This window comes from Streptomyces sp. NPDC026394 (assembly GCF_055567735.1).
Genome location: NZ_JBVHPX010000002.1, coordinates 680219 through 734697 on the forward strand (window position 1 = coordinate 680219; position 54479 = coordinate 734697).

58 protein-coding genes and 2 pseudogenes (1 of these 60 cut by a window edge) are annotated in these 54479 nt (G+C 72.3%); 47 read left to right on the forward strand and 13 right to left on the reverse strand.

Going from position 1 to position 54479, the window contains the following annotated elements; translation table 11 throughout:
• Positions 1 to 270: 270 nt before the first annotated feature.
• The 4 genes from ACZ4QV_RS07090 to ACZ4QV_RS07105 form a co-directional block, all read right to left on the reverse strand.
• On the reverse strand, positions 271 to 1065 hold the full coding sequence (locus tag ACZ4QV_RS07090) for a GAF and ANTAR domain-containing protein (RefSeq protein ID WP_361591952.1): 795 nt from the start codon (positions 1063 to 1065) through the stop codon (positions 271 to 273).
• A gap of 526 nt (positions 1066 to 1591) precedes the next feature.
• Positions 1592 to 2035 carry an FxLYD domain-containing protein gene (locus ACZ4QV_RS07095; protein WP_361591950.1) on the reverse strand — a complete coding sequence of 148 codons (444 nt, stop codon included), beginning with the start codon at positions 2033 to 2035 and terminating at the stop codon, positions 1592 to 1594.
• 81 nt (positions 2036 to 2116) lie between these two features.
• On the reverse strand, positions 2117 to 2332 hold the full coding sequence (locus ACZ4QV_RS07100; RefSeq protein WP_361591948.1) for a hypothetical protein: 216 nt from the start codon (positions 2330 to 2332) through the stop codon (positions 2117 to 2119).
• Positions 2333 to 2387: 55 nt separating this feature from the next.
• On the reverse strand, positions 2388 to 2687 hold the full coding sequence (locus tag ACZ4QV_RS07105; protein ID WP_361591946.1) for a hypothetical protein: 300 nt from the start codon (positions 2685 to 2687) through the stop codon (positions 2388 to 2390).
• A gap of 183 nt (positions 2688 to 2870) precedes the next feature.
• Between ACZ4QV_RS07105 and ACZ4QV_RS07110 the strand changes: the two genes are divergently transcribed.
• The 32 genes from ACZ4QV_RS07110 to ACZ4QV_RS07265 all read left to right on the forward strand — a co-directional run bounded on the left by ACZ4QV_RS07110 (position 2871) and on the right by ACZ4QV_RS07265 (position 26393).
• Positions 2871 to 3044 (forward strand): hypothetical protein, encoded by a 174-nt coding sequence (locus ACZ4QV_RS07110; RefSeq protein ID WP_361591945.1) that lies wholly within the window; start codon positions 2871 to 2873, stop codon positions 3042 to 3044.
• Positions 3041 to 3892, forward strand: a complete 852-nt coding sequence (locus tag ACZ4QV_RS07115; protein ID WP_361591943.1) for a hypothetical protein — start codon at positions 3041 to 3043, stop codon at positions 3890 to 3892. Before ACZ4QV_RS07110 ends, ACZ4QV_RS07115 begins: the two co-directional genes overlap by 4 nt.
• A gap of 12 nt (positions 3893 to 3904) precedes the next feature.
• Positions 3905 to 4057, forward strand: a complete 153-nt coding sequence (locus ACZ4QV_RS07120) for a hypothetical protein (protein WP_185842229.1) — start codon at positions 3905 to 3907, stop codon at positions 4055 to 4057.
• 8 nt (positions 4058 to 4065) lie between these two features.
• Positions 4066 to 4689, forward strand: coding sequence for a hypothetical protein (locus ACZ4QV_RS07125; protein ID WP_361591941.1), 624 nt, complete (start codon positions 4066 to 4068; stop codon positions 4687 to 4689).
• Positions 4686 to 5192: a hypothetical protein gene (locus ACZ4QV_RS07130; protein WP_361591939.1), complete on the forward strand. Its 507-nt coding sequence runs from the start codon at positions 4686 to 4688 to the stop codon at positions 5190 to 5192. Before ACZ4QV_RS07125 ends, ACZ4QV_RS07130 begins: the two co-directional genes overlap by 4 nt.
• A complete protein-coding gene (locus tag ACZ4QV_RS07135; RefSeq protein ID WP_361591937.1) occupies positions 5189 to 6082 on the forward strand; it encodes a hypothetical protein in 894 nt (297 codons plus the stop codon). The genes ACZ4QV_RS07130 and ACZ4QV_RS07135 overlap by 4 nt, the downstream gene beginning before the upstream one ends.
• An 85-nt stretch (positions 6083 to 6167) precedes the next feature.
• On the forward strand, positions 6168 to 6305 hold the full coding sequence (locus tag ACZ4QV_RS07140; protein ID WP_361591935.1) for a hypothetical protein: 138 nt from the start codon (positions 6168 to 6170) through the stop codon (positions 6303 to 6305).
• A 73-nt stretch (positions 6306 to 6378) separates the two neighbouring features.
• Positions 6379 to 6567 (forward strand): hypothetical protein, encoded by a 189-nt coding sequence (locus ACZ4QV_RS07145; protein ID WP_361591933.1) that lies wholly within the window; start codon positions 6379 to 6381, stop codon positions 6565 to 6567.
• A 67-nt stretch (positions 6568 to 6634) separates the two neighbouring features.
• Positions 6635 to 6922: a hypothetical protein gene (locus tag ACZ4QV_RS07150; RefSeq protein ID WP_361591931.1), complete on the forward strand. Its 288-nt coding sequence runs from the start codon at positions 6635 to 6637 to the stop codon at positions 6920 to 6922.
• A gap of 120 nt (positions 6923 to 7042) precedes the next feature.
• Positions 7043 to 7456, forward strand: a complete 414-nt coding sequence (locus ACZ4QV_RS07155; protein WP_361591929.1) for a hypothetical protein — start codon at positions 7043 to 7045, stop codon at positions 7454 to 7456.
• Positions 7453 to 8805 (forward strand): phage terminase large subunit family protein, encoded by a 1353-nt coding sequence (locus tag ACZ4QV_RS07160; protein ID WP_361591927.1) that lies wholly within the window; start codon positions 7453 to 7455, stop codon positions 8803 to 8805. The genes ACZ4QV_RS07155 and ACZ4QV_RS07160 overlap by 4 nt, the downstream gene beginning before the upstream one ends.
• Positions 8806 to 8817: 12 nt before the next feature.
• A complete protein-coding gene (locus tag ACZ4QV_RS07165; RefSeq protein WP_467762654.1) occupies positions 8818 to 11124 on the forward strand; it encodes a phage portal protein in 2307 nt (768 codons plus the stop codon).
• A gap of 3 nt (positions 11125 to 11127) precedes the next feature.
• The gene (locus ACZ4QV_RS07170) at positions 11128 to 11421 is read left to right on the forward strand and encodes a hypothetical protein (protein ID WP_361591923.1); all 294 of its coding nucleotides are present in this window, start codon (positions 11128 to 11130) and stop codon (positions 11419 to 11421) included.
• 1 nt (position 11422) lies between these two features.
• Positions 11423 to 11761: a hypothetical protein gene (locus tag ACZ4QV_RS07175; RefSeq protein ID WP_361591921.1), complete on the forward strand. Its 339-nt coding sequence runs from the start codon at positions 11423 to 11425 to the stop codon at positions 11759 to 11761.
• On the forward strand, positions 11758 to 12399 hold the full coding sequence (locus ACZ4QV_RS07180) for an HK97 family phage prohead protease (protein ID WP_361591919.1): 642 nt from the start codon (positions 11758 to 11760) through the stop codon (positions 12397 to 12399). Before ACZ4QV_RS07175 ends, ACZ4QV_RS07180 begins: the two co-directional genes overlap by 4 nt.
• A gap of 351 nt (positions 12400 to 12750) precedes the next feature.
• The gene (locus ACZ4QV_RS07185; RefSeq protein WP_361591917.1) at positions 12751 to 14052 is read left to right on the forward strand and encodes a phage major capsid protein; all 1302 of its coding nucleotides are present in this window, start codon (positions 12751 to 12753) and stop codon (positions 14050 to 14052) included.
• A 39-nt stretch (positions 14053 to 14091) separates the two neighbouring features.
• A complete protein-coding gene (locus ACZ4QV_RS07190) occupies positions 14092 to 14355 on the forward strand; it encodes a hypothetical protein (RefSeq protein ID WP_361591915.1) in 264 nt (87 codons plus the stop codon).
• Between the two features lie 82 nt (positions 14356 to 14437).
• Positions 14438 to 15037 (forward strand): hypothetical protein, encoded by a 600-nt coding sequence (locus tag ACZ4QV_RS07195; RefSeq protein ID WP_467762655.1) that lies wholly within the window; start codon positions 14438 to 14440, stop codon positions 15035 to 15037.
• Positions 15037 to 15489, forward strand: coding sequence for an HK97-gp10 family putative phage morphogenesis protein (locus tag ACZ4QV_RS07200; RefSeq protein WP_361591911.1), 453 nt, complete (start codon positions 15037 to 15039; stop codon positions 15487 to 15489). Before ACZ4QV_RS07195 ends, ACZ4QV_RS07200 begins: the two co-directional genes overlap by 1 nt.
• Positions 15489 to 15941: a hypothetical protein gene (locus ACZ4QV_RS07205; protein ID WP_361591909.1), complete on the forward strand. Its 453-nt coding sequence runs from the start codon at positions 15489 to 15491 to the stop codon at positions 15939 to 15941. Before ACZ4QV_RS07200 ends, ACZ4QV_RS07205 begins: the two co-directional genes overlap by 1 nt.
• Positions 15938 to 16300, forward strand: coding sequence for a hypothetical protein (locus ACZ4QV_RS07210; protein WP_361591907.1), 363 nt, complete (start codon positions 15938 to 15940; stop codon positions 16298 to 16300). The genes ACZ4QV_RS07205 and ACZ4QV_RS07210 overlap by 4 nt, the downstream gene beginning before the upstream one ends.
• A 34-nt stretch (positions 16301 to 16334) precedes the next feature.
• Positions 16335 to 16907, forward strand: a complete 573-nt coding sequence (locus ACZ4QV_RS07215) for a major tail protein (RefSeq protein WP_361591905.1) — start codon at positions 16335 to 16337, stop codon at positions 16905 to 16907.
• An 85-nt stretch (positions 16908 to 16992) separates the two neighbouring features.
• Entirely contained in the window at positions 16993 to 17508 is a 516-nt protein-coding gene (locus ACZ4QV_RS07220; RefSeq protein WP_361591903.1) for a hypothetical protein, read from the forward strand.
• Positions 17481 to 17630, forward strand: a complete 150-nt coding sequence (locus tag ACZ4QV_RS07225; protein ID WP_361591994.1) for a hypothetical protein — start codon at positions 17481 to 17483, stop codon at positions 17628 to 17630. The genes ACZ4QV_RS07220 and ACZ4QV_RS07225 overlap by 28 nt, the downstream gene beginning before the upstream one ends.
• 14 nt (positions 17631 to 17644) lie before the next feature.
• Positions 17645 to 21232, forward strand: a complete 3588-nt coding sequence (locus ACZ4QV_RS07230) for a hypothetical protein (protein ID WP_467762656.1) — start codon at positions 17645 to 17647, stop codon at positions 21230 to 21232.
• Positions 21233 to 21234: 2 nt separating this feature from the next.
• Complete coding sequence (locus tag ACZ4QV_RS07235) at positions 21235 to 22092, forward strand: phage distal tail protein (RefSeq protein WP_361591899.1); 858 nt, start codon at positions 21235 to 21237, stop codon at positions 22090 to 22092.
• A 19-nt stretch (positions 22093 to 22111) separates the two neighbouring features.
• A complete protein-coding gene (locus ACZ4QV_RS07240; protein WP_467762657.1) occupies positions 22112 to 23266 on the forward strand; it encodes a hypothetical protein in 1155 nt (384 codons plus the stop codon).
• Positions 23266 to 24468 (forward strand): hypothetical protein, encoded by a 1203-nt coding sequence (locus ACZ4QV_RS07245; RefSeq protein WP_361591895.1) that lies wholly within the window; start codon positions 23266 to 23268, stop codon positions 24466 to 24468. The genes ACZ4QV_RS07240 and ACZ4QV_RS07245 overlap by 1 nt, the downstream gene beginning before the upstream one ends.
• A gap of 1 nt (position 24469) precedes the next feature.
• Positions 24470 to 24955 carry a hypothetical protein gene (locus tag ACZ4QV_RS07250; RefSeq protein ID WP_361591893.1) on the forward strand — a complete coding sequence of 162 codons (486 nt, stop codon included), beginning with the start codon at positions 24470 to 24472 and terminating at the stop codon, positions 24953 to 24955.
• Between the two features lie 11 nt (positions 24956 to 24966).
• On the forward strand, positions 24967 to 25800 hold the full coding sequence (locus ACZ4QV_RS07255) for a hypothetical protein (protein ID WP_467762658.1): 834 nt from the start codon (positions 24967 to 24969) through the stop codon (positions 25798 to 25800).
• Positions 25801 to 25810: 10 nt separating this feature from the next.
• Positions 25811 to 26059, forward strand: coding sequence for a holin (locus ACZ4QV_RS07260; protein WP_361585366.1), 249 nt, complete (start codon positions 25811 to 25813; stop codon positions 26057 to 26059).
• Positions 26060 to 26066: 7 nt separating this feature from the next.
• On the forward strand, positions 26067 to 26393 hold the full coding sequence (locus ACZ4QV_RS07265) for a hypothetical protein (protein ID WP_361585369.1): 327 nt from the start codon (positions 26067 to 26069) through the stop codon (positions 26391 to 26393).
• A 56-nt stretch (positions 26394 to 26449) separates the two neighbouring features.
• Here ACZ4QV_RS07265 and ACZ4QV_RS07270 read toward each other — a convergent pair whose 3' ends face one another.
• Positions 26450 to 27121, reverse strand: a complete 672-nt coding sequence (locus tag ACZ4QV_RS07270) for an HAD family hydrolase (protein WP_361585371.1) — start codon at positions 27119 to 27121, stop codon at positions 26450 to 26452.
• Between the two features lie 111 nt (positions 27122 to 27232).
• On the opposite strand from ACZ4QV_RS07270, the gene ACZ4QV_RS07275 reads away from it, so the two are divergent.
• The 3 genes from ACZ4QV_RS07275 (at position 27233) to ACZ4QV_RS07285 (ending at position 29334) form a co-directional block, all read left to right on the forward strand.
• Positions 27233 to 28432 (forward strand): helix-turn-helix transcriptional regulator, encoded by a 1200-nt coding sequence (locus ACZ4QV_RS07275; RefSeq protein ID WP_361585374.1) that lies wholly within the window; start codon positions 27233 to 27235, stop codon positions 28430 to 28432.
• Positions 28433 to 28609: 177 nt separating this feature from the next.
• The gene (locus tag ACZ4QV_RS07280) at positions 28610 to 28954 is read left to right on the forward strand and encodes a hypothetical protein (protein WP_361585377.1); all 345 of its coding nucleotides are present in this window, start codon (positions 28610 to 28612) and stop codon (positions 28952 to 28954) included.
• The gene (locus ACZ4QV_RS07285) at positions 28951 to 29334 is read left to right on the forward strand and encodes a recombinase family protein (RefSeq protein WP_467762659.1); all 384 of its coding nucleotides are present in this window, start codon (positions 28951 to 28953) and stop codon (positions 29332 to 29334) included. The genes ACZ4QV_RS07280 and ACZ4QV_RS07285 overlap by 4 nt, the downstream gene beginning before the upstream one ends.
• Before the next feature lie 975 nt (positions 29335 to 30309).
• Here the strand turns inward: ACZ4QV_RS07285 and ACZ4QV_RS07290 are convergent.
• Positions 30310 to 30960 carry an NAD(P)-dependent oxidoreductase gene (locus ACZ4QV_RS07290; protein WP_361585383.1) on the reverse strand — a complete coding sequence of 217 codons (651 nt, stop codon included), beginning with the start codon at positions 30958 to 30960 and terminating at the stop codon, positions 30310 to 30312.
• Between the two features lie 135 nt (positions 30961 to 31095).
• Here ACZ4QV_RS07290 and ACZ4QV_RS07295 point away from each other — a divergent pair, with 135 nt between their 5' ends.
• The 3 genes and pseudogenes from ACZ4QV_RS07295 to ACZ4QV_RS07305 all read left to right on the forward strand — a co-directional run bounded on the left by ACZ4QV_RS07295 (position 31096) and on the right by ACZ4QV_RS07305 (position 35209).
• Complete coding sequence (locus ACZ4QV_RS07295) at positions 31096 to 32127, forward strand: AraC family transcriptional regulator (RefSeq protein ID WP_361585386.1); 1032 nt, start codon at positions 31096 to 31098, stop codon at positions 32125 to 32127.
• A gap of 275 nt (positions 32128 to 32402) precedes the next feature.
• Positions 32403 to 33713, forward strand: a complete 1311-nt coding sequence (locus tag ACZ4QV_RS07300; RefSeq protein ID WP_361585389.1) for a glycoside hydrolase family 5 protein — start codon at positions 32403 to 32405, stop codon at positions 33711 to 33713.
• 53 nt (positions 33714 to 33766) lie between these two features.
• A pseudogene (locus ACZ4QV_RS07305) lies at positions 33767 to 35209 on the forward strand (glycoside hydrolase family 6 protein).
• Positions 35210 to 35818: 609 nt separating this feature from the next.
• Here ACZ4QV_RS07305 and ACZ4QV_RS07310 read toward each other — a convergent pair.
• Positions 35819 to 36940: a LacI family DNA-binding transcriptional regulator gene (locus tag ACZ4QV_RS07310; RefSeq protein ID WP_361144597.1), complete on the reverse strand. Its 1122-nt coding sequence runs from the start codon at positions 36938 to 36940 to the stop codon at positions 35819 to 35821.
• 190 nt (positions 36941 to 37130) lie between these two features.
• On the opposite strand from ACZ4QV_RS07310, the gene ACZ4QV_RS07315 reads away from it, so the two are divergent.
• From ACZ4QV_RS07315 to ACZ4QV_RS07330, 4 genes are all read left to right on the forward strand, one after another.
• Positions 37131 to 38462 carry an ABC transporter substrate-binding protein gene (locus ACZ4QV_RS07315; protein ID WP_361635301.1) on the forward strand — a complete coding sequence of 444 codons (1332 nt, stop codon included), beginning with the start codon at positions 37131 to 37133 and terminating at the stop codon, positions 38460 to 38462.
• A 3-nt stretch (positions 38463 to 38465) separates the two neighbouring features.
• Positions 38466 to 39443: a carbohydrate ABC transporter permease gene (locus ACZ4QV_RS07320; protein ID WP_467762660.1), complete on the forward strand. Its 978-nt coding sequence runs from the start codon at positions 38466 to 38468 to the stop codon at positions 39441 to 39443.
• Positions 39444 to 39452: 9 nt separating this feature from the next.
• Positions 39453 to 40295 carry a carbohydrate ABC transporter permease gene (locus ACZ4QV_RS07325; protein ID WP_361144604.1) on the forward strand — a complete coding sequence of 281 codons (843 nt, stop codon included), beginning with the start codon at positions 39453 to 39455 and terminating at the stop codon, positions 40293 to 40295.
• 190 nt (positions 40296 to 40485) lie between these two features.
• Positions 40486 to 41940, forward strand: a complete 1455-nt coding sequence (locus ACZ4QV_RS07330) for a GH1 family beta-glucosidase (RefSeq protein ID WP_361144607.1) — start codon at positions 40486 to 40488, stop codon at positions 41938 to 41940.
• A gap of 144 nt (positions 41941 to 42084) precedes the next feature.
• Here ACZ4QV_RS07330 and ACZ4QV_RS07335 read toward each other — a convergent pair.
• The 3 genes and pseudogenes from ACZ4QV_RS07335 to ACZ4QV_RS07345 all read right to left on the reverse strand — a co-directional run.
• Positions 42085 to 43011 (reverse strand): annotated as a pseudogene (locus ACZ4QV_RS07335) (chitinase); the annotation flags it as partial.
• A gap of 385 nt (positions 43012 to 43396) precedes the next feature.
• Positions 43397 to 44842, reverse strand: coding sequence for a sensor histidine kinase (locus ACZ4QV_RS07340; protein ID WP_361585398.1), 1446 nt, complete (start codon positions 44840 to 44842; stop codon positions 43397 to 43399).
• Between the two features lie 94 nt (positions 44843 to 44936).
• Positions 44937 to 45629, reverse strand: coding sequence for a response regulator transcription factor (locus ACZ4QV_RS07345; protein ID WP_361144613.1), 693 nt, complete (start codon positions 45627 to 45629; stop codon positions 44937 to 44939).
• 199 nt (positions 45630 to 45828) lie between these two features.
• Here ACZ4QV_RS07345 and ACZ4QV_RS07350 point away from each other — a divergent pair, with 199 nt between their 5' ends.
• Positions 45829 to 46419, forward strand: coding sequence for a hypothetical protein (locus ACZ4QV_RS07350; RefSeq protein WP_361585401.1), 591 nt, complete (start codon positions 45829 to 45831; stop codon positions 46417 to 46419).
• A 63-nt stretch (positions 46420 to 46482) separates the two neighbouring features.
• Here ACZ4QV_RS07350 and ACZ4QV_RS07355 read toward each other — a convergent pair whose 3' ends face one another.
• Both ACZ4QV_RS07355 and ACZ4QV_RS07360 read right to left on the reverse strand, forming a co-directional pair.
• A complete protein-coding gene (locus tag ACZ4QV_RS07355; RefSeq protein WP_361585404.1) occupies positions 46483 to 47349 on the reverse strand; it encodes a spermidine synthase in 867 nt (288 codons plus the stop codon).
• 106 nt (positions 47350 to 47455) lie between these two features.
• On the reverse strand, positions 47456 to 48016 hold the full coding sequence (locus ACZ4QV_RS07360) for a hypothetical protein (RefSeq protein ID WP_361144622.1): 561 nt from the start codon (positions 48014 to 48016) through the stop codon (positions 47456 to 47458).
• 231 nt (positions 48017 to 48247) lie between these two features.
• On the opposite strand from ACZ4QV_RS07360, the gene ACZ4QV_RS07365 reads away from it, so the two are divergent.
• On the forward strand, positions 48248 to 49855 hold the full coding sequence (locus ACZ4QV_RS07365) for a tetratricopeptide repeat protein (RefSeq protein WP_361585407.1): 1608 nt from the start codon (positions 48248 to 48250) through the stop codon (positions 49853 to 49855).
• A gap of 166 nt (positions 49856 to 50021) precedes the next feature.
• On the opposite strand, the gene ACZ4QV_RS07370 is transcribed toward ACZ4QV_RS07365, so the two are convergent.
• Positions 50022 to 50615, reverse strand: a complete 594-nt coding sequence (locus ACZ4QV_RS07370) for a histidine phosphatase family protein (RefSeq protein WP_361144628.1) — start codon at positions 50613 to 50615, stop codon at positions 50022 to 50024.
• Between the two features lie 317 nt (positions 50616 to 50932).
• Between ACZ4QV_RS07370 and ACZ4QV_RS07375 the strand changes: the two genes are divergently transcribed.
• The 3 genes in view from ACZ4QV_RS07375 to ACZ4QV_RS07385 are tightly spaced (each overlapping or abutting the next) and all read left to right on the forward strand, a layout consistent with a single transcriptional unit that may run on beyond the window.
• A complete protein-coding gene (locus tag ACZ4QV_RS07375; protein ID WP_361585411.1) occupies positions 50933 to 52021 on the forward strand; it encodes a phosphatase PAP2 family protein in 1089 nt (362 codons plus the stop codon).
• A complete protein-coding gene (locus ACZ4QV_RS07380; protein WP_467762661.1) occupies positions 51927 to 53285 on the forward strand; it encodes a hypothetical protein in 1359 nt (452 codons plus the stop codon). Before ACZ4QV_RS07375 ends, ACZ4QV_RS07380 begins: the two co-directional genes overlap by 95 nt.
• Positions 53276 to 54479 carry the 5' portion of a hypothetical protein gene (locus tag ACZ4QV_RS07385; RefSeq protein WP_361585414.1) on the forward strand. It continues 350 nt past the right edge of the window, so 1204 of the gene's 1554 nt are visible here — the first part of the coding sequence; the start codon lies at positions 53276 to 53278; the stop codon falls past the right edge of the window. The genes ACZ4QV_RS07380 and ACZ4QV_RS07385 overlap by 10 nt, the downstream gene beginning before the upstream one ends.

Here is a 54479-nt window from a genome sequence, read left to right on the forward strand (position 1 = left end):
AAGTCACGGCGCCCGCTGGCGGGCGCATGGGCGGTGCCGTTCGAGCACGCCTTGCGCTCAGCCCACTGGCCACAGCCGAAGCCGGGACGCCAGGCAGCGGCAAAGGACAAGCGGCATCCGCTCAGAACCGCCACCCGGCAGAAGGCCCGTCGTCCACGGGGCATCAGGGCGCACAACAACGGCGCAGGTATCCACCCGTGCACCCTCTTGCCGTATGCCCGAGGGCTGCGCGGTTCACATGCCCCGGGCCCAAGAGCTGGCGCCTAGGTGTCAGGGGGTGGGGGTCTTGTCGGTGTCCGGGGGCGGCAGGGTGACGGTGCCGTCGACGATGTCACCGGCGAGGTCGACCAGGCGCAGGTGGTGGTGGCGGGCGTGGGCGCGCATGTGGTGGAAGGCGGTGTCGGGGTCGCTTTCGTGGCGGGCGGTCAGAAAGCCTTTGGCCTGTTCGATGACGGTGCGGGTGTCCAGGGCTTTTTCGAGCTGGGCGCGGACGGTGCGATGTTCGTCGAGGGTGGTCTGCTGGAGCAGGGAGATGGCGGTGGCGTCCGCCAGGGCCCGGGCCAGGTGCCGGTCGGCTTCCAGGAGCGGGCCGGGGGTGCGGCGGAAGAGGTTCAGCACGCCGATGGTGTCGCGGCGCAGCCGGATGGGGGTGGCGTGCACGGAGGTGTAGCCGGCGCCGTGGGCGCGGGCGCTGAAGCGTGGCCAGCGCGGTGAAGGTGCCGCGTTGAGGGTGTGGTCGACGGGGACGGCCTTGCCGAAAGCGGTGCAGCAGGGGCCTTCGCTGGCGTCGAGTTCGAAGAGCTCGACCAGGCGCACGCGTTCGGAGGAGGCGGCGACCAGGCGCAGCGGACCGCCGGGCACGGCGAGCATGACACCGGCGTCGCCGATGTCGAGCAGGTCCATGCAGTGTTCGGCGACGCGGTAGAAAAACTCGGCCGGATCGAAGTCGTCGACCAGGGTGTCGGCCAGGTCGATCAGCGCGGCGGTGATCCGCGCCTCACGCGGCAGCCGGGGCGGCCCGTTCGATGAGGGCGGATCCGGCGGGGAGAAGGACGAATCAGGCATGGCGGCCTCCGGTCGGGACGGTGCCAGCAACCGGGGCCGGAAGCACGCTACGGGGGCTGGGTGGAATACCATCCGCCGAGGCGCTGACCTACCGGCAAACTACTCCCTTCCAGGAGCCCAAACCAGCCACCCGCCGCCTTTCACGCCATGCCTCGGGCAGGCAACACCCCATCAGACACGGCCACCCGGTCCGGCCACACCAGTCACACCTCTGGCGACACCACTCCGCCTCCTTTCACGCTCAGCTCCACGCGCGTCATTCGCCGCTCGGCCACGACCCAGAGGAACGCATAAACCCCCTGCACACTGCCGGGACGCGTGCGCAAGGATCAGCCGGACGAACCGCTGCCCGTCGAATCCGCACGGTAGGTCTTCACAACCTCGGCGCGCGCTGTGAGGACATACCGTTCGTCCCGCTGGTCGCCCGCGCCCGGCACCGCAACCTCCTACTGCACAGGACAGCGTGAACGCAGCTTTAAGCCCCGTCAGCCACCCGGCCGGCGGGGCACAGTCACGTCCACACGTGTCACAGCGAGTACCGCTGCACGTCCGACACACGACACTTGATCGCGCCGGACGCCTTCACGAACCCCTGCGCCGTCGTCCGCGCCTTCTGCCCCGAGGCGAGGTTGTTCTCCGCCGCCGCACCCGTACCGATCCGCGTACCGGACGCGTCCACGAACTCAACCTGCACCATGTAGTTGAAGGTCCGCTCCGTGTGGTTCGTGATCAGCAGCTTCGCCGACGGCCACCCCGTCGCCCCGTCCACCGAGCAGCCGGTGACCTTCACGTCATCCTCGGCCTCACTGCCCGCCTTGGCGGCCGGGCTCGGCGACTCGGCCACCTCCGGTGCGGCCTTCTCCGGCGTCTGCGAGTGCGGCGCCGGCGTCGCCTCGTGCTGCGGCAGCATGCAGCCGGTGAGAGCGACCGCCCCCACGATCAGACCGACTGCGACGATACGTATGCGCATGATCCCCCCACGGGACGCTACTTGAGGACGCAACCGTACGAGCCGGGCGCTGCGCATGGGAGGGATGTGGCGATCCTGTGACTATTCCGCAGTCGACCACACGTCCGGCCCGCCACCGCGCCACTCGATCAGCCCGGGGTCATCCGCCGGGACCGCGCCCTCGTCGAGGCCCGCACGCCGCAGAAACTCGACCACGTCCCGCCAGCCGTACGCGAGCCCCAGAATCGTCCCGTCGACCGACACCCGCCGGCCGCCGGTCGGGGACGGTGGATGCACGATCACGGGGCGCCGCTCCATGTGACCACGGTGCGCCCCGGGCAGCGACGACGCACGTCAACGGCCGTCGGACGGGCTACCCGCCCGCCTGCTCGCCACCCGCCGCCTGCTTCGGGGCCCGCCACTTCCCCGCCGCGATCTGCCCGACCGCTTCGCCGGTAATCTCCATGCGCTTCCCCAGCTCCCGGTAGGTCACGCCACTCGCCTTGGCCGTGATGACCGCCTGCTGCCGCATGTCCGCCACCATCCGGTGCAGCTCCGGCCATTCACGCAGCAACTCGGCGCACGCCGCCGCCCGGTCCGTCGCATCCGGGATCGCCTCCAGTGCCCGCAGTGCCCGCCGTACCCGCTCGACCTCACCCGCCACGCTGATCACCTCCGGCCGGAGCGTAAGGCGCCCACGAGCCCGGCCAAGGGGTACCCATTGGCAAGAACCAAGGGGTACCCTTTTGCTCGTCGCGACGGGCCGACGACGCCCGTCAGCGCCCCTAAAACAAGATCGGCCCCCGGCGGTGTGGCTGCACTACCGGGGGCCTGACCACAGGAGAGGTGAGTCTCCATGGCTGAGCAGCAGCCTACCCGCGACGACGACGCCGAGGCCCGCGTCCGCGACCTCCAGGCGCAGGCCGCCGCCGACTACGCCCGCCACCACGACCCGGCCACGGCCGCCGCTGCCCGCGACCAGTCCGCCACCGGCCGCGCCCACGGCAACGAGAGCGGCGGCACCCGGTGAAGCTCCTGCCCCGTAACCTCTGGCGTCGCCTGACACACAGCCTCCGCACCCGCCGCACCACGCCGCTCCCCCCATCGAGCGCCCGCATCCCCTGGTGGGCGTCGCTGTTCACCGACGCCGGGCGCCCCATCGTCGCCGTCCTCGTCATGGTCATGTGCGCCCCCGGCGAGCACCACCTCGGCGTACTCGCCGGATGGGACAGCCGCCTCGCGTGGGGCATGGCCTCGGTCCTCGCCGCGTACGCCGGTATCGCCGCGGTGGTCGCTTCGCGCCGGCCGAAGGGCGCACCGGGCAAGACCTCGGCCGTGGTCGGGGCGTGGTTGGCGCTCGGCGCCGCCATGGCCGCACAGCCGATCAGCCACCTGTTCGTGACCGGGCATTGGTCCGCCAAGCCGTACGCCCCCGCATGGCTGGTGGTCGTGGTGTCGTGCGTGCCGCCGCTTGTCCTCGGTCACCTGCTGCATCTCGCCGCGACGCCCGTCCTGGCCCCGTCGACCAGCGTCGACGCCGAGCAGGACGCCCCCGTCGTCGAGCGCGCCGACGAGGAGACCGATGCCTCGGCCCCGGCCGCACCTCCGGCCGAAGAGGCGCCCGCGCCACAGCTCCCGCCCGCCGAGCCGGTCCGGCCGCCGGTCGTCTACCGCGACCCCAGGTGCGCCGCCATCCGGCCCCTGTACGACGGAGGCACCCGCCCCGGCACCGCCGCCATGCGCGATGCACTGGAGAACGCCGGGCACGGACGCGTCGGCGACTCCACGATCCGCGGCGTGCTCCGCGCCGAGGTCGAGGAGCACGAGCCGGACCTCGCCACCTACCCGCCGGCGCTCCCCGCGTCGCACACCGCATAGGAGGCCGAGCCCATGCTCGCGTTCGCGTTCATCCTCGTCGCGATGCTCGCCGTCCTCGGCATCGTCGCCAGCGCCGGCCGCGCCCCAGCTGGCCTGCTGCCCGCCTACCGCGCGGCTGCCCTGATCATCACCGCCGCGGCGTACGCCGTCGCCCTCCTCCGGTGAGGACCGCCATGCCCGACCCCATCCATCCGGCACGGATCATCCCGGCCGGCCAGCCCTGGCCCCCGCTCCAGCGGCCGTCCGTCGCTCCGGGGCCGCCGTCCGTACCACCTGCTCCCCCGGCCTCGCCCCCCGTACCGCCCGGTGGTGGCGGGGTACCGCCCTGGCTGCCGCCGCAGGCACCGGCCCCCTGGAACCAGCCACCGCAGCGGATTGACCTGCACCTCACCGTTCACCCCCCGGTGCCGGTGGAGCCGGACCTGACCTGGTGGCAGCGCCTCGCGCGGGCCGTCCCCTACCGCGTGTCACCGCTCGTCGCGGTGACCGCCATCGCAGCCGCGAGCATCCCGCTGCCCGGCGTCGGGTACGGCGTCGGCCGGATCTGGGGATCGCTGCTGGACCACCTCGGCACGGGAGTCCACCCTGCGGCGTCCCACGCCGCGGCGGCCGTCGCGCTCGCGGTGGTGGCCGCGCGCATCCACCGGCCCTGTCACCTCCGCACCAACCTCGTCGGCGGCCTCGTCCGGCGCCTCACCTGGCTCGACGCTTTCGGCGTGGCCGTCACCGTCATCGGTGGTACCTGGGGCGTGCTCTGGCCCGACCTCGTCGCCGCCACGACGGGGGTCCGCGCATGAACGCCGCGATGACCGTCGCCGGAGCCGTCGTCTCCGTCGCGATCCTGATCGTCAACGTCCGCTCCTGGTGGAAGGGCAACCGCGAGCTGAAGGCCGCGGTCCCGTTCGGCGGCGGGCTGATTACCGGCGCAGCCTGGACCATGTGCGTCGGCGGCTTGCTCGGGTGGTTCGCCACGCAGGCCGTCGAGGCGAGCAACAAGGTCGGCGACAAGGCGGTGTCCGCCGTGACCGGGGCGAAGGGCGGCGGCGGCCTGGCCCAAGGGTCCGTCGGAGCGCTCACCTATCCAGGCGCGTGCGCAGTCCTCGTCGCTGCGGTGATCGGCTTCATCGTTTGGAAGGCCGCGGGCAAGACCGACAAGAAGCGCATGATCGGCGGCGTGTTCGCCGGGGCGACGCTCTGCGCCACGGCTGGGTTTGCCCAGGCCATGCAGTGGGTGCCGGACCTGTACAACGCGCTGGGCGATGCTGGCGTGGCTGTCCTCAATGGGACGGTGTCCCTGTGAGCGCCGACGCCACGCAGGAGGCCGGCGCTCCAGCGGACCGCGCCGACGAGCTGAAGACTAAGGCCGCGCAGGCGGAGGAAAAAGCCAAGGCCGCCAGCGCCTGGGCCGTCCGCCTGACGAACACGCTGGGGGAGGGGACCGGCCTCCTCGGAAAGCACCTCGCCGCCCGGCTCAAGGGCTGGTGCCTGGAGGCTCACCGCTCAGACCTCAAGGGCCTGTCGGCCGACCTCGGAATCTACGTGCGCGGCGCGCTGCTCCTCGGCGCCGGAGCCGGTCTGTGCTGGCTGGTCTACCGGCACAACGCCCTGATGTGGCCGCTGGCCGTCGGGTGGTCGCTCGCGGCCCTCCGCGCCAAGGTCAGCGCCGACAAGGTGAAGGCCGCCGCGGGGGCACCGGCCGACGGCGGTTCGGAGGGTGCTGCCTCGCGCCCTCCGGGCCCCTCCCCGGAGGCGTTCGTGCACCTCCTCCACGACCTCGTCCAGGAGCACTCGGAAGGGGCCCGACCGACCCCCGGTCTGCACTGGCCTCAGGTGGTCGCCGGCCTATCCTCCCGCTACCCCGGCGGGGGGTCGTCCGGGGGGTGGTCCGCGGCCGACTGCCGGGCCCTGTGTGAGGCCGCCGCGGTGCCCGTCTCCAAGGGCACCCGCGCCCGCGGACTGGGGGCCCGCCCGGGGGTGTCTACCGGGGTCCGTACTCAGGACCTCCCGGACCGCCCGCCGCACCCCTCCCCTGGCCCCTCTTCGGAAGGGGCCCCGGGCTCCGGTGTTGCTGTTGTTTCCGCAGGTCAGATCGAGCAACAGGGCCAGCAACAACAACAGCAACAGGGCATGAGCAACACGGTCGTGTTCGTCCAGGACGAGACCAACCCTGCGCGCTGGCACGTCGCCTGACGCGCGCCTCAACCCCGGGGCGGCCGACTGCTGCCAGGCGCCCGGCCGCCCCGGTCCCATCCCGATCACGAGACGGAGCGCCATCATGGCACTGCCCTCCATGCCCATACGCGACGAGGACCGCGAGGACGACGAGCACGCCACCACCTACCAGGCGTCGCGCGGCGGCTGGTACCCGGAGCCCGACAAGCCCGTCCCCGGCACTCCGAAACAGACCGGCTGATCACCTGACACACTGGCTCAAGGCCCCGCCGCGCATCCCCCGTCGCGGCGGGGCCGTCCCGAAGGAGGCCACCATGCCCATTCCCGTAATCGTCATCGTGGCCCTCACCATCGTGTGGGCGGCGGCTGCGCTGATCACAGCATTCCGCGTCGGCCGCAACGGGCCGCGCTGGCTCTGCTGGCCCGCGTACGGCTGGGGTGCCTACGCCCTCCTCAACCCGGCGTCGTGGCGGCGCCGGTCGCCGACTCCGAGAAGCCGGTAGCCGTTCGCACCTACGTGGCCCCACCGCGCTCCGGCGTGGTGGGGCCGCCCAACATTCGGGAGGACACATGCCACACTCCATGGACCTGACTGCCACTCTCTGGATCGGCGCCTACACGTCCCACTGCGGCAACTGCCGGAAGGGCACCAGGATGAGCGCTACCCACCACACCGAAGCCCTTCCCGGTGAGGTGGACGTGACCGGGCAGCCCGTCATCATCAGCGACCGCCTCACCTCAACTGGCAAGAACGCCCCTGGCTGCGGCGCCCGCTTCATCGAAACGGCCAGTCACCTCTACACTCCGCAACGCCTCCGGGAACTCCGTCCGGACCTTCCCGCTCGCGAGCGGCCATAGCGGACACGGCCCCGCCGCGCTCTGACGCGGTGGGGCCGCTTCGTGCCCGTGCGAATGACACCACCCAAGATCCCGCCCCGCTGAATCTCCGTACCCTCCCCACCAGGGAGGCGAGCGGACATGGCAACAAAGATCAACACCGACATAGCGACGGCACGCGAACAGCAGGTCATCGACATGCGCGTCCGCCGCCGCATGCAGTTCCGCGAGATCGCCACCGAGCTGGGCATCAACGTGAAGTCCGCACACGAGGCGTGGAAGCGCGGAATGCGCCGCTGGGCCGAAGCCGCCGCCGAACAACGCGACGCCGAGATCGGCCGCCAACTCGCCACCCTCGAAGCCCTGCTCGACGGCCTCATGCCCAAGGCCATCACCGGGGACGCCCGCGCCGCCGAGGTCATCATCAAGGCCCTCGACCGTCACGCCCGGCTCCTCGGCCTCGACGCCCCGGTCAAGGTCGACGCCAAGCTGACCGACGCACTCACAGCGGAAGTCGAGGCGCTGGCCGACGAGATCGCTGAGCGGGCCCGGTGAGCAGCCTCACCGCCGAGCAGCGGGCGCGGCTGGAGCGCATGAGCCCGGCCGCGCTCCGCGCCCTGCGCGACCGCCTCGCCGCCCGGCTCTGGCAGGACCGGTGGGACGCGTGGACGCCGTACAAGTGGCAGGTCCCCCCGGCCGAGATCGAGACGCACGGCATGTGGCTCCAGCTCGGCGGGCGCGGCACCGGCAAGACGGACGGCTGCGCCCGCTACGCCGTCGCGCACGTCAACGGCCCGCCGTGCGACGAGCGCGTCCCCGGCGGCCACCGCCTCAGCATCATCGCCCCGACGCAGGGCGACGCCGTCGAGTCCGCCGTCAACGGCCCCTCCGGCATCCGCGCCCACGACCCGCGCGTCGTCGTCCGTACGACCGTCGGCGGCACCCACGTGAGGTGGCCATCCGGCGCCGAGGCCAAGCTGTTCGGCGCCCACTCGCCCGACGACATTGAGCGCCTGCGCTCCGGCGGTAACAGGTGCTTGGTGTGGCTGGAGGAGGCCGCCGCGATGCGGCGCCTCGGCGACGCCCTCGTCCACTCCGCGATGGGTCTGCGTCTCGGTCCCCAGCCGCACTACATCGCGTCGACCACGCCGAAGCCGCGCCGCGAGATCCGCGACCTGATCGCCCGAGACGACGTGCACGTCACCCGCGGCCGGACACGCGACGCGATTCACCTGCCCGCGCTCATGCGGTCGAAGTTGATCGCGCAGTACGCCGGCACCCGGCTGGAACGCCAGGAGCTGGACGGCGAACTGATCGCCGACGTGGAAGGTGCCCTGTGGTCGTGGGGCCTGATCGACGCGACCCGTGTCGGCGCGGTGCCGGACACCGCCCGCCTCGTCGTCGCCGTCGACCCGGCCGCCACCTCGCACGATGAGTCGGACGAGATGGGCGTCATCGTGGCCGGTCTGTCCCGTCAGTACATTCCGGACCTGAACGGAACGGTGAGGCAGCACGGGTACGTGGTCGATGACCTCTCCCGTCGGATGCCGCCGATCGAGGCCGCGCGGCGGGCCGTCGAGGCGTACCACGCCCATCGCGCCGACGCGGTGATCGCTGAGGTCAACAACGGTGGGGAGTGGATCGGTGAGGTGATCCGGCAGGTCGACCCGACGGTCAACTACCGCACCGTGCACGCCTCGCGCGGGAAGGCGACCCGCGCCGAGCCGGTCGCCGCCCTCTTCGAGCAGCGCGCCGCCCACATCGTCGGCAGCTTCCCTGAGCTGGAGGAACAACTCACCACGTGGGTGCCGGGCGACGACTCCCCGGACCGGCTCGACGCCCTCGTCTGGGCCCTCACCGATCTCATGCTCGCCCCCGCGGGCAACCTCGCCGCGGTCGCATAGGAGGACGACGACGTGGGACGACTCAGAGACGCGCTCGACGTGGCGCGCGGCCGGCGCTCCACAGGCGGCCTCGACCAGCTGCGGGACCGCCGCCCCATCACGGTCGCGAGCATCGGCGGGCAGCAGTCCCTCACGCTGGACCTGGACGCCGAGGCTCGCGGGTACGCGCACAGCGCGGTGGCGTACCGATGCGTGGCGGCCATCGCCGACAACGGCAGCAGCGTGCCGCTGGTGGTGCGGCGGCCGGACGGCGAAGCCATCACCGGGCACCCGGTGGCGCACCTCTTCAACAAGAAGCCGAACCCGCAGATGAGCGCCCGCGTCTTCAAGTCGCTCATCCTCCAACAGGCGGAGTTGGCCGGGCAGAGCTTCGTGTGGCTCGACCGCGGCGAGACCGGGCTCGGCCCGATCACTGAGGCGCACCCGGTGTACGACGACGTGCAGGTCGTGGTGAACAAGCCGATCGCCGCGCGGCCGACGACGGCGGACATCATCGGCTTCGTCATCAACCGGGCCGATGGCGTGCGTGTGCCCGTGCTGCCCGACGAGATGTTGTGGCTGCGGTATCCGCACCCTTTCGACCCGCTCGGCTGCCTCGCGCCGTGGAAGGCCGCACGGCACGCGGTGGACATGGACGCGTACGCCCGCGAGTGGCAGCGCCGGTCCTACGCCAACGGCGCTGCGCCGAGCGGTGTGCTGTACGTCGGCGACCAGACCGAGCAGCAGTTCGCGCAGACCCGCGCATCGTGGCGCGCATCGATGCAGGGGCCTGAGAATGCAGGCAAGACGCTGCTGGTGGCGAGCCCGCCCGGCTCGCAGGGCAAGGGCATCGAGTACGTCCGCGTGGGCCTGACCACGGAGGAGATGGACTACCTCGAATCCCGCATGGCCAACTCTGCCGAGGTCATGCTCGCTTTCGGGGTGCCTCACGACTACCTCGCCAGCGGCACGACGTACGAGAACCGCGCCGCCGCCCGGGGCACGCTGTGGTCCGACACGATCAAAACGAAGCTGGAGATCATCGGCTCCGAGATCGACCGCATCTTGCTGCCCTCGGACAGTGAAGAGGCGGAGTTCGACCTCGCGGGAGTCGAGGCTCTGCAAGAGGCGCAGGACTCCAAGGCGAACCGGGCCCGCGCGAGCATGTACGCGGACATCACGACCGTGGACGAGGCGCGGGCCGTCCTGGGCTACGACCCGCTGCCCGGCGGGATCGGCGGCCACACCCTGACGCCGTACCGGGCCCAGTTCGCGCCCGTGCAGGGGCAGGCCGGCACCGACGATGCCCGGTCGTGGGATGCCGACTTCTCCCGCCTGCCGGGCCCGGACGTGGACACCATCGTCGCGCGGGCCGTCGAGACGACGCTCTCCCGTTTGCTGGGATCGACGCAGGTCGACGGCCCGTCGGCGCCCGCCCGGCGTGAGCTGACGCGTGCGGACGACGGCCCGTCGTCTCCGTCGCTGGCGGAGATCGCCGAGGCGTACGAGGCGCTGGAGGCGGCCGGCCGGGCAGCGGTGCGGGCGCTCGCCAAGGAGCAAGGTGCCCGCGTGCTCCGGGACTTCGACCGGCTGATGAAGAAGCCGCAGCGCTCCACCGACTGGCTCGCCGAGGTGCGCGCGGAGGCGTGCGCGCTGGCCCGCGAGGACACCATCCGTCTCGCGCCGCCGGACCCGGAGACGACGACCGCGGACCGGATGACGGACCTCGATGTCGCGTCGGGCCCGGAGGGCTGGGAGCAGCGCATACGGGTGCGGGAGTTGTTCGACGGCGGGTACTGGCGGCGCCGGACGCGGGAGATCATGAGGCCGTTCGTCGAGCGGGCGTGGCGTCGCGGCGGCGCGTCGATCTCCGCGAACTTCGATCTCGACGAACCGGCGGTCGCCGCGGCGCTGGACGATCGGGTCGACGAGTTGGCGGGGCGAGTGACGGCGACGACGGAACAGGTGCTCCGGTCGCAGTTGCTCGCGCACGGCGTTGCCGAGGGTGAGTCGATACCGGAACTGCGGGCGCGGTTGCAGAAGGTGTTCGCCGACCTATCCGACTACCGGGCGACGATGATTGCCCGCACCGAGTCGGTCGGCGGGTACAACGCGGCCAGCCACCTGGCCGCTCTCGACGCGGGCACCGTGCGCAAGACATGGCTGGCCACCAACGACCAGCGGACACGGGAGACGCACCGCGAGGAGAACGGCCGCAGCGTCGCGCTGAACAAGCGCTTCACCTTGACCAAGAGCAGGTGGCCTGCGGACCCGACTGCGCCCGCGTCGCAGGCGATCCAGTGCCGCTGCACTCTCACCTACTCCTTCGAGGAGGACTGATCCATGCCACGACGCAAGACGCCCAAGCTGACGCTGGAAGACATCGGCTACATGGGACCGCCGCCCGTCCCCGCCCCTCGCCTGTTCACGCTGGAACGGGACCGCGACCTCAGCGGCATATCAGGGACCGGCACCGTCGCCGATGGTGTCGTGTGGCCGGACGGCACCGTGTCGATCCGGTGGCGCGGCGACCGCCCGTCGACCGTGGCCTGGAATTCCCTCGACGACGCCGAATACGTCCATGGGCACGGCGGCGCTACCCGCTTCGTGTGGGACGACCGCACCGAGGAGGACTGACGTGGCGACGCTGCTGCGCGGTGAGGTCCGCGCGATCCTCCAGCCCGCCGGCCATGCCCAGTACCAGGGCGCCTACTGCCCGCCCGGCGTGCCCTACAAGGAAGTGCGCCGCGGCCCGTTCGATGGCAAGGACGACATCGGTGTCCGGCCCGACGCCGACGGCAGCCTGCCCGCACACATGACGTTCGGAGGCGGAACCGTCGTCTACGAGTACGACGGCCGGGACAAGCAGGGCCGAGCCGTCTACCGGTACGCGCCGCGCCTCTCCCCGTCCCACCGGACCGTGATGGACGGCGTCGCCGAGGTGTACGCCGAGCACACTCTGAAGGGGAAGCGATGACCGAGATCGAATTCCGCGCGGCCGTCGACATCGACCTCCGCGCCGCCGACGGCGAGGACGGCTCATTCGAGGGCCTGGCCTGCCGGTACGGCGTGGTCGATAGCTACGGCACCACTTTCCACCAGCGGGTGTTCCGCAAGGGCCTCAAGGGGCAGTACGCCATGCTGTTCATGCACAGCCCGATGCAGCCCGTCGGCACCTTCACCGCCGAGGAGCGCGACGACGGCCTGTATATCTCCGGCCGGTACGACGACACGGCCGCCGGCCGCGACGCCCGCACCATGGCCCGGTCCGGCAGCGCGCCGGAGCTGTCCGTGGGCTTCGTGCGTACGGACCTGCCCGACTGGGACAAGCTCGCCGAGATGGACGACGACAAGCGCCGCGACGTGATGGAGAACATCAGGAGCGCGCGGCTCGTCGAGGTCTCGCAGATCACGGCGCGGATGGCCGCGGTGCCCGGCTCGAAGCTGAAGACGGTCCGTTCGGCGCTCGGTGCCCTGTACGAGGACATCGACGCTCCGGCCTCCACCCTCGACAAGCAGGTCGGCGCCGACCGCGATCGGGTGGTCGAGGAGCAGCGGCGGTCCCGGCAGCGGCGGGCGGCGGCACTGCGTCTCGCCGTGATCGGAGGTGCGTGATGGCGCGGCGGTTCACGAGCAAGGCGCAGTGGCGCATGGCGTTCGCAAGGAAGCTGCCGTTCGCCCGGCGGTGGGCGCACCGCAACCAGCGTGGTGCGCCCTACCGGTCGCTGCCGCGGCACCACCGCGGGGCGCGACGACGCAGGTAGACGCCCGTCGCCGCCGCGAATGACACCACCCCCCACCGCGACGCGCGACATGTGATCTACCCTCGCCGCATTGATCCGGGCCGCCTGTACCGGACGTGAAAGCCACAGGCTTGCCGGGCGCGATCCACCGGCCGTGAAAGACGGACGCAGACCCCAGACATCTGGGCGGCTGCGACCCGCCCACGGACCGGAAGGCACCGCGATGAGCACACGCGCGAAGCCCATCGGTCGCCGCCGCGACGGACGACCGATCTACCCCATCAAGGGCGCAGCCCCGACCCTCACCGAGCAGCGCGACGAGATCGTCCGGCTCCTTCAGGACGACTCGTACAAGGGTGACCTCGACGAGCTGATGCAGCGCGCCGACACGATCGCCGCGCAGATCGAGCAGGCCAACCAGCGGGACGCCCGGCTGCGGGCCCTGCGCGCCGCCGCCCTCCCCGCCGGCGACGCCGACCCGCATCCGCAGCACCGCCGCACCGAGCCCGGCCAGCAGCCGGACGACCAGGGGCGCGAGCATCCGGTCACCGCCGCCGAAGCGTTCGTCCGATCCGCTGCTCTGGCGCACTTCCGCAGCAACGGCATGGTCGGCAAGTTCAGCGTCGAACACCGGGACGCGCCGACTGGCACAGTCACCACCACCAACGGTGTGCCGGTCGTCCCGCAGCGCGTCCCCGGCCAGATCCCGGTCAACCCCGACTTCCCGCTCCTGATCGCCAACTTGATCGACCGGCAGACCAGCAGCGGCAACACCTTGGAGTACGTGCGCGACACGTCCGGCCCGGTTGCCGGCACCGGCACGTGGAACAAGGCCACCGTCGTGCCCGAGGGGACGATGAAGCCGCAGAGCGGGCCGTTCTCCTGGGACCTGATCACCACGTCCCTCAAGACGTGCGCGCACTGGGTGCCGATCACCCGGCAGGCCGCCGACGACGACGGTCAGATGATGGGATACATCAACGGTCGGTTGCAGTACGGCCTTGAGTACAACATGGATCGCCAGATCCTCACCGGCAACGGAACCAGTGAGATGCAGGGCATCCTGACCACGCCCGGCATCGGCACCTACCGCCCCGGTGTCGGATCGACGGACGCCAAGCTGATCACGGTCCGCAAGGCTCGCACACAGGGCGAGTTGGCGCTCTACCCGCCGGACGCCGTGGTGATGAACCCGCTGGACTGGCAGGACATCGAGCTGGACACGGACGCCAACGGCCAGTTCCGCGTGATCACCAGCGTCACCGAACCGGGCGCCGCGATGCGCCTGTGGGGCCTGACCGTCGTCACCTCTGTCGCGATGGCGCAGGGCACTGCCCTGCTCGGTGGCTTCCGCACCGGCGCCACGCTGTGGGAGCGGCAGGGGATCACGATTCTGATGACTGACTCGCACGCGGATCTGTTCCTCGCGAACACGCTGGTCATCCTCGCCGAGCGCCGCGCCAACGTGGCCGTCCACACCCCGAGGGCCTTCGTCAAGGTCACGTTCGCTGCTGCTACCGCCTGACCCGGCCCCCGCCACCACGACCCCGTGAGGAGGCCAGCGATGGCCGCACGCAAGAACCCCGACGAGCAGCCGCAGGCCGCCGTCCGCACGCAGGAGTACGCCGCCGGCATCGGCTGGGAAGTCGGCCAGACCGCACCGGACGACGCGTACCGCGCGCTCGACGACCACTCGGCGCCGACCGGCCCCGTCGTCCACACCCACCCCGGCGGGCATGCCCGGCTGATCGTCGCCAAGGGCGCCGTCGTCACCGAGGGCGCCCGGCGCGAGCTGGACGCCGCCGACACCGAGCAGGCCGAGGGCTGACGTGTACTGCTCCGTGGCACAGGCGCGCACCGCGGGGTGCACCGGGTCGGACCCGGAGGTCACCGCGTGGATCACGGCTGCCATGGAGCGGATCACCGCGTACACCCGGCAGCTCTTCGAGCCGACGGTGATGGCGGTGGTCGCGGACGTGGCGCCGGGAGGCTTGGTGCTCCTCCCGCGCCGCGTCCGCACGGTCACCACGGTGACGCCCGTCTGCGACGGGTACGACCGCCCGTCGCTGCCGTCGTCGGCGTACCGCGTCACCTCGTCTGACGTGCTCGGACAGGTCGACGCGGTGCATCTGGCGTGGGGCGGCTGGGACGACCTGATCGCCGGGACCGAGTCGTGGAACGGCGGCTGGCACGCGCTGTTCGAGGGCTGGGGCGCGGAGCAGGTGAAGGTCGGTGGGGAGTTCGGGTACGCCTCGGTACCCCCCACGGTCGCGCAGGCTACCGCGCTCCTCGCCGCGCATATCCAGGCGCAGGCCGCGCCGTCCGACGCTGACGCCGCGCGTGACCCGCGGCTCGACGTGGACGACGAGGGCAACAACGTCCACATCGAGGACACCGCCGACGAGGCGACGCTCGTCGTCTCGGCTGCCGCGTCGACTGGATCGACGCAGGTAGACGCCCTCCTCGCCCCCTACCTCAACAGCGGCTCGCTGGTCTTGGGGGGCGTGTGATGGCCCGGTACTTCGACACCCGCGCGACCGCCCGGATCAACACCCGCGCGTACGAACGAGGGCTGCGGCGCTACCTCGGCCGTATGTCCGACGACGTGAAGCGCGCCGTCGAGCGCACCGGCACCGACGTGCAGAACGAAGCGAGGAGGCTGGCGCCGGTCGACACCGGGCGACTCCGCTCCTCCATAGTCGCGCGCCAGACCGGCGGCGGACGCCGCGTCGGCTATGAGGTCGGCACCAACGTCAACTACGCGGCAGCAGTCGAGTACGGGACAGCGCCGCACGTCATCGTGCCGAAGAACAAGAAGGCGTTGGCGTGGCCCGGAGCCGCGCACCCGGTCGCCAAGGTCAACCACCCCGGCACCGCTGCCCGGCCCTTCCTGCGGCCGGCCGTGGAGAAGACCTCGTTCTTCTTCCGCTTCCACATGGCCGGTATCCGGGGAGGCCGCTGATGGCCGCGACTACCTCCGGCGCCATCAAGGCGTACTTGGAAGGGCTCGGCTCCGGAGTGCCCGTCTTCCGTGATGGGCCGCGGCCGGGGCAGGCCGAGCCGTACATCGTCGTGCAGGAAGCCGTCAGCGTCGGCCTCGACGGCCGGGCGAACGGCGACTTCGGCGACCCGGCGGCCGAGATCAACATCGTCGAGACCGCCTCTGTCGACTTGATCGAGCGGGCCCGCACCAAGACCGGCGCGGCCACCACTAAGAACGCCGAGCGGTACGGCCTCGCCGAATCCCTCGCCCACGCGCTGCACGGCTGCCGCCTCCCCGCCCATCCCGCACCCGTGCACGCCGTCCGCGTCCGGGACATGGACCGCTTTCCCATCTCCGACAACCGCATCCGGACCTCCATCACCGTCGAGATCCGGCGCGGCCTGCTCTCCGCCGAGGTGACCCCCGCATGACCTCCATGTACATCAGCCTCGATCGCGCCGAGGTCGTCCTCTGCCTCGACCGGCGCATCCCCGCGCAGCCCGGCCGGCCGATGGTCCGCATCCCGGCGGATGCCGAGGTGCAGACCGGCGGCGTCGCCGTCCGTCGCGTCGAGGGCCAGCCCGGATACCTCTACTACCTGCTCGACGGCTGCATCTACGAGCAGGACGCCGGCCGCCTGGACGACCTCCCCGAGCAGATCCCCGGCGCCGTGCTGACGGTCGTGCCGGGCGACATCCCGCCGGACCGGCCACCGTCGACCACACCGGATTACCCGTGGGACCCACCGGTGCCGCCGCCGGACGACGCCACGAACACCCCCGCCGAGTAAGGGCCGGACCCCGGCACCAGGAAGGACACCCACCATGCCGATCAGCCGAGTGACCAAGCTGTACGCGGTGCAGGACGCAAAGCTCGCGCCGCTCACCGCCGACCCCGCTGGCGGTACCCCGACGTACGGGGCGCTCGTTGATGTGCCCGGTATCAAGGAAGTCGAGATCAGCGGCGATGTCGAGGTGAAGGAGCTGCGCGGGGACAACCAGCTCCTCGACTCCGACGCCGCGATCAGCAATGTGACCGTCAGCTTCCCGCACGCCAAGTTGTCGCTCGACGTGCTCGCCGCGCTGATGACCAGCACGGTCACCGATGCCGGGACCGGTGCGACCGAGTCGACCACGTGGGAGCTGGACGGCACTACGCGTCCGACTCCTTTCAAGCTGGAGGCCGTCACACCTGTCAGCGGTGGCGACTTGATCGGTGGGGATGTCCATTTCACCCTGCACCGCTGCGTCATGTCCTCGTTCCCGACCATCGGTCTGGCGGAGGAGGACTACAAGACCCCGGAGGTCGAGGCGCGGGCGCTGCCGCTGATCTCCACCGGCAAGTGGATCAAGGTCACGATCAACAAGACCGCGACCGCCATCGCCGCCACCCCGTGACCGCCGGGCGGGCCGCTCCGTCGCCGCCCGCCCGGCCCCGCTCCATCCGCAGGCCGAAACCCGGCACTGACCCCAGGGAATCACGATGACCACTGGCCTTGACCTGCTCGCCGAGGGCGGGACCATCACCCTCACCGACAGCACCACCGTCGCCTTGCGCTACAGCTTCCGCGCGCTGGCCCTGCTCGAAGCGCGCTTCGGGAGCGTCGCCGCCGTGCAGGACGCCATCGACTCGACCGGCAAGGGCGCGGCTTTCGGCCCGCTCATGCAGATCATCGGCGCGGGAGCACTCGGCCCCGGTGGCTTCGAGCCGCACATCCGCGAGCACCAGGACGCCAAGGGCCAGCGCCGCGTCTCCGGCGACATCGTGTTCCGCCGCCGCACCGACGGCGCCGACCTCGCTGACCTGCTGCACCCCGGCCGCCTCGACGAGTACACGAGCGCTTTCACCGCCGCCCTCGAACGAGCCCTTCAGAGCCAGGGAAACGGCGGAGCGGCGCCGGCCGCCGCGGCTCCGACGATGACGGTTTCCCCTGGGCTGACCTCTACTACCTCGCTGTCGGTGCCCTCCACATTCAGCCCGGCGCCTTCTGGGACATGACGCTGCACCAGCTACTGACGCTGGCCGACCAGCACCGCGCCGCTCACCGCGGCAGCGACGACCGTTCCACCCCGTCTGATGGCAGCTCCCTCGTGGGGCTGGCCATGATGCGCCGCGCCTGAGAGGAGGACCCGCGATGGCGTCTGAGGAGATCAATCTCCCCAACCTCGTCTCGCACTTGCAGGTCAACCTGCAAGGGACGAGCGGCGTCATCGCGGACGCTGCCCGGCAGGGGTCGTCAGTCGGCGCGGCGCTGGGAAACTCGCTGCGGGAGACGCTGCGGGACCAGCTCGCCTACCTCCCCGAGGTCGAACTCGACGCAGACCCGACCGAGCTGGACCGAGACCTCGATCGCGTGCGCCGCGATCTCCAGCGGCTCGCCGACGAGCGCATCGGCGTCGACATCTCCATCGAGGACGCGCTCCGGCGGATGGCCGAGCTGGAGCCGCACCTCGAACGCCTCTCGCAGCAGCATCCGAGCGTGGTCGTGCGAGGCGTCATCGGCGGCGCCCTCGCAGAATTCGCCGAGGTGCGCGAGGCGGCGCGGGCGGTCGACGACACCGACATCGAGATCGACGCCCACGTAGACACTCACAACTCCGAGGCGACGACCGAGCGTCTGCGCGGTGCGCTGTCCCGGCTCGGCGCCATGGGCAGCACCATCGCCGGTATCGGCTCCTCGTTCCTCAAGGTCTCGGCGGCGGTGGGCGCCGTCATGCCGCTCGTCGCTGGTCTGTCCGCCACTCTGGCCAGCATCGCGCCGGCCGCCGGTGTCGGGGCGACGGGCCTGCTCGCTCTGATCACGCTCGTCGGCACTATCAAGATCGCTTTCTCGGGGGTAGGTGAAGCGATCAGTGCGGCGTTCGATCCGTCGAAGCCGGAGGCGTACGCCGAGGCGCTGAAGAAGCTCAGCCCAAACGCCCGCAGCTTCGTCGAGCAACTGCGCTCGATGTCGCCCGAGCTGGACAAGATCAAGCGCGCCGTTCAGGATCGCGTCTTCGTCGGACTGGATACGCAGCTCAAGAGCACCGCGTCGGCGACGCTGCCCGTGTTCCGGCAGGCGCTCACCTCGTCGGCCACGACGCTCAACCAGATGGCCAGCGGGGTCCTGACGACCGCGCGGCACCTCGGCCAGTCCGGCACGCTCGGCGCCGCGCTCAAGGGCGCGACGGCCGGCCTCGCCGGGTTCTCGAAGCTGCCGGCGGTCGCCCTTCAGGGGCTCACGCAGATAGGCGCGGCAGCGGCCCCCGCTTTCCAGCGGCTCGGGGACGCAGCCGCGTCCGGTCTCGGGCGGCTGTCTGCGTCGATGGACGCGGCGTTCAAGTCGGGCGCGATGCGGCAGGCCATCGAGCAGGCCATTGCCCTGATCGGGCAGCTCATCAAGGTCGCGGGCAACATCGCGTCGATCTTCGCGAGCGTCTTCCAGGCCGCGCAGGTCAGTGGCGGTGGCTTCGTCGGGATGCTCCAGTCGATCACCGGCAGCATGCGGCAGGCGTTCGCCAGCCCGGAGGTACAGGGCGGCCTCCGCGCCCTCTTCAGCACCATGGCTCAGCTGGCCCGTACGGCCGGGCCGCTGCTCGCGCAGGCGCTCGGCGTCGTCGGGCAGGTGCTCGCCAAGCTCGGCCCGCCAGCACAGACCCTGATCCGCGCGCTCGGCACTGCGCTTCAGCCCGTGATCCGCGCGCTCGGCCCTGTCCTGGTGCAGGCGGCGGGCGCCGTCGGGCAACTCGTCGTTGCCTGCGCGCCCCTGATTACCGCAGTGGGGCAGATCATCGCAGCCATCCTGCCGGCGCTCGGCCCCGTGTTCGGTGCCCTCGGCAAGATTTTCGCCGCGCTCGCGCCGATCATCGCGCAGATCGCGTCGGGCATCTCCGCGTACCTGTCGCCGGTCCTCTCCGGCCTGGCACAGGTCATCGGCCAGTTGATCACCGGAGCCGCCGATCAGCTCGTCGTCATCCTCAAGAGCCTCGCCCCCCTCGCGCCGCAGATCGCGCAGGCGATGGGCGCCATGGGCCAGGCAATCGGGCAGGTGCTCGTCGCCGTGGCGCCGCTGCTGCCCGCGATCATGCAGCTCGGGACCCAGCTCCTCGCCGGGTTGCTGCCCGCGCTGCTCCCGCTGGTGCAGCCCATCTTGCGCATCGCCACAGTCCTGATTCAGATGGCGGCGGTAGCCATCGGGCAGTACGCCGTCCCGGCGATTCAGGGGCTGGTGGGCTTCATCAACAGTCTGGGCAAGGCGTTCGGCCCCGGCATCGCCGCCGTCCGCGCGCTCGTCAAAGCGATCAGCGTCCCGTTCGAGTGGCTGTACGACCACCTCGTCGGGCACAGCGTCATCCCCGACATGGTCCGAGGCATCGTCTCGTGGCTCGCCGGACTACCCGGCAAGGCGCTGTCGGCGATCTCCTCCCTGCCTGGTTCGTTGGGACGGAAGGCGAGCGAGGCCGCCAGCCGCTTCCGGTACTCCATCGAGACCGGACTCAGCACCGCCGTGGGGTGGCTGCGTGGTCTGCCCGGCCGCGCGCTCTCCGCGCTCGGGGATCTCGGCGGGGTCCTCCGCAGTGCTGGCGCGTCCCTCGTGCGCGGTTTCATCCGCGGCATCGAGTCGGCGATCGGCGGAGTCCAGTCCGTACTGGGACGGCTCACCGCGATGATCCCGGATTGGAAGGGCCCGAAGCGCAAGGACGCATCGCTCCTCACCCCAGCTGGTAAGACGCTGATCAAGGGCCTGATCGACGGCATCACCGCGTCGACCTCCTCTTTGAAGAGCAAGCTGTCGCAGGTCACGACGCTGATTCAGCGCGCGATCGACATCAACGCGGGCAACAGGCGGAAGCGGTCCGGTCTCGGTTCGCTGCTCGCGCGGGTCAAGAAGGACAACGCCGCGTTGGTCAGTCTCGCCCTGCGCCGTGATGCCGCCGCGAAGCGCCTGTCCGACGCGACGAAGAAGCTCAACGACCTCAAGGCCGAGCGGAACAAGGCCGCGTCCGACTTCGCGGGGAAAGCCCTCGGCGAGGCGAACATCGTCACCGGTCACGAGCAGACGAACAGCGTCGCCGCGATCACCGTTGGCCTTCAGCAGTCCCTCGCCAAGACGCAGAAGTTCGCCGACACCCTGGCCGCCCTGAAGAAGAAGGGCGTACGCGGAGACCTCCTCCAGCAGATCGCCGATGCCGGAGTCGCCGCAGGATCGGCCACCGCCGACGCCCTCGCTCGCGCAACGCCTGCGGAGCTGAAGCGGATCAACGACCTTCAGGCGAGGCTCGCCACCGCTGCGAACAAGGTCGGGGCGACCGTCGCCGACCAGATGTACGGCTCCGGCATCCGCGCCGCTCAAGGCCTCGTCAATGGGATCAAGGTCTCGCAGAAGGCGATCGAGGCGCAGATGATCCGCATCGCCAAGGGCATGCAATCCGCGATCAAGAAGGCGCTCGGCATCCGCTCGCCGTCCCGCGTCTTCGCGGAGATCGGGCGACAGACCGGCGAGGGCCTGCGCCGCGGGATGCTCGCCACAACCAGCGCCGTCGCCGCGGCGTCCGCCGCGATGGCCGATGCCGCGACCGGCGCCGCCAGTGCCGCCACCGCTGTCCCCGCGCCGGGGGCCCTGGCCACCGCCTCGGCGGGCGCCGGGCCGGTGTCCAACACCTTCAATCTCTACAGCACCGACGCCACGCCGGACGGCATTCTGCGCGCTCTGTCGTGGGCTGGCCTCGTAGGGAGGCGGTGACCATGCCCTCGTCCGAAGCGATCGGCCGTATCCAGTGGGGCAGTCTGCTGATGGGGCCCGGCACGCCGTACGGCGTCGAGGCCCTGCTCGGCATCGACGACCTGCCGGACGTCCGCGGCGACGACACCGACCGGCCTGCACAGCACGGCACCTACTCCGGGCCCGACTACACCGGAGCCCGTGTGATCCAGGTCGGGCTGGCCATTCGCGGCGACGACCCGACGCACCTCCGCGCGTTGAAGACGGCACTGCGCTCGGCGGCGCAGCCCGGCCAGGCACCGGCCGCGCTTCAGTTCCTCGACTGGGATCTCCTCGCCTACGGCAAGGTCCGGAAGCGGTCGATCCCGTACGACGCCCACTACCTGTGGCGCGTCGGCGAGGCCGCCATCGAGTGGTACTGCCCCGACCCACGCCTGTACTCCCTCGCCGAGCACACCGCCAGCACGACCGCGTACAGCCCGGCGGCCGGCCGCACCTACCCGCTCACCTTCCCGCGGGTGTACGGGCCGGCCGGATCGTCCGGGCGGCTGACCATCTCCAACGCCGGCGACTCCGACGCGTACCCGCTGCTGCGCATCGACGGCCCGGTCGCCCAGCCCATCGTCGAGCACATCGGCACCGGGGCCACCCTCGCCCTGACCGGCACGCTCCAGCCCGGTGAATACCTCGTGGTCGACATCCGTACGCGGGCGGTCCTGCTGATGGGGTCGGCGCCTCGCCGGGACTGGGTGCGGGCGGGGTCGGCGTGGCCGGTGCTGGCGCCGGGCGACAACGAGATCGCATTCCGTGGCGCCGCCCTGCCGGGCGCCCCGGGGCAGACCAGCACGCTCACCGTGACGTGGCGGGACACCAGCCTGTGACTGAGAAGGAGGGCCCGTCGTGGCCGAAGTGAATCCGCCGGCGTGGATGCAGGCGGGCAGCTATCCCGCCCGCAACGACCGGCTCGGCGTCGTCTCGTCGATGCTCTGCTATCCCGGTTTCGCGGTGGACGAGTCGACGCCGCTGCGCATCAGGCAGGGCGTGAAGCCCAGCTACCAGAACTACCAGTTGAAGGTGCGCCCGGCGGCCACACCGAACATGACCGTCACCGTGTCCGCCGGGTACTGCTGGGTGGACAACCACGACGTTGGCGGATACGGCGCGTACTGCTGCGTCAACGACGCCGACAAGATCATCCCCGTTGCGCCTGCGGGCGCGGCCGGGCAGTACCGGCGGGACGCGGTCGTCGCGTCGGTGTACGACGCGGAAACCAGCGGCAGCGTCTCCGAGTGGCGCCTCGAAGTGATCCAGGGCGTGTACGCGGCGAGCGCCGGTGCCGCCGTCCTGCCGACCCTGCCGTCCTCGGCCGTGCTCCTCGCGTCCGTGCTGGTGTCCCCCGGGCAGACGAGCGTCACCGCGGCGAACATCTCCGACCACCGGAACTACAGCGTCAGCGTGGGCGGGATCTTGCCAGTGACCGCCTCGGCCATGCCGCCTCGCCTGCATCCGGGGCAGGTCGTCTACCTGACCGACGCCGATCTCTTCGCGTACGGCCGCTCGGATGGCAGCTACGCCCCGCTCATCCTCGGCAGCGGCGCCGGCGGTTTCGCGCGTAAGAGCGCCGACACCTCCCGCGCGAGCACGGAGACGCTGGCCGTCGACCCGCACCTTTCCGTGGGCGTCGCCACGTACTCGACGTACACGGTGGACGCGTACCTCGTGTACACAGCGGGCACCACCGGTGACATCAACATCGCACTGAACGGTCCCGCGTCGGTCGAAGGGTCATGGTCCGCAGTGGGTTTCGGGCGTGGCGTGCCGCCAGCGAGCGGCGTTGAGGGCTACTCGGTGCGGCTCAACCCGAACACGATCGCGAGCACGCAGCCGCGCTCGTACGGCGGTGATGGCGGGGAAGAGACGCTGCACCTGCGCGGCATCGTGCGCACCGCGGGCACGTCGGGTACGTGCTCGGTGCTGTGGGCGCAGGCCGCGAGCAACAGCACCCCTACGGTCATGCGTGCAGAGTCGTGGCTACGCGTTCAGCGGGTGGCGTGATGGACCTCCTCGACATGGCGCCCGACCTCACCGTCGGCACGGGACAGCAGGGACACACGTACACGTACCTGTTCTGTGACCTGCGCACGGACACGGTCCTCGCGGAACTGCCGCTGAGGGAAGTGAAGTACAGCACCGAGTTGAATGGGATCGGGTCGCTGAGCGCGGTCGTGCCCTACACCGATGACACCCTGCCGCTCGACCCCGACACCGCAACCCGGCCGGGCCGGACCGCCGTGTACGTCGACCGGGACGGCGTTCTCGTGTGGGGCGGGATCGTGTGGACGCGGGACCGCGCCGAGGGCGGCAAGAAGATCCAGGCGGCGGAGTTCCTGTCGTACTTCCAGCGGCGGCACGTGAAGACGACGCTGTCGACGGACCCGTCGGTGCTCCTGAATCCGGCGTATGTACCGGATGGGCAAAAGCTCTACCCTGACCAGCGGTTCATCGTGTGGTCGCTGCTGCGGTACGCCGAGGTGCAGACCGGCGGATCGATCGGCATCGACATCAACAGCATGATCGCGGAGCCGAACAGTGGTGTGTTCCCCACGGTGACTTACTTCGGGTACGAGCGGCCCTCCATCTACGACGCGATCAAGGCGCTCGCCGCCGCCGACAACGGCTTCGACTTCGGCGTCGAAGTGTTCTGGACGCAGCCCGGCAACAACGACGCTCCGTCCAGGGTCCGCCGGATGCGCGTCTGGTACCCGCGGCGCGGCCGGCAGTCGGCCGCCGAGTCCGGGCTCGTGTTCTCCAACGGCGGGCCAGAGCCGTCGATCCTGTCGTACGACTGGCCGGAGAACGGGACCGAGATCGCGACCGAGGTGAGCGCGCTCGGCGCCGGAAACGGCGAGGCCAAGCTGACCAGCGTGCAGCAGGCGGCCGACCTGATCGCCGCCGGATACCCGCTGATCGAGGCCGTCACGACGTACTCGGACGTGCTGGAGCAGCCGAGGCTGGACGCGACCGCGCGGGCCGACCTCGCCGCCCGGACCACGGCGGACGTGCAGCCCAGTTTCGAGGTGATGGCGGACGCCGACCCCGTCTACGGCTCGTACAGCGTGGGCGACGTGGCTCGCTTCGTGATCGAGCCGGACGATCAGAGCCCGACTGGCCGGTCGGCGGAGCTGCGCATCCTGTCCATCGAGGCGACGGCCGGCGCGGGGGCCGAGCGGGTCACGCTGAAGTGCGGGGCGGTGTGAGATGCCGCAGTACGCGAAGTCCCGCGATCCGATGGAGCGGCTGGCGATTCTGGAAGAGCGCCTTGCTCAGCTCGAACGCACGGGCCGCACCACGTCGGAGATCCCGTTCTTCCCGACGGCCAGCCACGGCCTGTTCTGGGAGGACACCGGCGCTTTCGCCACTACGTGGGAGACGATCATCACCCCGCGCGCCGCGGTGGTCAGCCTCGGTCTCGTGTTCATCGGTGACCTCGTCGGCAGCACGTACACAGGTGGGGCGTGGCAGGTCGTACTGAACGACGGCGCCGTCACCGTCGGCTCCGGAGCTGTGCCCCCGTCCGCGACGTACGCCCTGCCGGCAGTGTCGATCGATCTCGGTCTGTACCGCGGGGCTCCTGACCTGAAGATCCAGATCCAGACCCGGCGCACCAGCGGCGCCACGGCCGGCGGGCGGTACGGCGGTGGCGGGGCCATCGGGTCCGCGCCGCGCTTCGCCCGCCAACTCTGAGAGGAACAGCCATGGCCAAGTCGGGACCGCAGCGATACCCCGGCGCGTCGACCGCGTACTGGTACCAGGGCCGGTACGGCGGCGACGCGATGGAATCCAACGTGGTCGTGTGGCACACGACGGAGGGGCGCACGCTGCCGTCGTACGACGGCGGGGCGTCCGCGCCGAACTTCACCGCGGTCCCGGACTTCGCCGCACGCAAGCTGCGCTGGTACCAGCACTTCGACTTCGACACCTCCAGCCGCGCGCTGGTCAACCGCGGCGGCGGGGTGGAGACGAACACCCTGAACGCGTGTCAGGTCGAGATCGTCGGCACGTGCGACCCGGCCACACACCGGCGGTGGGGCAGCACACCGCACCTCTACACGCCGGAGCTGCCCACCTGGGCGATCCGAGATCTCGGCGCATTCGCGCGGTGGGCGCACGACCAGCACGGCGTGCCCCTGGCCTGCGGCGTGCAGTGGCGGGCGTATCCGTCCAGCTACGGCGCGTCCGGCGTACGCATGAGCTACGCCACGTGGAACGCCTACCGCGGGCACTGCGGGCACCAGCACGTGCCCGAGAACGACCACGGCGACCCGGGCGCGCTCCCGATGGCCGCCATTCTCGCCGCCGCCAAGGGCGGCCCGACCCCGGAGGACGACATGGCGCTGACCGACGCCGACGTACGCAAGATCTGGGCGTACCCGCTGATCAACCCCATCGACAAGGGCCCCGACCCCACGCGGCAGGCAGGAACGTATCTGCGGTACGCCGACCACCGGCAGGTCACCCTGCTCGCCCGGCTGGACCGCATCGAAGCCGCCCTCAAGACCATCACCGACCAGCTCAACGCCGGCTCCTGAGAGGAACCCCATGAACACCGCTGCATTCTGGAAGGCGACCGCCGAGCGCGTCGTCCGTACCTTCGCTCAGGCACTGCTCGCCGTCCTCGGCGCCGGCGCGACCGGTGTCATCGATGCCCCGTGGCTCGGCGCGCTGTCGGCCGCCGGGCTCGCCGCGGTCCTGGCCCTGCTCACTGCCATAGCTGCCAGCGGGGGCAGCACGGTCGGGCCCGGCGTCACGGAGTCCGCGGTCGACCGGACGCCGAGACTGATCCCGTAGGAGTCCGATGACGACAGGAATTCCAGGCGTCGATCTCGCCGTGCTCTGGTGCACGGTGGTCGCGGCCGTCGGTACGGCGGCCGGCCTGCTGTATCGGGCACTGCTCGCTCCCCTTCGGCGGCTGACCGTCAGGCTCGGCGACCTCGCCGACGATTGGACGGGCACACCCGCCCGGCCGGGCGTCCCGGCTCGGCCCGGCGTGATGGAGCGGCTGGAGACGATCGAGCGGCAGCTCGCGGACGTGCGGCACGAGGTGCGCCCCAACAGCGGCCACTCGTTGAGGGACGCCGTGGATCGCGTGGATGAGCGCACGCGTCAGATCGTGGACGAGTGACCGAGCTGGCCTCGCCCCGCCCCCGTTCGTCGGGGGCGGGGCACAGAGCTGAGGGGTCACACGTCAGCGAGCGCCCGCAGCACTTCGCGTGTGCCGGACAGATCAGCCAGGACTAGGTTCGCCCCTGCCTCGCGCAGGTCGCCTGCGCTGCTCCGGCCGGTCGCCACACCAACGACCCGAACACCCGCCGTGAGACCTGCTTCTACATCTGCGGGCGTATCGCCGACCAGCACAGCGTCGGACGCCTGTCGATCCGTGCGCTTCAGCGCGATCGTGACCAGCTCCGCGCGCTCCTCGGCATCTTCGCCGTACGCGCCGAGCGACAGGTCGAGGTGGTGGTCCAGGCCGAAGGTGGCCACCTTGACCTCGGCGGCGGCGCGGACGTTGCCGGTCACCACCGTTTGCAGGAGTCCGCGATCCGCCAGCGCGTCAAGGACCGAAGCGGCGCCATTCAGCGCGTGACCCCGCTCCCGAAGCTCAGCCGCGCGCCGGACGTGTCCCTCGCCGAGTGCCTGCGCAAACGCGTCGAAATCCGTACGGCTGGTGGCGAGCCCGTGCAGCTTGGCCGTCTCACGGAAGATGACCGGCTCCGTCAGACCGTCGATCTTCGCCTGCTCCTTCATCTCCAGGCCGGTCACCTGACAGAACGCCTCCGCGAACAGGGACCTCCCAACGCCGCGCGTGTCCACCAGAGTGTGGTCGATGTCCCAGAGCACGAGCTGTGCCATCTGTGCACTCCTCAGTCCGCCGTCTGCCTCACACGTTAGTGAATGCCCTACGCTGCCGACGCTCAGGCTCCTACTCTGCAACTGAACCATCGTGGACGGAGGGAGCGGAGCATGGTCGCTCCAGACCTGCCCATCGGGGACAGGATTCGCCACTACCGCAAGGGCCGCCAGCAAGACGTGGTGGCCGGCCTCGTTGGCATCACGCCCGATTACCTCTCGCAGATCGAACGCGGCCTCAAAGTGCCGTCCCTTCAGATTCTTTACGCCATTGCCCGGGAGCTCGGAGTGCCCATCGCCGCCCTGCTTTCAGACGAAGCCGCCACCGCCCCGGCCCCGCCGCCTACGGCGGAGACCAGCGTGGTGCGAGCCCTCATGGGCTACGGCCCCGCCCTGAGCACACCAGCCTCGGGCCCACGCGATCTACGCGAGCGGATCGAGGCTGCGTGGCGCAGTTGGCAGACCTCACCCACACGGTTCACTGACGCCGCTCACGCCTTACCCACCCTGATCGCTGAAGTCGAGCACTCGGTACGCGCGCACCGGTCGGGCCCCGATATGCAGACGCGCCGGCAGGTGCTCCGAGCAGCGGCCGATCTGTACTTCCTCCTCCGGTCCTACCTGCGTCGGACCGGCCGGCTGGACCTGTCGCTCATGGCCGCTGACCGGGCGGTGCGGGCGGCCGAGGACGCGGACGACCCGCTTCGTGTGGCTGCGGCGCAGTGGAATCTAGGGCATGTCCTGCTGGCTACGGACGAGGCGGACGGGGCTGAGCACGTCGCGATGCAGGGGATCGAGAACCTGCGGTCGGAGATGCCCGACAGCGCGGAGCGCGCGGCCATGACAGGGGCACTTCATCTCGTCACGGTTGTTGCTGCTTCACGGCGCCGCGATTGGGCCGCGGCACGTGACCGCCTGCGGAAGAAGGCGGCCCCGGCCGCCGCGACCGTCGGCGAGGGCAACGTGCTGTGGACGGTGTTCGGGCCCACGAATTGCGACCTTCACCGGGTCTCCGTCGAGATGGAGGCGGGCGAGGTAGGTGAAGCCTTGCACTTGGCGGACCGCGTGGACGTGAGCGCGGTCCAATCGATCGAGCGAGAGTTCACCTTCACCCTGGAGGTGGCCCGCTGCTACGACCTGCGACGCGAGGACGCCGCGACCTTGCTGCACCTGCTGCAACTTGAGTCGCTGGCACCTGAGGACCTGGCGCGCACGCCCATGGCTCGCGCCCTAGTGATGGGCTTGATGCGCCGGGCGCGGGCCATGCACGCTCGGCAGGCGGAGAGCTTGGCCCACCGGCTCGGCGTTCTGTAGAGCCGAGCCCGTGGTACGCCCGAACTGTGGGTTCGGGTGACAGGCTCTGCGCGTGCTTACGGTCCTCCCATGACGACCAAGCCGACTGCGGCTGAGGCCGGGACGGCCTGGCTCGTGCAGTGCAGTGACCAGCCAGCGGCCCTACGCAGGGCATGGGCAGCCGACACGCTTGCGGCCGTGCGGTCGGACGTATGGCGCGTCGTCGAGGCCGACCTACTGCGCTCCATCGACGCCATGCTCCCGCTCTTTCGCGCCGGGGTATTGGGCCCTCTCCTCGTCTCCACTGAGCGCCGGCGCGCGTGGTGGCTCACTGCCTTGAGCGCCGAGGACCAGCTCGTCGGCATATCCGCGCTCACCGTCCGGCCGGCCCGGTGGCCGCTGCTGTGCCCCGAGGTGGGGCAGAGCGCGTACGGCTGCGCCTGGCTGGAGGCGCCGGACGGTACCGGCAAGCTCACCGACCCGATCGCGCTCGGCGCCGCATTCGGCCCGACGAGCACACTCTCCGCGGAGGCATTCCGATGACCACCCCGCCCCTCGCGTTCATCTACGACCGCAACGCCACACGGTCCAGCGCCTACCTCGACATGCGCCTCGACGGCTGCCATGCCTACGCCGCACGTCGGGGCTGGACGGTCGCCGACCGATGGGTCGACCGCGGAGACGATGCGCTCACCGGCACCCGCCCGCAGCTCTCGGCCCTGCTGGAGATCATGCGCAGGGAGGCCCGCATCCGGCCGGTGATCTGCCTGGTGCATTCGTGGGGGCGCCTCTCGGCCGACCCCGAGCAGCGCGTTGCCTTTCAGCAGAGAGTCGCGCGGGCTGGCGACCACGTTCGACGAGTCCGACGAGCGGGCGCACGTCGTACTCGTCGGCCGCGGCGATGCGTGAGCGGTCGCTGGTAGTGGCGTACATAGCCGTACTCGCTGCGGTGTGGGTCACGCTCATCGTCGGCATCAGCCTCGGATGCCACACGTAGTTCGACCCCTGCGTCGCGCGCACCACCACGAGCGGCGCGGGAAGGCGGGCCGACTGGTCTGGGAACCGTCCGCCCGCAGCGCCGTGTGCGGCACGGTGCAGGGCGGCTGCTCGGTCTCGTCCGCCGGGCAGCCGTTCCCCTGGCTCCCACGCCGAGTGTGTCCACCCATGGAGCGGCGTGGGAAGGCGGGTCGGTCGCCGGTCGCGCGGCCGGCCCGCCGCCCCCGAAGGCGGCGCCTCCGTGGTACAGCCCCCCAGGCTCCTCGGTGGTGGCCGGGCTGGGCCCTCGATCTTCGGATCGGGGGCCCTCCTTGTGCGCCCGCAGATGGCGGAAAGCGCCTTTGCTACTCGCCGCTGAGATGGTCTCGGGAGATCGTGCTCCCGCGTGTTCCCGTGGGAGCACGGAACGGTGTTCGGTGGCTCTGGGTGGCGAATAGTGGCGAGCATTGGGTAGTGAATGTCCTGCTTTACGGTATCGCCGCAGGTCACAGTCTGGTCAAAAAACTGGTTCAAGTCCCGTTACTCACCCCAACGAGTAGGGCCCCCGGACGTGAAAGCGTCCGGGGGCCCTAGTCGTTGGTGGGGGTGGAAGCCTGGGGCCGGGGCTGGCGGATCCGAGGGCCCCCGCGTTGGCGGGTGTGACGGCTGACACAGTTGCGGGGTGGGGGTCCTTCGGGGCGGTGCTCCGGGGGACTGAGGGGTCGAGGGGGTGGTGGCCCGGAGGGTCGAGAGACCGAGGGGCCGCCGGTGCCCCGGGGGCCGCCGGTGCCCCGGGGGCCGCCGGCCCGGAGGACCGAGGCCCAGCGCCCCGGCACCCCGGAGGCTCGGCGCTCCGGAGGCCCGGCGCCCTGGAGGCCGGCACCCCGGAGGCCCGGCGCTCCGGTGGCCCCGCAGTCGGCGGCTCAGTAGCCGACGGTGAAGCGCTCCCCGATGTGCTGCGGCTTCTCGATCTCGTCCAGGAGGGCGACGGCGTAGTCCTCGGCGGTGATCCGGCTGACACCCTCCGCGTCGGCGACCAGGTCGTCCAGGGCGGTGCGGTAGGTGCCGGTCCGCTCCCCGGGCTCGATCAGGGCGGCCGGGCTCACGTTGGTCCAGCGCACGTCCGTGACGGTGCGGTAGAAGTCCAGCGCGTCGCCGTGCGCGTGCATGATCTGGAGCAGGAACTCCGGCAGGCCCTCCGCGTCCCAGACCTGCTTGCCGTCCGGCGTACGGAGCGAGCCTGCGCCGCCCACGGAGATCAGCCGGGGCGCGGCCTCGCCGAGCGTGCGCACACCCGCGACCAGGGACTCGGCCGAGGGCTTGATCGTCGCGAGGTGCCCCGGGCCGTCACCGCCGCCCACCGCGCTGACCAGGACGTCCTGGCCCTGGGCCGCGGCCGCCACGGAGGCCGGGTCGAGGATGTCGCCGGTGGTCACGGTCAGGTTCGGGTCGGTCTTGGTGATCTTCGCGGGGTCGCGGACGACCGCGGTGACCTGGTGCCCGCGGCGCAGCGCCTCGTCGAGGACGCGGCTGCCGATGGTGCCGTTGGCTCCGAAAATGGCGATCTTGGACATGGCGGTACTCCCTGTGCCCCTGCCGGGGCGTGGTCTGGCTCGGGTCCGGCTTTCCGTTTTCCGTCATCAGCCGGGCTGACGTCTTCTACGCTAGGGGCGCGAACTCAACATACCGGGGTAGGCACGGGACCAACGATGGTGAAAAACCGACACGCCGCACAGGACGCCGGGGAGAGCATCCCGGAAGTCCCCTTCACCGCGCCGGCCGGACGACCCGCCGGGGTGGAAGTGCTGACCCTCGCCGAGCTGCGCGACCGCGCCGACTCCTGCGCCCTCGCGGTACCGCACCGTCCGGACTTCCACCATCTCCTGGTGGTGGACACCGGACATCTCCGGCACACCGTGGACTTCCGAAAGTATGAGCTGTCCGCGAATGACTGGATGTGGGTGCGTCCGGGACAGGTTCACCACTTCGGTGATTTGTCCCGGGCCGAGGGGCGGCTGGTGCTGTTCGAATCCGGCTTTCTCGATCCGGTGACGGCGGCCGCGGCCCGGCTGGAGGACTGGTTCGGCCCCGCAGCGCTCCGGCCGGCGGGAGAAGAGGCGCAGGCGGTCGAGGCTGCCCTGCGCCACCTCCACCAGGAATTCGGGGCGCTGCGCGGCCTGCCCCTGGAGACGCACATCGAGGTGCTGCGGCACCTGCTGGCCGTACTGGTCCTGCGGGCCGCCCGGCTGTCCGTACGGGACGAGGGGGCGCGGGGCGAGGGAGCATGGGGCGGGAGCGACGTACGGGACGGGAGCGGCGTACGGGATCGAGGGGCGCGGGGCGGGGGCGCGCGGGGCCCGGGGGCGCGGGACGGCCGCGCGGCGGACGGCGAAGGCGGCGGTGTCTGCGAGGCGAGCGAGACCTTTCTCCGCTTCCGCGACGCGGTGGAGCGCGGCTTCACCCGCAGCCGCCGCGTCGAGGACTACGCGCGGGCGCTCGGCTACTCGCCCCGCACCCTCTCCCGCGCGACCGCCGCCGCCACCGGCGTGGGCGCGAAGGAGTTCATCGACCGTCGCGTGGTGCTGGAGGCCAAGCGGCTGCTGGCCCACGGCGACCAGACCGCCGCCCGGATCGCCGTACGCCTCGGCTTCGCCGACGCCGCGAACTTCGCCAAGTTCTTCCAGCACCGTACGGGCAGTACGCCGATCTCCTTCCGTGCGGAGGTACGCAGCCCGGAGTGAGGCCGCGGCGTGCGGAGCGGGGCGGAGGCCGGGCACGCCGGAGGGGGCGCGCGCCGGGCCGTGTGCCGGAACCAGTGGGAGCGCTCCCAAGGATTGGGGCGGGCGAGCGGGCCGTCAAGAGGGAAGGGACACGCGTCCGACACGGGCTCCTGTGGCGAGAATTAAGCAACTCGCCTTTGAAATACGGTGAGTTGGCACTAACCTCCCGGCAACCAGTGGGAGCGATTCCATCCGTCGCGGGCCACCGTGCCCGCGGACGACCCGAGGAGTCGCCCATGCGCAGACCGTTACGCCTGTACGCGCTGGCGGTGACCGCGGTACTCGCTCTACCGGGCGCGTCACCGTCCACCCCGGCAGCCCCGGCCGCCTCGGCCACACCGCCCACCTCAGCCCTCTCGGCCACACCGCCCACCGCCTCGGACCCAGCGCTCACCGCGGCCTCCCCGGCCCCCTCGGTCACACCGCTCACGATGGCCGCCTCGGCCGTCTCGGTCACCCCATCCACCCCAGTAGCCCCACCCGCAACCGTTCCCTCGGCCGCTTCCCCCGCATCCGGCGCTTCCCGGGCCGCGCCGCCGCAGTTGCGCGTCGAGGGCCACCGTTTCGTCGACCGCGCCGGCACCCCGCACCGCCTGCTCGGGGTGAACCGTTCCGGCGCCGAGTTCTCGTGCGTACAAGGCCGCGGGATCTTCGACGGCCCGGTGGACGACGCGTCCGTCGCGGCGATCGCGGGCTGGGGCGCCAACGCCGTCCGCATCCCGCTCAACGAGGAGTGCTGGCTGGGCACGACCAACATCGACCCCCGGTACGCGGGCGCCGCCTACACCTCGGCCGTGCGCGACTACGTACGGCGGCTGACGGCCCACGGCCTGACGCCGGTACTCGAACTGCACTGGAGCCACGGCCGCTACACCGGCCCCTCGGCCGGCTGCGCCGACGAACACGCGAGCTGCCAGAAACCCATGCCGGACCGGCGCCACTCCCCCGCCTTCTGGTCCTCGGTCGCCGGCACCTTCAAGAACACGCCCGAGGTCGTGTTCGACCTGTTCAACGAGCCGTACCCGGACCGCGCGACCCCGGACACCGAACGCGCCTGGGCCTGCTGGCGGGACGGCGGGAACTGCCCCGGCATCGGCTACGAGGTCGCCGGGATGCAGACCCTGGTGGACGCCGTACGGGCCACCGGCGCCCGCAACCCGGTCCTGGTGGGCGGTCTCGCGTACGCCAACGACCTCAGCCGGTGGACCGCGTACGCGCCGAAGGACCCGGCGGGCAATCTCGCGGCCGCCTGGCACGTGTACAACTTCAACGCCTGCGCCGACGAGGGCTGCTGGTCCCGGACGCTGGGGCCGGTCGCCGACCGCGTGCCGCTCGTCACCGGCGAGATCGGCGAGAACACCTGCGCCCACGCCTTCACCGACCGCGTCATGCGGTGGCTGGACGGGCGCCGGGCGTCGTACCTGGGCTGGACCTGGAACACCTGGGACTGCGCCGCCGGACCGGCCCTCATCCGCGACTACGCCGGGACGCCCACCGCGTACGGCGTGGGGCTTCGTGACCACCTGCGCGCCCTGAACCCGGCGTGAGTCCGGGGCCGAGACGCGTACTGGATCCCGTACCCAGAAAGGACGACCCGCTCATGAGACGTTCCGCTGAACACCTTTCCACCGCGCCCGACCGGCGCCGCACCGCGCAGCACCGCACCCGCTCCGTACGGAACCGCGCCGCCCGACGCCGCAACCGGGCCGTCGCGCTCGCGGCCTGCGCCCTGCTGACCGCCGCCGGGGCCGCCGACGTCCTGCGGGGCACCGCATACGCCGCACCGGACGCTGCCCGCGTCGACAACCCGTACGCGGGTGCGGGCGTCTACGTGAACCCGGAGTGGTCGGCGAAGGCCGCGGCCGAGCCGGGCGGCGGCAAGGTCGCCGGTTAGCCGACCGGCGTCTGGCTCGACCGCATCGCGGCCATCGGCGGCACCGGCGGCTCGATGGGCCTGCGTGGCCATCTGGACGCCGCCTTACGGCAGGCGGCGGGCCGGCCGCTCGTCGTCCAGCTGGTCATCTACAACCTGCCGGGGCGGGACTGCGCGGCGCTCGCCTCCAACGGCGAACTGGGGCCGACGGAGATCGACGCGTACAAGACCCGCTACATCGACCCCGTCGCGGCCGTCCTCGCCGACCCGAAGTACGCGTCGCTGCGGATCGTGACCACCGTGGAGATCGACTCGCTGCCCAACCTCGTCACCAACACCGGCGGGCGGGCCACCGCCACGCCGCAGTGCGACGCCATGCTCGCCAACGGCAACTACGTCAAGGGCGTCGGGTACGCGCTCAACAGACTCGGCGCGGTCCCGAACGTCTACAACTACGTGGACGCCGGGCACCACGGCTGGATCGGCTGGGACGACAACTTCGGCGCGTCGGCGCGGCTGCTGCACCAGGCCGCCACGGCCGAGGGCAGCACGGTCGACAAGGTGCACGGCTTCATCACCAACACCGCCAATTACAGCGCGCTGAAGGAGGAGAACTTCGCCCTGGGCGACAGCGTGGCGGGCCGGTCGGTACGGGAGTCGAAGTGGGTGGACTGGAACCGTTACGCCGACGAGCTGTCGTTCGCCCAGGCGTTCCGGCAGGAGGCGGTGCGGGCCGGGTTCCGCCCGGATGTGGGCATGCTGATCGACACCTCGCGCAACGGCTGGGGCGGCAGCGCGCGGCCCGCCGGCCCCGGGCCGCGGACGAGTGTGGACACGTACGTGGACGCGGGCCGGTACGACCGCAGGCTGCACGTCGGAAACTGGTGCAACCAGGCGGGGGCGGGGCTGGGCGAACGCCCTCGGACGGCTCCGGCGGCGGGCATCGACGCGTACGTATGGATGAAGCCGCCGGGTGAGTCGGACGGTTCCAGCTCAGCCGTCCCGAACAGCGAGGGCAAGGGCTTCGACCGGATGTGCGACCCGACGTACGAGGGCAACCCGCGCAACAACCACCACCGATCGGGCGCACTGCCGGACGCGCCCCTGTCCGGACACTGGTTCCCGGCGCAATTCCGGGAGCTGCTGAAGAACGCGTATCCGGCGGTGTAGGGCGACGGGGGCGGGCCGGCCCCGGGGGCAAGGCGGGGGCAAAACCCCAGGGGCGCAAGGCACGGGGGCTGAGGCACGGGGGGGTGTAAGCCCCCCGGGGCCGGTCCCAGGATCGGGGACAGTCCCAGAGCCGGAGCAAGCCCGGGGTCGAGGCAAGCCCGGAGCTCGCGGCGGGCCCAGGCCGGGCCGATCCCGGGCCGGGCCGGCCCCAGGCTCGGGGCCGGACTCAGACCCGGGACCAGTCCCAGGCCAAGGGCCGGACTCAGCTCGAAACCGGGCCTCTGGCCCCAGGCCACCCCTTGGGCCAGAGGCGGACCCAAAGCCCGGTCCAGGTCCCGGGCCAGGCTCAGGATCGGCGCCGGGCCCAGACCCGGGGCCAGCCCCTGAGACGGGGACGGACCCATAGCCGGGGCCGGCCCCAGCCTCGGGGCCAGTCCCGGGGCCGGGGCCGGTCCCGGGGCTCGGGGCGCGGCCGGGCCGGTTCCAGGCTCGAAGCCGGACCCAGCTCCTGGGACGAAGGCGGGCGCAGAGCCGGGGCCGGACCCAGGCCCCAGGCCAGCCCCGAACTCGGGCCATGCCACCGGACTTGGGGGCGGTCATTCGCGACGCTCAGGACGACTCCCGTCGCACCAGCTCCGTCGGGAGCACCAGGTGGCGCCCGGCCGGGGCGGCCTCGTCGGCCGGGCCCGCCGTTCCGGCTGTTCCGGCCGACCGGGCCGAGCCGGCCGCCGAGCGCGGGTGCGGGCCGCTGCCCTCCGTCTCCCCGGTGATCTGTGCCATCAGCAGTCCCGCCATCGCCCGGCCCATCTCCTCGATCGGCTGGCGGACGCTGGTGAGCGGCGGGTCCATGTGCCGGGCGATGGCGGAGTCGTCGAAGCCGACCAGGGCCACGTCGTCCGGAATGCGGCGGCCCGCCGTACGCAGTTCCTGGCGGGCGCCCGCGGCCATCACGTCCGAGGCGCAGAAGACGGCGTCCAGGGCGGGGCGGCGGGCGAGCAGTTCGCGCAGGGCGCGCCGGCCTCCCTCCTCGGTGAAGTCGCCGTGGGCGACGAGGGCGTCGTCCTCGGGGTGGCCGGCGGCGCGTACGGCCCGGCGGTAGCCGTCGAGGCGGCAGTGGGCCACGTACATGTCGGGCGGCCCGGCGATGGTGGCGACCTGGCGCCGGCCGCGGCCGATGAGGTGTTCCAGGGCACTCTGCGCGCCGCCGGTGTTGTCGGAGTCCACGTACGGAACGGTTTCCCCGGCGGTACGGCGGCCGTTCAGGACGGTCGGGATCGCCATCCGGCCCAGCAGGTCGGGCAGCGGGTCGTCACCGTGCACGGAGACCAGCAGGACGCCGTCGACGCGGTGCGCGGCGAGGTAGTCGGCGAAGCGGCGCCGCTCCTTGGTCGTACGGATCAGGGTGAGCAGCAACTGCATGTCGTGGTCGGCCAGTCCGGCGCTGACGCCGCGCAGGATGCCGGAGAAGTAGGGCTCGGCGAAGAGCCGGGTCTCGGCTTCCGGTACGACCAGGGCGACCGTGTCGGCGCGGTGGCCGGCCAGGGCGCGGGCGGCGCGGTCGGGTACGTAGCCGAGGTCGGCGACGGCCTGCTGCACCAGGGAGCGGGTCCGTTCGCTGACCCGGGGCGAGCCGTTGATCACGCGGGAGACCGTGCCGCGGCCGACGCCCGCGCGCGCGGCGACCTCTTCGAGGGTGGGCCTGCCGCCCCCGCGCCGTCCGCCTGCTGCCATCGCCGCCTCCGCCTGCCGTCCTGGCCGTACATTCAACAACGAACCGTCCGGCGGGTGTTGGCGCGCGAGCCCTTGACATGCGCACCCGGGAACGGCGACCCTTCACCTCATCACGACTGGGAGCGCTCCCACAGTACTGGACACCCCACATCCCGCACGTACGGTCTGCAGGGCACCAGGAGGAGACGCCATGCGAACGACGATCCGCGGCACCCGTCGGCGGGCGGCGGCCCTCACCGCCGCCGCCGTGCTCGGGGCCGCGCTGCTCGGCGGCTGCGCCGAGGACAGCGACACCCCCGGCGTGAAGGGCTCGTCGGGAGCCGCCGCCGGGAAGACCACCCTGACGGTCGGCGTATTCGGCGTCTTCGGCTACAAGCAGGCCGGGCTCTACGACGCGTACATGAAGCTGCACCCGGACATCACGATCAAAGAGACTTCGATCGAGCGGAACGAGAACTACTACCCGCAGCTCCTCACCCACCTGAGCACGGGCAGCGGGCTCGCCGACATCCAGGCGGTCGAGGTCAACAACATCGCCGAGGTCACCGCCACCCAGGCGGGCAAGCTCGTCGACCTCTCGAAGGCGCCGGGCGTACGGAAGGCCGACTTCATCCCCTGGAAGTGGGCACAGGCGACCAACGCGAGCGGCAGGACCGTGGGCCTGGGCACGGACATCGGGCCGATGGCGATCTGCTACCGCAAGGACCTCTTCGCCAAGGCCGGACTGCCGACCGACCGGAACGCGGTGGCCAAACTCTGGGCCGGCGACTGGGGGAAGTACCTCGACGTCGGCAAGCGCTTCCAGGACAAGGCGCCGGCGGGCACGTCCTTCGTGGACTCCGCCTCCGGTGTGTACAACGCGGTGATCTCCAGCAGCGCCGAACGCTATTACGACCGGAACGGCAAGCTGGTCTACAAGGACAGCCCGTCGGTGCGGCAGGCGTGGGACGCGGCGATGCGGGCGGCGACGGGCAAACTGACCGCCCGGCTCCAGCAGTTCCAGAAGTCCTGGGACCAGGCGTACGCCAACGGGCGCTTCGCGACGGTCTCCTGCCCGCCGTGGATGCTCGGCTACATCAAGGAGAAGTCCGGGGACCAGGGCCGCGACAAGTGGGACGTGGCCGCCGCACCCAAGCCCGGGAACTGGGGCGGCTCGTTCCTCGCCGTCCCGGAAGCGGGCCGGCACAAGAGCGAGGCGGTCAAGCTGGCGGCCTGGCTGACCGCGCCCGAGCAGCAGGCGAAGCTGTTCACGAAGCAGGCCAGCTTCCCCAGCGCCCGGGCGGCGTACGGGCTGCCCGCGGTGTCCGGCGCCAAGCACCCGTACTTCGGGGACGCGCCGATCGGCAAGATCTTCGCCGCGGCGGCCGAGGGAATCCCCGACCAGGTCCTCGGCCCGAAGGACCTCACCGTCAACCAGAACATCACCGATGTGGGGGTGCTCCAGGTCGACCAGCAGGGCAAGACCCCCGAACAGGGCTGGCGGGCAGCGGTCGAGTCGATCGACAACGCGCTGGACCAGTGAGCCGTGGACGGCCGGACGACCCGCACTTCCGACAGCCCCGCTTCCGACGCCCCCGCCGCCGTCCGCGCGCGGGAGCGCCGCAGCCGCCGCTACCGGCGGGACCTGCGCTGGAGCCCGTACCTCTACATCGCCCCGTTCTTCCTCTTCTTCGCCGCCTTCGGGCTCTTCCCCCTCCTCTACACGGGCTGGGCCGCACTGCACCGTGTGGAGCTGACCGCGCCCACCGACATGGAGTGGGCCGGGCTGCGCAACTTCACCCGGCTGCTCGGCGACGACTTCTTCTGGAACGCCCTGGGGAACACCTTCGTCATCGGCGTCCTCTCGACCGTCCCGCAATTGCTGATGGCGCTGGGCCTCGCGCACCTGCTCAACTACCGGCTGCGCGGCTCGATGTTCTTCCGGGTGGCGCTGCTCACGCCGTACGCCACCTCGGTTGCCGCCGCGACGCTGGTGTTCGTGCTGCTCTTCGGGCGCGACTACGGGCTGGTCAACTGGCTGCTGAACACGGTCGGCGCGGACGGCGTCGACTGGGAGAACGGGCCCTGGAGCGCCAAGCTGGCGGTCTCCACGATCGTCGTCTGGCGGTGGACGGGGTACAACGCGCTGATCTACCTGGCCGCCATGCAGGCGATACCGCACGACCTGTACGAGTCGGCGGCGCTCGACGGCGCCTCCCGGTGGCAGCAGTTCCGGTACGTCACGGTGCCGTCGCTGCGGCCGACGATCCTGTTCACCTGCGTGGTCTCGACGATCGGTGCCACGCAGTTGTTCGGCGAGCCGCTGCTGTTCAGCGGGAGCGCCGGGGCCTCGGGAGGCGCCGACCACCAGTACCAGACGCTGGGCCTGTACCTGTACGAGCAGGGGTGGGTGAACCTCCATCTCGGCCGGGCCTCGGCCATCGCCTGGACGATGTTCCTGATCCTGCTGGTGATCGCCGCGGTCAACGCGCTGATCGCCCGCCGGCTGCGCACGAGCCAGTGAGGAGGAGCCATGACCGCCCGACGCGCCGGCCGGCACCTGCACGGCGGCAAGGTGACCTACGCGGTGCTGATCCTCTTCACCGCGGGCTCGCTCTTCCCGCTGCTGTGGACCGCCGTCGCCGCCTCCCGCAACAACACCCGGCTGGCCCAGACGCCACCGCCGTTCTGGTTCGGCGGGAACCTGCTCAAGAACCTCGGTACGGCCTGGTCCGACGCCAACATGGGCGCGGCGCTGCTGAACACCACGGTGGTGGCCACGACGATCGCGGCGGGCACGGTGGTCTTCTCGACCGTCGCCGGGTTCGCCTTCGCCAAGCTGCGGTTCCGGGCGAAGAAGCTGCTGCTGTTGCTGGTGATCGGCACGATGATGGTGCCGCCGCAGCTCAGTGTCGTCCCGCTGTTCATGACCGTCGCCGAACTGGAGTGGACCGACCAGTTGCAGGCCGTCATCCTGCCCACCCTCGTCAGCGCCTTCGGTGTCTTCTTCATGCGGCAGTACCTGCTCCAGGCGCTGCCCACCGAGCTGATCGAGGCGGCCCGCACGGACGGCGCGAACAGTTGGCGCGTGGTGTGGCACGTCGTCTTCCCGGCCGCCCGGCCCGCGATGGCGGTGCTCGGCCTGCTCACCTTCGTCCAGGCGTGGAACGACTTCTTCTGGCCGATCATCGCGCTGACGCAGAACGGCAACCCGACCGTGCAGGTCGCGCTGACCGGCCTCGGCCGCGGCTACATCCCCGACCAGTCCGTGATCATGGCGGGCGCGCTGCTCGGCACGCTGCCGCTGCTCGTCGCGTTCGTCCTGTTCGGCAAGCAGATCGTCGGGGGGATCATGCAGGGCGCGGTCAAGGGCTGACCGGTGAGCCACCGCGCCGCTCCCCCGGGGCCGTACGGTCCGTACGTGCTGTCGTACGGGCCGGACCGCGTCCGTGAACCACTCGCACCGTCCGCACCGCATGTACTGCCTGCACCGCTTGCACCAATCGCGCCACGCGCTCCGCACGGCCCGCGCCGTGCGCCGCGTCCTCGTGAACGGGAGTACCGCCATGTCCTGCCCCCTTCGCTTTCCGCCCGGCTTCGTCTGGGGTGCGGCCACCGCCGCCTATCAGGTCGAGGGCGCCGCCCGGGAGGGCGGCCGCACCCCGTCGATCTGGGACACCTTCAGCCACACCCCCGGCAAGGTCGCCGGGGGCGACACCGGTGACGTCGCCGTCGACCACTTCCACCGGCGCCACGAGGACGTGGAGCTGATGTCCGCCCTCGGGCTCGGTGCCTACCGCTTCTCCGTCTCCTGGTCACGGGTGCAGCCCACCGGCCGCGGCCCCGCCGTACAGCGCGGACTCGACTTCTACCGCCGGCTCGTCGACGACCTGCTCGCCCACGGCATCAAGCCGGTGCTCACGCTCTACCACTGGGACCTGCCCCAGGAGTTGGAGGCCGACATCCACGGCGGCTCCGCCTCGGGGGGCGGCTGGCCGCACCGGGACACCGCGCAGCGCTTCGCCGACTACGCGGCGATCGTCGCGGACGCCCTCGGCGACCGTGTCGAGTGGTGGACCACCCTCAACGAGCCGTGGTGCAGCGCGTTCCTCGGATACGGGTCGGGGGTGCACGCACCGGGCCGCACCGATCCGGAGGCCGCCCTGCGCGCCGCGCACCATCTCAACCTCGCGCACGGACTGGCCGCCCAGGCGCTGCGCGCCGCGCTGCCCGCCCGCGGCCGGGTCATGATCAGTCTCAACCCGGCGGCCGTACGCGCCCGCACCGGCGCACCCGAGGACCTGGAGGCTCAGCGGCGGATCGACGCGCTGGCGACGCGTATCTTCACCGGGCCCCTGCTGCGCGGCGCGTACCCCGCGGATCTCCTCGCGGACACCGCGCGTATCACCGACTGGACCTTCGTCCACGATGGCGACCTCGCCGTCATCAAGCACCCCCTCGACGCGCTGGGCATCAATTACTACACACCCACAGTGGTATCAGGCGGCACTGACAACGCCCCCCTGCCGCGGCACGACGGGCACGGCGCCGGGGCCCGTTCGCCCTGGCCGGGAGCCGATCGGGTGGCCTTCCACCAGCCGCCGGGCGACCGTACGGCGATGGGCTGGTCGGTGGATCCGACCGGCCTCCACGACCTGCTCATGCGCTTTCACCGGGAGGCTCCCGGGCTGCCCCTGTTCATCACCGAGAACGGCGCGGCCTACGACGACCGGCCCGACGCCGAGGGCGCGGTGCACGACCCGGAGCGCATCGCCTACGTCCACGGCCATCTCGCCGCCGCGCACCGAGCGGTCACCGACGGCGCCGACCTGCGCGGCTACTTCCTTTGGTCGCTGATGGACAACTTCGAATGGGCGTACGGCTACAGCAAGCGGTTCGGCTCGGTGTACGTGGACTTCACGACGCAGGTCCGTACGCCCAAGTCGAGCGCCCACTGGTACGCGGGAGTGGCGCGCACCGGCGAACTGCCCGCCCTGAACACCGATGTGACCGCCTCATGAGGGCGGCGGGACACAGCGGTGGGGGGTGGCCGCTGTGTCCCGCCCGGGGTGTGGCTCGGTGCTGGTCCGGCCGGGGGTATGACTCGGTGCTGGTCCGGCCCGCTCTGGCGCGTGCTGCCGGTCAGCTCTCGCAGGTACCGGGCTTCAGTACGCGCCGAGCGCCTTGGTGAAGTCGAGCGGCTTCTGCGCGACGGAACTGCACGTCGGCTGAGCGGAGTTCTGCGGTCCGCCCGGGCACGCCTTGTCGCGTGTGGCGGACCACATCGAGAGCCAGCCGAGGCGCTTGGACTGAGCGAACGTGACCAGTTCCTTGGCGTCCTCGACCGTGAAGATCTCCTTCTGCACGTCGTTGACACCGATCATCGGGGTCACGGCGACGGCCTTCCAGGCGGCCGCGTCACCGAGGCCGAGGGCCTTCTTGAGCTGCGCCTGGGTGGCCGTGGCGGCCTGGACGGCGTACTTGCCCATGTCGCCGTCGTAGGAGGCGCCGTAGTCCATCGCCATGATGTTGACGGTGGAGATCCGCACGCCGTTCTTCTTGGCGTCGGCGATCAGGTTCACCCCGTCCTGCGTCAGGCCCTCGGGCATGACCGGCAGCGTGAAGGAGACGTCCAGCCCCGGGTGCTGCTTCTGGAGCTGGGCGATCGCCCGGGCGCGGCGGGTGTTGGCGGCGGCGTCCGGCAGCGCGCCGCCCTCGATGTCGAAGTCGGCCTTTTCGAGTGCGAACTTGTCGATGACCTTGCCGTACGCGGCGGCCAGCTCGCCCGCCGACTTGCAGGCCAGCCCCAGCTCGGAACCGTTGGCGCCGCCGAAGGAGACCCGTACGTCGCCGCCGGCCTGGCGCAGCGCCGGTATCTGCCGGGCCACCGCGTCGTCGCCCAGCCCGCCCGAGCCGCCCCACTTCGGTTCGCAGCCGCCGCCTCCGGAGGTGACGAAGGCGAGGTTGAAGGTCTTCACCCCGGTCTTCCTCGCGGTGCCGACCAGGTCGTACGCCGGGTACAGGGACGTGTCGACGTACGGGGAGAAGGCGCCGCCGGCCGTGGGCTCCGGAGCGGCTTCCGGCGCCTTGGTGGCCAGCGCGGAGCCGGCGACGGCGAAGGCGCCGCCCGCCGCCAGCGCGGCCGCCGCTGCCGTACCGATCAGCCTGGCCTTGCGGCTCGTGCGGCGGCGGTGTGCCGAGGAACTCATGTCGTGCCTGCCTGTTCGTCGTGGGGAACGGTGGTGCGGTGGTGCGTCCCGCACGCTAGCGATCAGGAAACGGACACATGCCGGTTTCGGTACGGCAGTCGGAAGACTTATGGCGCCGTTAAGGGAGCGAAAGGGACCGGTTAAGCACAACGGCCGAACCGGCCCGGTGGGGGCCCCGCCATCGGCCCGGTGGGAGCCCGGCAATCCGCCCGGTGGGAGCCCGGCAACCGGCCCGACGGATGCGCGGCCGCGGCCCGGGCCGAAACGTTCATTCCCCGCCGCCACCGCCCTGCGCACGCCCCGCCGCCCGCCGCCCCCGCGACCGTCCGAGGCGCCGGCCCAGCCGCCGGCGCAGCCGGTGCCCGGTGTGCCGGCGGCGCCCGGCACGTGCCCGCCGCGCGCCGTCCAGCGCCAGCCACACCCGTACCTCGGTGCCGCCCAGTACGGACCGGCCGATCCGGACGTCCCCGCCGGTCGTCTCCGCGAGCCGCCGCACGATGTCCAGGCCGAGCCCGGTGGACCCGTCACCGCCGTCCCCGTGGCCGCGCCGCAGGGCCGCGTCCGGGTCGTCGATGCCCGGGCCCGCGTCCGAGACCAGCACGATCACCGCGTCCTCGGCGTTGTGCACGTCCACCGCGAAGGCGGTGCCCTCGGGGGTGTGCCGGAAGACGTTGCCGAGCATCGCGTCCAGCGCCGCGGCGAGGTCGGAGCGCGCGACAGGGATGCGTACCGGCCGGTCCGCGCCCGCGACGCGCACCGTGCGCCCCTCGTCCTCCGCGAGCGCCGACCAGAAGTCCATCCGCTCCCTGATCACCTCGGCCGCGTCGCAGCCGGCCACCGCGGCCATCTGCTGGGCGTGCGCCCTCTGCTGCCGCGCGGTACGGATGATCTGGTCGACCTCGCGTTCCAGTTGGGCGACCGCCTCGCGGGTCTGGTCGGCCGCGGGGCTCTCGCCGAGCGAGGCGGCGTTCAGGCGCAGCACGGTCAGCGGGGTGCGCAGGCGGTGGGAGAGATCGGCGGCCAGCTCGCGTTCGTTGGCCAGGAGGTGGACGACCTGGTCCGCCATCGCGTTGAAGGCGGCCGCCGCCGCGCGCAGTTCCCTGGGGCCGTCCTCCCGTACCCGTACGCCCAGCTTGCCCTGGCCCAGGTCGTGGGCGGCGCCCGCCAGCCGTTCGGCGGGCCGCACCATCCGGGTGCCGAGGCGGTCGGCGACGGCGACCGAGCCGACGACCAGCGCGAGGCCGACCACCGCCAGCACCACCCAGGAGGTGGTGACGCCGTTGGTGAGCGCGGCGTCCGGCACGTACACCTCGACCACCGCGATGCCGGAGGCCACCGCGGTGGGCTGGAGCAGGACCGAGCCGCCGGGCGCCGCCACGATGGAGGCACGGCCGAGGTCGACCGCGGCCGCGACGTCCTCGGGCCGGGCCCGCCGGGAACCGATCTCGGCCGGTTCGCCTCCCTTGTCGTCCGCCGGCACATGGACGCCGATGTACCCGCCGGTCCCGCTCTCGGTGCTGGCGACGGCGCGTTCCAACTGCGCGTGACCGGTGGTGATGGCCAGGACGGGCCCGATGGTGGCCGCCTGCCGCTCCGCGTTGGAGAACGCGCGGTCCTTGGCCATTTCCTTGACGACGAGCCCGAGCGGTACGGCGAAGGCCACCACGACCATCGCGGTGACGGCCAGGCACACCTTGACCAGGGCCCATCTCACGGCGACGGCTCCAGGGGAAGGCCCCGGAAAGGTCCGGCGGCGCGCGCGGGCGGCTCCGGCGCGCACGCCCCCCGGCGCCCGGTCCGCGCGGGCGTCACAGCGGTGGCTCCAGCTTTACGCCGACTCCGCGCAAGGTGTGCAGATACCGCGGCCGAGCGGCCGTTTCGCCCAGTTTGCGGCGCAGCCAGGAGAGGTGGACGTCGATGGTCTGATCGTCGCCGTACGCCTGCTGCCAGACCTCGGCGAGGAGTTCCTTGCGGGGCACGACGACACCCGGGCGGCCGGCGAGGAAGGCGAGCAGGTCGAACTCGCGGCGGGTCAGGTCGAGTGCGGCGCCGTCCAGTTCGGCCTGGCGGCGCAGCGGGTCGATGCTCAGGCCGCCCACCTGGAGCACCCGGGACGGCGGCTCGCCGCCCGTCGCGGCGCCGCGGGAGCGGCGCAGCACGGCGGCCATCCGGGCGGAGAGGTGCTCCACCGAGAACGGCTTGGTCAGGTAGTCGTCGGCCCCGTCGTTCAGGAGGCGGACGATCTCGGCCTCGTCGTCCCGCGCGGTGGCGATGATCACGGGTACGTCGGTGATCCCGCGCAGCATCTTCAGGGCCTCGGCCCCGTCCAGGTCGGGCAGGCCGAGATCCAGGATGACGACGTCGAAGCCGACGTGGGCCACCTCGCGCAGCGCCTCCAGGGCCGTGCCGACGCTGCGCACCGTGTGGGACGCCTCGGTCAGATGCCGGATGAGGGCCGAGCGCACGAACTGGTCGTCCTCGACCACGAGCACACTTGCCATGGGCGGCACCGTACGCCATTCGAGGACACTTCTTTACCTGAGGTTGACGCCGCGGGCCGTACCATCAGCCCTCATTTCGACGGGTGTTGACTGCCGCATCCATCCTGTCCCGGAACCTCCCGCGACATCACCTTCGTTCGCCCTCTCCGGGCCCTCCGGCCCTCTGCCCCGGTGGAGTGCGTGATGCAGTATGAGCCAGATGCACAGAGCACTGGTTCACACGGCGGCCTGGACGCTGGCGACGGGCGCCGCCGTCACACTGTCGTGGTTCGGCGTGCACACGGTGCTGGCCGGGACGGCGTACGACCCGCCGCGCGCGCTCCCGCTCTCCGACAGCGCGCCGTCCGCGTCCGCCGGGACCGACGGCGGGGTCGCGCCTCGCGCCTCCTCCACGCACCGGCCCAAGCCGTCCGCTCCGGCCTCCCCCCGCCCCGGGCAGTCCACCCGACCTGGCGCTCATCCCAAGGGGGACGACGGCAGCACGTCCGACGGTGGTGGCGGAAAAGGTACGGGCAGCGGCCCGCACCCGCCGCCCGGCGCCGCCGCTTCACCCGCGACGGGCAGCACGGTGAAAAGTTTCTCCACCGCGGGCGGCCGTGTGGTCATCGACCTCGGCTCCCGCTCTGCCCAGTTGGTGTCGGCCACCCCGGACGCGGGCTGGCAGATGCAGGTGTGGCAGCAGGACCAGTGGCTCCGGGTCGACTTCCGGGGCGGCGCGGGACACACCTCGGTCATCTGCGCCTGGAACGGGCACCCGCCGACAGTCGAGACGGACAACCACGCGACGTGAGGCAGGCATTGCCCCGGGCCCTCCCCGCGCCGCCGGGCAGCCCGCGCGGCCTCCCCGGCTCGCTCAGATGAAGACGGCGGGCGGCGGGGACGGCGAGTCCACCGCGGTCGCGTCCGTCACCGGCTGCGCTCCCCCGGTGAAGTCCAGGAGCGCGCGCCCGTGCTCGACCCGGCCCTGCTGAGGGTCGGTCGCGGCCCGCCGGGTCAGTTCGGCGACCGGGAGCGGGCCGGCGGCGGCGAGCAGTACGGCGTTCCCGAAGCGCTTGCCCCGGAGGACGGCCGGGTCGGCGGTCAGACACAGCTCGGGGAAGACCGTACGGACCGTGGCGACCTGCGCCCGCACGAAGGCCAGCGGCGGGCCGTCCGCGAGGTTCGCCGCGTACCAGCCGCCGGGCCGCAGCGTCCGCGCGACCTCGCCCGCGAACTCGGCGCTGGTCAGGTGCGCCGGAGTCCGCGCGCCGCTGAAGACGTCCGCGATCACCAGGTCCGCCCAGCCGTCCGGGATCTTGGCGAGCCCCGCGCGCGCGTCCGCGTTGCGCACCCTGATCCGCCAGCCGCCGTCCAAGGGCAGCTCCCGGCGGACCAACTGGACCAGCGGCGCGTCGATCTCCACGACCTGCTGGGTGGAGCGCGGGCGGGTGGCCGCGACGTAGCGCGCCATCGTCAGCGCCCCGCCGCCCAGATGCACCACCTGGAGGGGTTTGCCGGGCGGCGCGGCGAGATCGGCGATGTGACCGAGGCGGCGCTGGTACGCGAAGTCCAGGTACGCCGGGTCGTCGAGGTCCACATGGGACTGCGGCGCCCCGTCGACGAGCAGGGTCCAGCCGCGCGTCCGGTCCCGGTCGGGACGCAGTTCGGCGACGCCGCCGTCCACGGTTTCCACCACGGCTTCGGGCCCCGTACGGGGCCGACCGCGCCTGCTCTTCGCCATGCCTTCAGTATGCCGCGTAGCCGCAGGTCAGAGTGGACGGCAGAGGGCAGCGGCCGGGGCAGGACCGGGACCGGCTGCGCGGGCAGCGGCCACGTCGGGGCCGATATCAGCGGCAGCGGTCGACGGCCTCGATCGTGCGGGCCGCCTCGCCGAGGGCCTCGCGCAGGACGACGGGGTCGGTGGCCGTGCCGCACGCCCCGTCCGGGGACACCAGCCAGTCGGTGCCCGTGACGGGCGGCTCGGCGGGGGCGCCGCCGGCGTTCCGCGCGCCCCCTTCGGGCGCCTCGCGCTCGTACGTCTGGGTACAGGCGCTGCCCGGCAGGTCCCAGCCGTCGGCCGTGCCCGGCGGCACGAGGAAGCCGAGGGTGTCGCAGGCGTCGTCGTGCAGGACCGGGCCGACACCGGCCCGCAGCCGCAGGATGTCGACCGCCTCCAGTCCCTGGCGGGCCGGCACCGTCACCAGGTCGCAGGTCCGCGGCGCCTCGGGGAGCGGACCGCGGTCCGCGGAGGGCCAGCACCGGTCCGCGGCCGGTGAACCGTGCGCGCCCGGACGGCCGTTGGGGTGCGCCGCGCGCCCGGCGCGCCCGGCTCCGCCGCGCGCCGTCCCCCCGGCACCCGCCTCGCTGTTGACGGCGGTCCTGACGTCGGCCACACCGGTCTCCCGCACGGAAACCCCTCCTCTGCACACGCCGCTCCCTTTACTTCCTGTTCAACGTCCGGACACGTCAACGGCTACGGCGGCGGGCCGCCGCAATGGATGGCACTTCATGGCGGATCGGGGGTGAGATATCCGTTTTGTAGCCAAACCCTGTGTGTCGGTCCGGTCACAGCTAGTACCGTCGTCCCGCCGCACCGCCAGGCCGCGGCACCGCCACGGAGAGGGCACGGAGGCTCCGCCATGGCATCGCCAGCCGCGAGATCAGCGTCGTCCCAGCACGTTCCCGCACAGCCCAACCACGCCTTCCGGCAGTTGCGCGGCCGGCTGTCACCGGGTGAGTTCGCGGCGTCGGTGCGCCGCGCCGCGCGCGACATCGGGGAGCAGGTCGCGTGCGACGCCCGTTACGTGGGCCGCGTCGAGGCCGGGGAGATCCGGTGCCCGAACTACGCCTACGAACGGGTGTTCCGGCACATGTTCCCCGGACTCACCCTCGCGGACATGGGGTTCGCGCCGCGCGAGACGGTGCGCGGGCGGCGGGCCCGGGCGGCCCGTGCGGACGGCGGAAGGGATGCGGGCGGCGGCACCGGGGCGCCTCCCGGTACACGGACGGGCGCCGGACCGGCGGCCGGGCGCCCGGAAGGGCCCGGGGCCGGACCCGGGCGTCGTGACACGGACATCCAGACCGGCAAGGAGAGCGACGTGCTGCGTCGCGCGTTCATCACGGGCGGCCCGGCCGCCGCGCTGGGGCTCACCGCCCTGCCACCGTTCGTCCCGAAGGCCGCGGCCGGTCCCGGCCTGCCGGACGCGGCGCCCCGCGTACCGCGCCCCTCCCCGGCGGACGGGCCCGGACGGGCCGGCGCGTCGGAGGCGGCCGCCGTGGAGGAGGCGGTGCGCCGGATCCGGCTGCTGGACGACCGGCACGGCGGCGAGGGCCTCTACCGGCGCGCCGTGCAGCCGCTGCGGACCGCCTACGAGCTGCTGGACGCCGGGGTGCAGCGCAGCTCCGTCAGCGACCGCCTGTACGCGGGAGCGGGCGAACTGGCCATCTCCGTCGGCTGGCTCGCGCACGACTCGGGCCGTTTCGGCGACGCCCGGTCGCACTACGCCGAAGCGCTGGCCACCGCCCGGGTGGCCGATGACGCGGCCCTGGAGGCGCACGCCTTCTGCAACACCGCCTTCCTGGCGCGCGACGCGCACCGCCCCCGAGAGGCCGTACGCGCCGCGCAGGCCGCCCAGCAGGCCGCGAAGAACCTGGGTTCGGCGCGCCTGCTGTCCCTCCTGGCGCTGCGCGAGGCGGGCGGCTGGGCGGGCCTGGGCGACCGCAGGAGCTGCGAGCAGGCGCTCCTGCGGGCGCAGCGGCTGTTCGCCCGGGGGCCGTCCGACAACGACCCGGAGTGGATGTCCTTCTACGGGGAGGCCGAGCTGGCGGGTCTGGAGGCGCAGTGCTGGTCCGCACTGGGCGAGCAGGGGCGCGCGGCGACGCACGCGCGCCGGGCGGTGGCACTCCAGGACCCGCACTTCACCCGGAACATCGCCCTGTTCACCGCGGAACTCGCGGGCGATCTCGCGCTCAGCCGGGCACCGGAGGAGGCCGCGACGGCCGGTACCCGGGCGCTGGCCCTCCTGGAAGACGTCCGGTCGGCCCGTATCCGCACGATGCTGGACTCCACGGCGCGGGCGCTGCGGGCGTACCGGAGCGGCGCGGGAAGGGCGGGCGACGAGGTCGGCGCGTTCCTGGACCGGCACGCCGCCACCCGGCCGCCCGTACGGACGACGGTCGGCAAGGGCGGGCGGCGGACGGCCTACGGTGCGCGGCCGGGGCAGCAGAGCGATGCGCACACGGCCTGACCGGGCTCCGGGCGGGAGGGGCCGGGGGGCAGGAGCCTCCAGGGGCGGGGTACAGCCCGAGAGGCAGCGGGTACGGCCCGAGGGGTGGCGGGGTACGGCCCGAGGGGCAGGCACGGGCCCTGCGGCTGCGGCGCGCCGCTGTCCTCCGGGCCCGTCGCACCGGGGTTCAGCCCAGGTGGCCGGTGTCGTTCCAGCGCTCGATGGCGGGCTCCCCGTACGCCCAGCCCAGTACGGACAGGGACGTCGGCTCCAGGCGGATGCGGGCGGCGAAGGAGACGTCCAGGCCGAGCCAGCGGGCCCCCAGGGAGCGCAGGATGTGGCCGTGCGCGAAGACCAGGACGTCCCGGTCGGCGGAGCGCGCCCACTCCACGACCTCGTCGGCCCGCGCCGCTACCTGGGCCAGCGTCTCGCCCTCGGGGACGCCGTCGCGCCAGATGAGCCAGTCCGGGCGCCCGGCCTTGATGTCGGCCGGGGTCAGGCCCTCGTACGCGCCGTAGTCGACCTCCATCAGCGCGTCCCAGTCCTGGGCCCGGTCGCCGAAGCCGGCCAGCCGGCAGGTCTCCTTCGCGCGCACCAGGGGGCTGGTGCGGACCTCGACGTCCGGCAGGCCGTCCCAGGGCTCGCGGTGCAGCCGCTCCCCCAGGAGCTCGGCGCCGCGGCGGCCCTCCTCCAGGAGCGGAATGTCCGTACGGCCGGTGTGCTTGCCGGACAGGGACCACTCCGTCTGCCCGTGCCGGGCCAGCAGAATGCGCGGTGCCATGGGGAATACCTCTGGCCGATTGCTCGGCTCTTCCGTCTTCGGAGCCCGCTCCGGGGCTGTGCTGCTCGACTGATGCGCGTCCGGTGCTCGTCCGGCGCCCGGCTCGCGTCGCCTCGTTGCGGTGGCCGTCCGTTCCATCATCGCGCATCGCCCGGGACCAGCGGGGTGGCCCCTCCCCGCCGGGAGCATCGCGCCGTACGACGTACGGTGGAGGGTCGGCGTTTTCCGCGCCGACGGGTGCCGCTCCGCGCCGCACCCCCTCGCACCAGGCCCGCGACCGATCCGCCACGGGCCACGCATGTTGGAGAACGACCAGGATGGACGCCGTAGCGCGCCGCCCAGCGGCAGCCGGCAGCCGGCTCCGGTGGTGGACGGAACTGCCACTGCTCGCCCTCGTGTACGCGGCCTACTCCGCGGGCCGTCTCGTGGCCCGCGGCGACGCGCTCACCGCCGCCGGGCACGGGCAGACGATCCTGCGGTGGGAAGAGCTGCTGCGTCTCGACCCGGAACGCGCGCTGAACCGTCTCTTCACCGCCACGCCCGCCCTCGGCGTCCCCGCCGACTTCGCGTACGCCGCGCTGCACTACCTGATCACGCCCGTGGTCCTGGTGTGGCTGTGGAACCGGCGCCCCGCGCACTACCGGGCGCTCCGTACCTGGCTCATGATCGCCACCCTCATCGGGCTGGTCGGCTTCACGCTGCTGCCGACCGCGCCGCCCCGCCTGCTGGAGGCGGGCAGCGGGTTCGCGGACACCATGGCGCAGTTCTCGTCCTACGGGTGGTGGGGCGAGGACGCGAGCGCGCCGCGCGGGCTGGGCGGCATGACGAACCAGTTCGCGGCGATGCCCAGCCTCCACGTGGGGTGGGCGCTGTGGTGCGGCGTGGTGCTGTGGCGGCACGGCCGGTCGCGGCCGACGCGGGCGCTGGGGGTGGCGTACCCGCTGCTGATCGTGCTGGTGGTGATGGGCACCGCCAACCATTACCTGCTCGACGCACTGGCCGGTACGGCCGTGATGGGCCTGGGCCTGCTGCTGACGCGCCCGGCGCTGCGGCTGGTGGACGGGGTGCGCGGCCGGTTCCGGGCGGGCGGCACGGGGGCGGGCGTCGGCCGAGACGCGGGCGTCGGCCCGGGCAGCCACGCGGCGGGCGCCACTCCCCTCGCGGCAGCGGACACCCCCGTGACAGGCGCGGGGAACGCCCCTCTCGCGGGTGCGGAAAACGGCTCTCTCGCGGGTGCGAAGCGTGATCTTCGGGCCGCCGGGGCGCCGGGGGCACACGCGAATGTCAGTGGCGGATGCCAGACTTCCGCGGGTGAACGTTTTCCGCGACAGCCGACCCGCCGCGGCCGACCGGCCGCCGGAGCCGCCGCCGCAGCCGACGACGGGGCTGCGGCAGCGGCTCGGTGAGCTGCGCGGCCCCGGCGTACGGCCGCGGCCGCTGGACGCCCGCGCGCTCGCCGCGCTGGCCGCCAACCCCGGCTGCCGCCGCCGCGCGCTGCTGGACGGCGCCGGGGTCGACAAGACGGCGCTCGCGGGCGCGCTCGGCTCGCCCGCGGCTTTCGGGCAGTCGCAGTTCGCGCTGGCCCGGGGCAACTCCTTCGAGGCCCGCGTCAAGGCGGACGGCGGCGCGGACCTGATGCTGCTGCTGTACGAGCGCTCGGGCGGCGGCGCGGAGGCCCCCGAGCCCGGCCGGGTCGCCGTCCCCGACCTGTCCGCCGCCGGTCCCGAGGGGCGTGCCGCCCGTACGGCGCTGGCCCTGCGCGAGGCCACCACCGCCGGCGGCTGGACGCTGCTGGACCACCCGCTGATCACCCTGGACGTGGCCGGGTCGCCCGCCTACCTGGAGCCGGACGCTGTCGTGGTGCATCCGGACGGCGGCTGGACGGTCGTGGAGATCAAGTCCTTTCCGATGATCGACGGTTCCGCCGACCCGGCCAAGGTGGGCGCGGCGGCCCGGCAGGCCGCGGTCTACGTACTGGCGCTGGAGCGGGTCGCCGCCCAGGTGCTCGCCAGTACGGGCCGTACGGTGACGGTGCGGGACCAGGTGCTGCTGGTCTGCCCGAAGGACTTCGCGAACCTCCCCACCGCCGAGGCCGTCGACATCCGCAAACAACTGGCGACGACCAGGCGGCAGTTGCAGCGGCTCACCAAGGTCGAGGAGATCGCCGGGCAGCTCCCGCCCGGCACCACCTTCGACCTGCGGCTCGCGGACGACGGGAAGACGGTGACGCGGTCCGCCGCCGAGCTGGCCGAGGCGGTCGAGTCCGTGGACGCGGCGTACGCGCCGGAGTGCCTGTCCACCTGCGAGCTGGCGTTCCACTGCCGGGAGCAGGCGCGCGCCGCGGGCGCCGTGGAGTCGCTGGGCCGCGGGGTGCGCGGTGAGCTGGGCGGGCTGCGTACGGTCGAGGAGGTCCTGGCGGCGGCGCGTACGGAGAGCGCGGCGGACGACGCGACGGGCGGGTCAGCGGGCGCCGCCGCGACCGCCTGCGCCCCGGACACGAACGCGGGCGCGGGCGCGGATACGGACGCGCCCGCCGCCGAAGCGCTGCGCCGGGCGGCGGCCCTGCGCGCCGAGGCGCTGGCCGGTGCGGGGGCGGGTGGCGCGAGGGACACGACGAGCCGGTCCGTGGGACGGGCCGACGGGGCCGAGGGGGTGCCGGCATGTCGTTGATCGAGGTGCTCGCCAGGATGGAGGCGGTGGCGGCGGGCCGTGCCCAGCCGCTGACGACCGTCCGGCACCGGCATCTGTCCGCCCGCCCGCTGGTGTTCGTCCCGCTGACGACCGCGGGTGAGGCGGGCGCCCCGCTGGGCGCCCTGGTCGGCACGGACCGCGAGAAGCCGCTGCTGCTCGCCGTACCCCAGCCACGCGACCGTGACCTGCGGTTCGCGTTCCTCGCCGAGCTGGCCGAGACCGTCCTGCCGTACGTGGACGGGTACGCGGACACCGTCGAGACCGAGCAGCGCAAGGAGACCGACCCCGAGACCGGCAAGAAGGTCCCGGTCGAGGTCGAGCTGTGCGCCGACGCGCCGCAGATCGTGGTGCCCAGCGCGGCCGGCGTGGAGTACGTACGCCTGCTGGGCCGGTCCATGCGGTTCCGGCGGACCGCCGACCAGGACCCGGACACCCCGCATCCGGCGCCGCCCCATGTCCCGATGCTGGGCCGCTGGTTCACGCACTTCGGCGAGCGGGCCCGGGTCCCGGGCGCGAGCCTGCTGCTGCCGATGACCGGGCTCCTCGCCCGCCACTGGGCGACCGGCCAGAGCAACCTGGAGGACCAGCACCTGGGCGCGCTGCTCGCCTGGATCGACCCGCCCGAGGGCGAACCCGGAGCGACGGCCGCGCGGCGCGCGGAGACGGCACGGGACGCGGACGGCCAACTGCTGTGCCCGCCGGCCGGCCCGGCCACGGACCCGGCGTTCGACAACAAGCGCCTCGCCCCGGCGATGGCCCGGTACGACGCGGGGCTGCCCGGCGCCGAGGCCGCGATCCGCGAGCTGGTCGAGAGCCAGTTGCGCCCCGCCTGGGACGCCGTGTGGCACGGCATCGACCTGCTGCGGGCCTTGCCGGAAGGCTCCAGAGTGGCCGACCGCTGGAAGCGCGACCGCTGGTCGTACACCGCGCACCGCGACCGGGTACGGGCCGGTGAGCCGCCGCAGCCCAAGCGGGACGACGCCATCACGGCCGCCCGCAAGCTCGCCTCCCGGGAGACCGCCCAGGCGCAACTGGACGCGCAGGAGGCGCTGGACGACCCGCTGGTCATGGCGGGCCGGCGGCTCGCCGGCGAGGCGCTGGCCGGCGAGGTGACCGGTGTCGAGATGGCGTATTCGGAGGGCAGGCGGCCGATGCCGCGCCCGTTGGTGACGC

What these genes read in the sequence shown, in the direction of transcription:
- ACZ4QV_RS07130 (WP_361591939.1), top strand. Translation starts at nt 4,686, where the DNA reads ATGAACGCCGCGATGACCGTCGCCGGAGCCGTCGTCTCCGTCGCGATC.
- ACZ4QV_RS07355 (WP_361585404.1), bottom strand. Translation starts at nt 47,349, where the DNA reads ATGGCGAAGAGCAGGCGCGGTCGGCCCCGTACGGGGCCCGAAGCCGTG.
- ACZ4QV_RS07350 (WP_361585401.1), top strand. Translation starts at nt 45,829, where the DNA reads ATGCACAGAGCACTGGTTCACACGGCGGCCTGGACGCTGGCGACGGGC.
- ACZ4QV_RS07370 (WP_361144628.1), bottom strand. Translation starts at nt 50,615, where the DNA reads ATGGCACCGCGCATTCTGCTGGCCCGGCACGGGCAGACGGAGTGGTCC.
- ACZ4QV_RS07195 (WP_467762655.1), top strand. Translation starts at nt 14,438, where the DNA reads ATGGAGCGGATCACCGCGTACACCCGGCAGCTCTTCGAGCCGACGGTG.
- ACZ4QV_RS07180 (WP_361591919.1), top strand. Translation starts at nt 11,758, where the DNA reads ATGACCGAGATCGAATTCCGCGCGGCCGTCGACATCGACCTCCGCGCC.
- ACZ4QV_RS07090 (WP_361591952.1), bottom strand. Translation starts at nt 1,065, where the DNA reads ATGCCTGATTCGTCCTTCTCCCCGCCGGATCCGCCCTCATCGAACGGG.
- ACZ4QV_RS07210 (WP_361591907.1), top strand. Translation starts at nt 15,938, where the DNA reads ATGACCTCCATGTACATCAGCCTCGATCGCGCCGAGGTCGTCCTCTGC.
- ACZ4QV_RS07330 (WP_361144607.1), top strand. Translation starts at nt 40,486, where the DNA reads ATGTCCTGCCCCCTTCGCTTTCCGCCCGGCTTCGTCTGGGGTGCGGCC.
- ACZ4QV_RS07190 (WP_361591915.1), top strand. Translation starts at nt 14,092, where the DNA reads ATGGCCGCACGCAAGAACCCCGACGAGCAGCCGCAGGCCGCCGTCCGC.
- ACZ4QV_RS07095 (WP_361591950.1), bottom strand. Translation starts at nt 2,035, where the DNA reads ATGCGCATACGTATCGTCGCAGTCGGTCTGATCGTGGGGGCGGTCGCT.
- ACZ4QV_RS07295 (WP_361585386.1), top strand. Translation starts at nt 31,096, where the DNA reads ATGGTGAAAAACCGACACGCCGCACAGGACGCCGGGGAGAGCATCCCG.
- ACZ4QV_RS07325 (WP_361144604.1), top strand. Translation starts at nt 39,453, where the DNA reads ATGACCGCCCGACGCGCCGGCCGGCACCTGCACGGCGGCAAGGTGACC.
- ACZ4QV_RS07260 (WP_361585366.1), top strand. Translation starts at nt 25,811, where the DNA reads ATGAACACCGCTGCATTCTGGAAGGCGACCGCCGAGCGCGTCGTCCGT.
- ACZ4QV_RS07140 (WP_361591935.1), top strand. Translation starts at nt 6,168, where the DNA reads ATGGCACTGCCCTCCATGCCCATACGCGACGAGGACCGCGAGGACGAC.
- ACZ4QV_RS07145 (WP_361591933.1), top strand. Translation starts at nt 6,379, where the DNA reads ATGCCCATTCCCGTAATCGTCATCGTGGCCCTCACCATCGTGTGGGCG.
- ACZ4QV_RS07200 (WP_361591911.1), top strand. Translation starts at nt 15,037, where the DNA reads ATGGCCCGGTACTTCGACACCCGCGCGACCGCCCGGATCAACACCCGC.
- ACZ4QV_RS07300 (WP_361585389.1), top strand. Translation starts at nt 32,403, where the DNA reads ATGCGCAGACCGTTACGCCTGTACGCGCTGGCGGTGACCGCGGTACTC.
- ACZ4QV_RS07250 (WP_361591893.1), top strand. Translation starts at nt 24,470, where the DNA reads ATGCCGCAGTACGCGAAGTCCCGCGATCCGATGGAGCGGCTGGCGATT.
- ACZ4QV_RS07310 (WP_361144597.1), bottom strand. Translation starts at nt 36,940, where the DNA reads ATGGCAGCAGGCGGACGGCGCGGGGGCGGCAGGCCCACCCTCGAAGAG.
- ACZ4QV_RS07270 (WP_361585371.1), bottom strand. Translation starts at nt 27,121, where the DNA reads ATGGCACAGCTCGTGCTCTGGGACATCGACCACACTCTGGTGGACACG.
- ACZ4QV_RS07215 (WP_361591905.1), top strand. Translation starts at nt 16,335, where the DNA reads ATGCCGATCAGCCGAGTGACCAAGCTGTACGCGGTGCAGGACGCAAAG.
- ACZ4QV_RS07170 (WP_361591923.1), top strand. Translation starts at nt 11,128, where the DNA reads ATGCCACGACGCAAGACGCCCAAGCTGACGCTGGAAGACATCGGCTAC.
- ACZ4QV_RS07150 (WP_361591931.1), top strand. Translation starts at nt 6,635, where the DNA reads ATGCCACACTCCATGGACCTGACTGCCACTCTCTGGATCGGCGCCTAC.
- ACZ4QV_RS07185 (WP_361591917.1), top strand. Translation starts at nt 12,751, where the DNA reads ATGAGCACACGCGCGAAGCCCATCGGTCGCCGCCGCGACGGACGACCG.
- ACZ4QV_RS07315 (WP_361635301.1), top strand. Translation starts at nt 37,131, where the DNA reads ATGCGAACGACGATCCGCGGCACCCGTCGGCGGGCGGCGGCCCTCACC.
- ACZ4QV_RS07245 (WP_361591895.1), top strand. Translation starts at nt 23,266, where the DNA reads ATGGACCTCCTCGACATGGCGCCCGACCTCACCGTCGGCACGGGACAG.
- ACZ4QV_RS07275 (WP_361585374.1), top strand. Translation starts at nt 27,233, where the DNA reads ATGGTCGCTCCAGACCTGCCCATCGGGGACAGGATTCGCCACTACCGC.
- ACZ4QV_RS07265 (WP_361585369.1), top strand. Translation starts at nt 26,067, where the DNA reads ATGACGACAGGAATTCCAGGCGTCGATCTCGCCGTGCTCTGGTGCACG.
- ACZ4QV_RS07125 (WP_361591941.1), top strand. Translation starts at nt 4,066, where the DNA reads ATGCCCGACCCCATCCATCCGGCACGGATCATCCCGGCCGGCCAGCCC.
- ACZ4QV_RS07290 (WP_361585383.1), bottom strand. Translation starts at nt 30,960, where the DNA reads ATGTCCAAGATCGCCATTTTCGGAGCCAACGGCACCATCGGCAGCCGC.
- ACZ4QV_RS07255 (WP_467762658.1), top strand. Translation starts at nt 24,967, where the DNA reads ATGGCCAAGTCGGGACCGCAGCGATACCCCGGCGCGTCGACCGCGTAC.
- ACZ4QV_RS07100 (WP_361591948.1), bottom strand. Translation starts at nt 2,332, where the DNA reads ATGGAGCGGCGCCCCGTGATCGTGCATCCACCGTCCCCGACCGGCGGC.
- ACZ4QV_RS07120 (WP_185842229.1), top strand. Translation starts at nt 3,905, where the DNA reads ATGCTCGCGTTCGCGTTCATCCTCGTCGCGATGCTCGCCGTCCTCGGC.
- ACZ4QV_RS07230 (WP_467762656.1), top strand. Translation starts at nt 17,645, where the DNA reads ATGGCGTCTGAGGAGATCAATCTCCCCAACCTCGTCTCGCACTTGCAG.
- ACZ4QV_RS07345 (WP_361144613.1), bottom strand. Translation starts at nt 45,629, where the DNA reads ATGGCAAGTGTGCTCGTGGTCGAGGACGACCAGTTCGTGCGCTCGGCC.
- ACZ4QV_RS07155 (WP_361591929.1), top strand. Translation starts at nt 7,043, where the DNA reads ATGGCAACAAAGATCAACACCGACATAGCGACGGCACGCGAACAGCAG.
- ACZ4QV_RS07375 (WP_361585411.1), top strand. Translation starts at nt 50,933, where the DNA reads ATGGACGCCGTAGCGCGCCGCCCAGCGGCAGCCGGCAGCCGGCTCCGG.
- ACZ4QV_RS07285 (WP_467762659.1), top strand. Translation starts at nt 28,951, where the DNA reads ATGACCACCCCGCCCCTCGCGTTCATCTACGACCGCAACGCCACACGG.
- ACZ4QV_RS07365 (WP_361585407.1), top strand. Translation starts at nt 48,248, where the DNA reads ATGGCATCGCCAGCCGCGAGATCAGCGTCGTCCCAGCACGTTCCCGCA.
- ACZ4QV_RS07235 (WP_361591899.1), top strand. Translation starts at nt 21,235, where the DNA reads ATGCCCTCGTCCGAAGCGATCGGCCGTATCCAGTGGGGCAGTCTGCTG.
- ACZ4QV_RS07205 (WP_361591909.1), top strand. Translation starts at nt 15,489, where the DNA reads ATGGCCGCGACTACCTCCGGCGCCATCAAGGCGTACTTGGAAGGGCTC.
- ACZ4QV_RS07220 (WP_361591903.1), top strand. Translation starts at nt 16,993, where the DNA reads ATGACCACTGGCCTTGACCTGCTCGCCGAGGGCGGGACCATCACCCTC.
- ACZ4QV_RS07110 (WP_361591945.1), top strand. Translation starts at nt 2,871, where the DNA reads ATGGCTGAGCAGCAGCCTACCCGCGACGACGACGCCGAGGCCCGCGTC.